The sequence below is a fragment of the Streptomyces malachitofuscus genome (assembly GCF_055571035.1).
This window is the reverse complement of the sequence record NZ_JBVIGA010000015.1, coordinates 1-56,453: the sequence shown is the minus strand read 5'-3', so window position 1 is coordinate 56,453 and position 56,453 is coordinate 1. Positions and strand designations below refer to the sequence as shown.

Here is a 56,453-nt window from a genome sequence, read left to right as displayed (position 1 = left end):
GACCCGGAGAGCGGCTTCTCCACCGCCTTCAAGTCGGTGGGTCTGGGCGGGCTCGCGGACCTGATCGCGGTGGGCGCCATCATCGGCATCCTGACGGTGATGTTCACCTTCATGCTGGGTGTCACCCGGGTGTGGTTCGCCATGTCGCGCGACGGGCTGCTGCCCCGCTGGTTCGCCAGGACCCACCCGACCCGTCATGTGCCCACGCGGGTCACCTGGATCGTCGGGGTGGCGTCGGCCGCCATCGCCGGGTTCCTGCCGATCGGCGAGGCGGCCGAACTCACCAACATCGGGATCCTGCTGGCGTTCACGGTGGTGTGCACGGCCGTGATCGTGCTGCGCTACCGGCATCCGGAGCTGCCGCGCACCTTCCGTACGCCGTGGATGCCGGTGGTGCCGGCGGTGGGCGTGGTCTTCTCCATCTGGCTGATCACGTTCCTGCAGTGGCAGACCTGGGCCCGGTTCGCGGTCTGGTTCCTGGTGGGCCTGGTGATCTATTTCGGGTACTCCTACCGGCGGTCGGAGCTGGCGCGGCGATGACCCCGGCCGGGCGGGCTCACAGCGACGCGAGGAAGTCGGCGACGATGTCGTTGTAGGCGTCGGGGCGTTCCATGTTCGGGTAGTGGGCGGTGTTCTCGACCGTCGCCGAACGGCCGTCCGCGACGGTGCGCACGAGCCGGTCGGCCATGCGGAGGTGGTCGTCCGAGTCGAGTCCGCCGTGCACGGCGAGCACCGGGACGCCGATGCGGGCGATCCGCTCCCAGGTGCCGGTGACGGGCACCCGCAGGTCCGGCTCGCCGGCGGTGTGCTTGCCGACGGTGCCGAGCGCCATGGCGCGCTGCCGGTCCAGGATCCCGGGGTCGACGTCGTCCGTGGTCCGGTGGGGTCCGGGGACGAACCGCAGGAACGCCTGGAGCCAGGCCTCCACGTCCCCTGCGGCCAGCGCCGCACCCCAGTCGGTCAGGACGGAGGTGGTCCAGGGGTCCCGGAAGTCCGGTTCGCTGGTGCCGGCCCCGGAGACGATGAGCGCCCGTACGAGACGGGGGTGCTCCAGCGCGGTGTCGACCGCCGTGCCCGCGCCCATCGACAGGCCGGCCAGGACGGCGGAGCCGATGCCGAGGTGGTCCAGCAGAGCGGCGACGTCGTCGGCCGGGCGGAAGGGACGGGTGGCGTTGGCGGAGGTGCCGTGACCGCGGGCGTCGGGCGCGAGGACCCGGTGGGAGGCGGCGAGGGCGGGCACCTGGGCGTCCCACATCCGGTGGTCCAGGAAGCCGCCGTGCAGCAGCACCAGGGCGGGGCCGGGGCCGCCGGTGTCGCGGTAGGCGAGGTCGCCGTCGCCGGACGGGAAGAAGCGCAGCGCATCATCAGTCATGACAACCAGGGTGTCATTCTCTGAACAAACATGGTAACCGAGGTGTCATGATGAGACGGTGAACGACATGGAAGCACCTCTCCCGCCGGACGAACTCGGCCGTCGCCTCACCGAGGTGTACGACGCGGTCGGCCCTCTGTACCGGCGTGCGCAGCGCCTGGTGGAGCAGGGGCTGGCGCCGGAAGGGATCTCCGTCGGGGTACGGGCGGTGCTGACCCTGCTGCACCGCGGCGGGCCGATGACCGTGCCGCAGATGGGGCGCGCGCAGTCGATCAGCCGTCAGTTCGTGCAGCGGATGGTGAACGACGCGGCGGGCCGGGGCCTGGTGGAGAGCGTGCCCAACCCCGCCCACCGCCGGTCCTCGCTGATCCGGCTGACCGGTGAGGGGCGGTCGGTGATCACCGCCGTCCTGGACCGGGAGCACCGGATGCTCCGCGAGGTGGGCGGGGGTCTCACGGACACGGACGTGACGGCGTGTCTGCGTGTGCTCGGGGTCATGCTGACGGCCCTCGAGCACGTGGACGTCGACTGACGCCCCGGCCTACTCCCCCATCACCAGGCCGTCCTGCGCCGCGCCGCGGCTCAGCACCACGTCCCGGATCCGGTCACGCACCGACTGCACCTCGGCGCCCCGGGCGAGTGCCCGGTTGAGGTTGACGGTCCGTCCGGCGTCCACGTCGAAGAGCTGCGGGACGAACTCCGCCCGGGTGACCTCCCAGCGCCCGCCGGGGCGCTTCGGCGGGGCGAAGGTGAAGCGGCCCAGGGTGGACTGGTTGCCGCGCGGGTCCTGGACGCCGTCATGGTTGGTCATCTCCCCGGCGATCTGGTCACCCATGCCGTAGATGACCCAGGTGCCGTTGACCTTCTCGTAGGCCTGCGGGACGTGGGCGTGGGTGCCCAGGATGAGATCGACGTCGGGGCGGCCGCCCGTGTTCGACGCGGTGAGCGAGCGGGCCAGCTCCGTCTGCCGCCGATCGGGGGCCTCCTGCCATTCGGTACCCCAGTGCAGGGAGACCACGACGACATCGGCTCCGGCCTCCCGGGCGGCCCGCGCGTCGGTGATGATCCGCGCCTCGTCGACGAGGTTGACGGCCCACGGCTGGTCCGGCGGCAGCGGAAGGCCGTTGGTGTCGTAGGTGTAGGCGAGGTGGGCGACGCGCGCAGCACCCGCGCGCAGCACGGTCGCCGTACGGGCCTCCCGCTCGCTGCGCGCCGACCCCGCGTGGCGTACACCGGCCCGGTCGAGGGCGTCCAGCGTGCGGCGGATGCCGTCCGCGCCGTCGTCGAGGGTGTGGTTGGAGGCGGTGGAGCAGCCGTCGTAGCCGGTCGCGGCCAGGCCCCGGGCCACTTCGGGCGGGGACTTGAAGAGGGGGTATCCGGTGTAGTCGCCGTCGGCCCCGTAGACGGTCTCCATGTGGCACAGGGCCACGTCCGCGGGGGCGACCACGGAACGGATGCCGGAGAGCATGGGCCGGAAGTCGTGGCCCGTCCCGCCGGCGTCGAACCGGGCGCGTTCGATGATCGAGGCGTGGGGCAGCACATCGCCGGAGGCGACCAGGGTGAAACCGCGCTGCCCCGTGGCGGAGGGGGCCGGACGCCCCGGTTCCGGTGGTCGGTGGTCGCGGGCCTGGCAGGCGGCGCCCGCGGTGAGGACGACGGTCAGGGCCAGGGCCACCTGCCGACTGCGTGTGATCATCACTTCACCCCGCGCGGTAGTCGTATTTATGGATAAACAGGTAAGAAGCCGCATCTGGCCCTGAGGCGTTGCGACACGCTCTTTAGGCCGTCCGGCGTGCACGAACGGCCTCCTCGACCGTTCGTCGAACCGTTCGTCGACGCGATCGACCGTCCGCCGCACGCTCCTGTGCACGCCCTGTCCCCCGGGGGACGCCGTGCGCTGCCATACGGCCATGACGGCCGGAATCACACTCACGAACGGGACGACCGCCGAGCACGAGCTCGCCGCACTGCAGCGCGAGCACGGCCGGCCTCTCTTCGCGCTGCTGCTCCGGCTCTGCGACGGGGACCGGCAGCGCGCGGAGGACCTGGTCCAGGAGACGCTGGTACGCGCCTGGCAGCACCCCGAGGCCCTGCGCGCCGAGGACTTCGACTCGGTGCGGCCCTGGCTGCTCACCGTCGGCCGGCGACTCGCGATCGACGCGCGCCGGGCCCGCCAGGCCCGCCCGCCCGAGGTCGGGGACGCCGTGCTGGAGAACGCGCGGGTGATCTCCGATCACGCCGAGCGGGCCGCGGCGACGCTCGATGTCCGCGAGGCTGTGAAGACACTCACTCCGGAGCACCGTGAAGTTCTGGTGCTGGTGTATTTCCAGGGGGCGAGTGTTGCGGAAGCCGCGGCGGCCCTCGGAATTCCGCCCGGTACCGTGAAGTCCCGCGCGTATTACGCGCTGCGCGCCCTGCGCCGGGTGCTTCCCGGATACGCCTCCGACATGCGGTGAAACCGACCGTCGAGTCAAACCTCCGTAAAGCGCCTTGCCGATGACCCCGGTTGAGTAATCGGCTGTCCTCATCCGTGTTCCGGACCGGGGGCCCGGGTTCGGGCGACGCGCACGCACCGGAGGAAGGCAGGAAGGGATGCTGCACAGAGGTCGAGAGAACACGGACGGCACCGGAGACGGTGAACTGACCGTCCCCATGGCCTGGTTGTACGCCGAGTACATCGCCGACGAGCTGCTGCGCAGTGGCGATCTCATGCCGCCGACGTCCTTCGAGTTCCGGGCCGGCCGGGACGCGCTGGCGCTGACCGTCTTCCTGTCCGACACCGACGGCGAGCTGTCCGGCATCCGGGTGGTCACCCAGCTGGAGACCTGGCTGTCGCTGACCGCCTACGACCAGCCGTGGCAGGAGTGGGTGCAGGGGCGGCTGGCCGACCTGTCCGCGAGTGCCGCCGCGTCCGGCCCCTCCACGCCCGATCCGGACCTGGAACTGGCCCGGGAGGCATGGCGCTGGCTGCGCGAGACGGAGCTGCTCGCGCCCGATCTCAACGCCGTGCCCGGCGGCGGCGCGGTGGCCGGTGAGGACGAGGGACCCAAGGTGTGGACGCCGGCCTGGCAGCTCGGGCTGCCGCTCGGCCACCTCGCGATCCACCTTTTCTAGGTTCCTGGGAAATCCGACCAATCCGCGGGCCGGAGGGCTCCGAATCCTTTGGTCACGATTCGGCATGCGACTTGAGTGATTCGGTCGGCTGGTGCGTACCGGTGGGAGCAAGGAGTAACCCCACCCGCACCCAACGGCACGAGGATTCGGCATGAGGTCCCTGGAGAGGCATCGCGACGTCGGCGCCTACGCGCTCGGCGTGCTGGACGAGGCGGAGGCGTTCCGCTTCGAGGACCACCTCATGGAGTGCCCGAGCTGCGCTGTCCAGGTGACCGAATTCGGCCCTGCCGCACGGCAGCTGATGTTGTACCGGAGCGCCACCCCGCGGCTGGTGAACCCGCTGGCCAAGCCCGGCCCGAGGATGCTGGACCGGCTGCTGTCCCAGGTCGCGTCCCGCAGGCGCGCAGGTCGTCGCCGGATGCTGCTCGCACTGGCCGCCTCGGTGGTCCTGGCGGTGTCCGCGCCGGCGATCGCGGTGCTGACGGAGGACGGCGGTGACGGATCGGTGAGCATCGCGGCGACCGACGAACGGTCCGGGGTGTGGGCGGAGGTGACCACGCAGGAGAGGCCTTGGGGCAGCCTCCTGGAGCTGAAGGTCAAGGACGGCGCGGGTCCGCGCGCCTGCCATCTGGTGGTGGTCGGCCGGGACGGTTCCGAGGAGATGGTGACCAGTTGGAACGTGCCGCGTCACGACGCGCGCCCCAACACGATGCCGGGCGGCTCCGCCATGCACCCCGAGGAGATCGCCCGCTACGAGGTGCGGACGTCGGACGGCGAGCACCTGGTCACGCTGAAACCCCGCTGACCGTTCCGGCCCGGCCGTTCATTTCAGCAGGCGGGAGAGCCTGCGGTCGGCCAGCGGCTTGCCACCGGTCTGGCAGGTCGGGCAGTACTGCAGCGAGGAGTCGCTGAAGGAGACCTCGCGGATGGTGTCCCCGCACACCTGGCACGCCTCACCGGTACGCCCGTGGACCCGCAGACCGCTCTTCTTCTCGGCCTTCAGCCGTCCGGCCGCGATCCCGCGCGAGCGCTCCACCGCCTCGGCGAGGGTGGTGCGCAGGGCCGCGTACAGACGGGAGGTCTCCTCCGGCGTGAGGGAGCCGGCCGGTTTGTACGGGGACATGCGGGCCGCGTGCAGGATCTCGTCGCTGTAGGCGTTGCCGACACCCGCGATCAGGCTCTGGTCCCGCAGCGCGCCCTTGATCCGGCGGCGTTCACCGGACAGCAGGTCCGCCAGACGCCGCTCGTCGAAGTCGTGGGCCAGCGGGTCCGGGCCCAGCCGGGCGATGCCCGGGACCTCCCCGGGGTCGGTCACGACGTACACCGCGAGCCGCTTCTGGGTGCCGGCCTCCGTCAGGTCGAAGCCGGCACCGGTCTCCAGCGCGACGCGCAGCGCGAGGGGCCCCTTGCCGGGGCGGGGCGGCCCGCTCGGCAGGCTGTCCTTCCAGTGCAGCCAGCCCGCGCGGGCCAGATGGGTGACGAAGTACGGCCCGCCGCCGGTCTCCAGGGCGAGGAACTTGCCGTACCGGTGCACGGCGGTGACCTCGCGGCCCTCGACGGCCGTGAGCGGCGGGTCGTAGGTCTTCAGCACGCTGATCGCCACGGGCAGCACCCGGACGATCTCATGACCGGCCAGGTGCTCGGAGAGGAAGTCCTTGAGCGCCTCGACCTCGGGGAGTTCCGGCATACGTCAAGAGTGCCACCGGCGGCCGCCGGGATCAGGCGGGATCGGCGCCCTTGCCGACCACGAACTCGCTCCACACGCATTTGCCGCCGCCCCGCGCCTCCACTCCCCAGACGTCGGTGAGCATCTCGACCAGGAGCAGGCCCCGGCCGGAGACGCCCGACTCCCCCGCCTCGCGACGGCGCGGCAGGGCGCTGGAGGAGTCCTCGACCTCCACGCGCACCCTCCGGTCGGTGCCGGTGAGGACCCTGAGGGTGACGACCGCGGTGCCCTCGGTGTGCATCAGGACATTGGTGATCATCTCGTCGGTGACCAGTTCGATCTCGTCGGCCCGTTCCCGGGCGCCCCAGGCGCTCGCCGCCGCGCGGATCATGCGCCGGGTCTCGGAGAGCGCCCTCGGGTCGCCGGGCGGCACGTGCTGCTTGAGCCGGCCACCGGAGCGAGGGCTGTCCAGGGCACGGCGGCGCAGCAGGAGCAGCGCCACGTCGTCCTCGCCGCCGCGTTCGTCGGCGACGTCGATGAGCCGGTCGGCGAGGTCGCGCACGTCGTCGGGGCCGACAGTGATCAGGGCGGACAGGGTCCGCATGCCGTCGTCGAGGTCGGCGCCCGGCTGTTCGACGAGGCCGTCGGTGCACAGCAGCAGGGTGTCGCCCGCGTCGAGCTCTATGGTGCCGACCGGGTAGTCGAGCCCGCCGAACTCCGCCGACAGGCCGAGCGGCAGCCCGCCGGGGACGGTGAGGCGGTGGCAGGAGCCGTCGGTGCGGCGTACCAGCGGATCGATGTGCCCGGCCCGCACCACCTGCACCACGCCCGTGGACAGGTCGGCCTCGGCGTAGAGGCAGGTCGCGGAGCGGTCGGTGTCGAGCTCGTCGAGGAAGACGGAGGCACGGGCCACCACCGTGCTCGGCGGATGGCCCTCCGCGGCGTAGGCGCGCAGCACGATGCGCAGCTGGCCCATGACGGCGGCGGCGTGCGTGTCGTGGCCCTGGACGTCGCCGATGACGGCACCGACCTTGCCGCCGGGCAGCGGGATCAGGTCGTACCAGTCGCCGCCGATGTCCCGGCCGAAGCTGCCGCCGACGGAGGCGGCCCGGTAGCGCACGGCGAGGTCGGCGCCCGGCACGCTGGGGATGGTGCGCGGCAGCATGGCCTGCTGCAGGCTCTGGGCGAGGTCCATCTCCTGCTCGTAGAACATCGCGCGTTGGAGGCTCTGCGCGATGCTGCTGCCCAGGGCGACCAGGATGTTGCGCTCCTCTGCGGAGAAGCCGCGCCGGTCGCTGTAGAGCAGTCCCATGGCTCCGATGGGGCGGGCCTGGACGATGAGCGGCAGATAGGCGGCCGAGGAGATGTTCAGGCCGGTGATGCCCTGCCAGAGCTTCGGGTAGCGCTCGGCGAACTCCTCGGGTGACTCGATGAAACACGGTCCGAGGGTGCGTACCGCCTCGCTCATCGGGTAGGGCTCGTCGATCCGGGTGATCCGGGTGCCCTCGACGAAGCTGCCGTCGGGTCCCTCGGCGATGAGCCGGATCCGTCCCGCCTCGACCAGCCCCATCACGAGGCTGGTCGCACCCAGATGGGTGAGTCCGTGGGTGTCCTTGAGGGCGTCGATGACCTCCCGCACGGTACGGGCGTGGGCGAGGGCCGCGGTGGTGAGCTGGACGATGTTGGTCTGCCGGCGACGGGCGTCCGCCTGCTCGGCCTCGGCGCGCCGGGCCTCCGTGTCGCTGAGCTCCTGGGTGGCGTCCCGGACGATGCCGATGATGCGGCGGGGCCGGCCCGTCCCGTCCCGGCGGATGTAGCCCTGGGTGTGCGTCCAGCGCAGTGAGCCGTCGCGGCAACGGATGCGGAAGTAGGCGCCGTAGTTCTCGCTCCCGTCCTTCAGCGCCTGCGAGACGACCGCGTCCAGCCGCCGCGCCTCCCCGGGCGGCACCCGCTTCGACAGGCTCTCGGGGCGGTCGTCGTATTCGTCCGGGCGCATGTCGAAGATCTCGTGCGCCTGGGCGTCCATCTGCATCACCCCGGAGTCCAGGTCCCAGTCGAAGCTGCCCATCTGGTTGAGCACCAGGATCGGATCCGGGTGGGCCGGCCAGTCGTCCGGGAGTGACAGGGGGCTCGCTCCCCGATCAGACATGGGGCCACCTTGCCAGGATTCCGGCGATTCTTCGACCGCTGGAGGCGTTCCGGGCGCGTCTCGCACCTGGGTTGCTCACGCCACCCGGTGGTATACGGAGAGTCACAGAGGTTCGGGTGTGACGAGGCGGAGGGAGCGGGTGGCCGTGGAGTGGTTCACCGCGTCCGAGTACTGGCTCGGCCGGCTGGTCTTCCAGCGGGCGCTGGCCGGGCTGTACCTCGTCGCGTTTCTGACGGCGGCACTGCAGTTCCGGGCGCTGATCGGGGAGCGGGGCATGCTGCCGGTGCCGCGTTTCGTGGAGCGGGTGCCGTTCAGGAGGTCGCCGAGCCTGTTCCAGCTGTACTACTCGGACCGGTTCTTCGCGGGGTGCGCCTGGGCGGGGTGCGCGGTGTCGGCGGCGCTGCTCGCGGGCCTTGACTCACTGCTTCCGCTGTGGGCCGGAATGCTGCTGTGGCTGGTGCCGTGGGTGCTGTATCTGTCGGTCGTCAACGTCGGGCAGACCTGGTATTCGTTCGGCTGGGAGTCACTGCTGCTGGAGGTCGGGTTCCTCGCCGTGTTCCTCGGCAACGACGAGGTGGCACCGCCCGTCGTGGTGCTGTTCCTGCTGCGGTGGGTCCTGTTCCGGGTGGAGTTCGGCGCGGGTCTGATCAAGATGCGCGGCGACGAGTGCTGGCGGAAGCTGACCTGTCTTGACCACCACCACGAGACGCAGCCGATGCCGGGTCCGCTGAGCTGGTTCTTCCATCATCTGCCGAAGCCGTTGCACCGGGTCGAGGTGGCGGCGAACCACGTCACTCAGTTGGTGGTGCCGTTCCTGCTGTTCGCCCCGCAGCCGGTCGCCACTGCCGCGGCCGCCCTGATGATCGTCACCCAGCTGTGGCTGGTGCTGTCCGGCAACTTCGCATGGCTGAACTGGATCACGATCGTGCTGGCCCTGCCGGTGATCGCGTTCCCCGCCGACGCGCCCGCGGTGTCCGACGCGCCGCTGTGGTACGTGGTGGTCGTGCTCGCGGTGTCCGCGCTGCTGCTCGGCCTGAGCCATCAGCCCGTCCGCAACATGATCTCGCGCCGGCAGGTGATGAACCGCTCGTTCGACCCGCTGCACCTGGTCAACACCTACGGCGCGTTCGGCAGCGTCGGCCGGATCCGCTACGAAGTGGTCCTGGAGGGCACGGCGGACGAGGTGCCCCGCAAGGACTCCGACTGGCGGGAGTACGAGTTCAAGGGCAAGCCGGGTGACCCGCGGCGCTGGCCGCGCCAGTTCGCGCCGTACCATCTGCGACTCGACTGGCTGATGTGGTTCGCGGCGCTGTCGCCCGCGTACGCCGGCCCGTGGTTCGGGGCGCTGGTGGAGCGCCTGCTGGAGAACGACCGGGACACGCTGAGGCTGCTGCGCCGCTCCCCGTTCCCCGCGGACGCGCCGCCCCGGCACATCCGCGCCCGCCTCTTCCGCTACCGCTACACGACCTGGCGGGAGCTGCGGGAGACGGGCGCGTGCTGGGAGCGGACGTATGTGCGAGAGTTCCTGCCGCCGACCCGGCTGACGGGGGCGGCGGCCGAGCGGCCGTAGACACGGGCGGCCGGGGGCCGGTCATGGCCGCTCCCCCTCGTACGGCAGCAGCCCGGTGGCGTGCAGTTCCTGCCAGAGGGCGGCGGGCACCGGGGTGGTGAACTGATCGGCGCAGTCGTGCACCTCGGCGGCCGAGCGGGCGCCGACCAGAACGCTCGCGACCGCGCGGTGGGAGGCGCAGAAGGCCAGCGCGGCGGCGCGCAGGGTGGTGCCGTGGCGCTCGGCCGCCGCTTGTACGCGCAGGGCGCGGTCCACCAGGCCGGCGGGGGCCCGTGCGTAGTCGTACGTCGCGCCGGGCCTCGGGTCCGCGAGGAGCCCGGAGTTGAAGGCGCCGCCGATGACGACCGACCGGCCGCGCTCGAGGGCGGCCGGCAGCAGGTCGGTCAGGGCGCTGTGGTCGAGCAGGGTGTGACGGCCGGCACACAGGACGACGTCGACGTCGGTGTCGCGGACGAATTCTCTGTCAAGTTCAGCGTGTTGAGCTGAGGCGGTCTCTCCAGCAGCCAGACAATCGACGGTGCGCTGGACGTGTCGAAGGACGTTGACGGACTCTGCGAGTGCCGAGGCAATCACCGTCCACAACCGCAACTCGCGGGCCGGCTCGGCGGGCACCCCGGGCGCTGGCCCGCGACATCTGCCAGCAGGGTTCGGGCCTCCGCCATCGCCGCCAGGGGCACGGGGTCAGGGCCGCCCACGGGGAGCAGGTCCGCAAGCAACGTGGCGAGCCGACATCCGTTCTCCCGCACGAAGGCTTCCGCACCCTCCGCGAAAGCCCCACGGATGTGCAGTGGGGTGAGTTCCCCGTCCCCCGCCGAGGCGATGACCAGGATGCTGGTGATCCGGTGCTCCAGCGCGGTCGGAGTCCACTGGCCGGAGGCCAGATCCTAGTGCTGTGACCACATAGGTCCGCCGGGTTGGGCAGGATGCGAGCACCGCCGCTTCGAAGGGAGGTACGACAAGACGAGCGTCGTTCACCGTCGCCACTTCCGCGTGGTGATCGACGTTGTCGACTGCCAAGTAGTAGGCGATGTGGGCGGGTGTTCCCGGTGGGTAGACCGGGTTCGCCAGGTCGCTCACGCTGCCGATCATGTGGCCATCGATGGTTATCTTGGTGGCCTTTCGCCAGTCCTTCTCGTCCACCGCGAAGTGCCAGCCCAGCGTCTTCGAGAAGAAGGTGGCGGTGCCAGCCAAGTCACGGGTTTCGAGGTCCATCCAGCAGAACTCGTTCAATGAACCCAGACGCGTCGTCATCCTGTGCTCCTTGTCGTCTCGATGCTGGGTATCGGGTGCTCAGACGACTCCGCAAGAGATATCGGCTGCGCTGCGTAGCCGGGCCGACGGCAACCCGGTTCCCGCCGCACCGCGAAACCGGCGAAGCCATGCGGTCACAGCACTAGCCGAGGTCGTGTACCCGTTCGCTCAGAAGACTGCTGTCCGGCATGGTGCTCCAAGCGATCATGCGGAGACCGCGCTCGCGGCCTTCCGGCCGGTGCCGAGCCTGAGGAGTAGCGAAGCCCCGGTCAGCGCCACACCGAACCACACGACACTGGTGACACCCATATTGTCGGCGAACAGTCCGCCCAGAAGCGCTCCCAGCGCGATAGACGTGTTGTACGCCATGGTATTGAGCGACATCGCGGCTTCGAAGGTCTCGGGCGCGGCGGCGAGAGTCATGTTGACCTGGCTCAGCTGCACGGCGCCGAAGGACAGCCCCCAGAGGATCAGCGCGACGATCACGCCCGCCTTCCCGTCGCCGATCGTGAGCAGCAACAGCAGGGCCGCGATGAGTCCCATGCCACCGACGATGAAGGTGCCGCGCAGGCTCTTGTTCACCGTGTAGCCGGCGACGAAGTTCCCGACGGCACCTCCGATACCGAAGATGATCAGCACGACGGTGATGAAGGCGGCTGTGGCCGATGCACTGTCTTCCAGGAAGGGCCGCACGAAGGTGTACGCCCCGAAATGGCCAAGCACGAAGAAGACGACGATGAACAGCACCGTACGCAGCTGCACGTTCTTGAGCGGGAGTTCGAAGACTTCCCGGACCGAAACCGTGTTCGCTGACGGAAGCGACGGGATAGTGGCAGCGACCGCGAGGAACACCAGCACGCTGAGGCCGGCCCAGATGACGAACGTGGTACGCCAGTTGGTGTAGCTCTCGATGATGGTGCCCAGCGGGATGCCCACCACGGTGGCGATCGAGATGCCAGACATCACGACCGCGGCCGCCTTGCTCGCCTGCCGCTCCGGAACGATACGCATGGCCATGCTCACACCGATCGCCCAGAACACACCGCTGGCGAATCCCATGATGAGACGCGTTGTCAGGATCAGCGGGTAGTTCGGCGAGATGGCGGTGATGAGGTTACCCAGGGCCAAGATCGCCAGCAGTGTGGACAGCAGCATGCGCCGGTTGACACGCCTGGTCCAGGCCACGATGAAGGGTACGCCCAACCCCGCCGCGACACCCTGCGCCGTGACCATCAGCCCGGCGACACCCACGGAGATGTCCAGGCTGTTGCTCAGCGGGGTGAGCAGGCCGACGGGCATCAGCTCAGTGGTGAGGAAGACGAACAGACTGGCCGTGATGGCAGCGACACCGAGCCATGCCCGTAATGCCGAAGGCGGGCGTTCTTCCTGAGGAATCATTTCCTGCTGTGTGACCATTTCGTCGCTCCGAAAGATTCAGGCTGTAAGGCTTACGGACTTCTCTAAAGCTCTTCCGGATCAATGCACCGACTTGGCCCGGGTACCGCTGGTCTCGTCGCGGTGAAGAGGCTCATGGGGCCGGACTCTTGCGGCCTGGCCGGCCGGGGTTGCGCTAGCAGCATGGCCGTGAGAATCGATACGACACCCGTCAGCTGCAGAATCGACAACGTCTCGTGGAGAAACACGTATCCGAGAATGGTCGCGACGATCGGGCTGCCCAAGGCGAGGAAGGAGACCGCCAGCGCCGGCAATCTCTCTATCCCGCGAAACCAGATCATGTAACTGATGACGGCGCCGAGGGAGACGAGATAGGCGAACCCAAGGATGTTGGTTCCCGTGATACTGGACGGCAGTCCTTCGATGGCCAGCGTGAATGGAAGCAAGGCCAGTCCACCCACGGTGAGTTGCCAGCCGGTGAAAGGAAGCAGCCCCACCCCGTCCGGGCGTCCCCACCGCTTAGTCAGCGTGATGCCGGTGGCCATGCACATCGCGCCGCCCAGCGCCGCCACCACACCGACGTAGTCGAGTTCCACCGTTCCCCTGAACACGAGCAACACGACACCGACCACGCCGAGGACACAGGCCACCACATGGGAAAACCGGATTCTGTCGCCGATGAACAGCGCCGCCAGGACGAGTACGAACATCGGCTGCGCCGACATGATCACCGCCGCGATACCACCGGGAAGCCGATAGGCCGCGACAAACAGCAGGAAGTTGAACGCGCCGATGTTCAGCGTTCCGAGCACCAGGGTGCGCCACAGCCAGACCCCGGTCGGCAACGTGCGGGCGAGGGCCAGCAGAAACAGGCCCCCTGGAAGCGCCCGCACGGTGGTGGCCAACAGGGGACGGTCCGGCGGCAGCGACTCGGTTGTCACCAGATAGGTGCTGCCCCAGACCGCCGGCGCCAGTGCTGTCACACCAGCGGTGAGGAGTTGCCGCCCGCTCTTCATGTCGCGCCGCCTCCCGTACCGGAACACCTGTCATCGACACCGCCGATGACAGGCAGGACAAATGCATTCACGTTCAACTGATTCCTCGATGAAGGAGGTCGCTCTCCGCGACCAGACAGCGGTTTCCGACGGCCACGATTTCGTCGGGAAGAAGCGGCATCCGGGTAGTGCGGCGACAGGCCTCCCACATACCTCAGTCGAAGATGGCTTCGCGGGTGCGGGTGCGCTTGATCTCGAAGAAGCCGTCGGTGCCCGCCACGGCGAGGACACCATCCCAGAGGCGTCCGGCGGCCTCGCCGCGCGGAGTGGGGCTGATCACCGGTCCGAAGAAGGCAACAGACTCGCCGTCTGGGCCGGGAACATGGATGACGGGGGTGCCGACCTCGGAACCGACGGGGTCCATGCCGGCGTGGTGACTGACGCGCAGCGCCTTGTCGTAATCGGTCGTGTCCGCCGCCTCGATCAGGTGGGCCGGCAGATCGGCATCGGCAAGGGCCGCGAGCATCATGTCCCGCCCCAGTCCAGCCTGCTCGAGATGAATGCGGGTTCCCATGGCGTTGCAGAGCGGACGCAGGACCTCTGGACCGAATTGCTGCTCGGCCGCGATGCAGACGCGCACCGGCCCCCAGCCCTCGATCATCCCCCTCCTGTACTTCTCCGGTACTTCCCGTCCCTCGTTGAGCACCGAAAGGCTCATCATGTGAAAGCGCGCTTCGACAGGGCGCACCTGTTCGACTTTCAGCAACCAGCGGGAGGTGATCCATGCCCACGGACAGCGCGGATCGACCCACATGTCGGCGACGGTGACCGTCTGCGGCTTCGGCGGAGTAAGGCTCATGACCGGCTCGTCCTCTCGATTGAACTCTGGTTGCCGCCAGCTTGCTCAAGCTCGGGAGAGAGCACCGTGAGAACGGGCGACGGGGGAATTCCCTAAGGAACACCGATGCGGTCCCTTCACAGCTGGACTTGGCACACGCACAGTCTCAGTCCCCACCCATCAATGAGTCCAACACATGCTTGTCACCTCATCTATCGTGATACACGATAGATGTATGGAGCTTCAGCAGATGCGCTACGTGGTTGCCGTTGCCGAGACGAACAGCTTCACCCGGGCCGCCGAACGGTGTCTGGTCGTCCAGTCCGCCCTCAGCCACCAAGTCGCCCGCCTCGAAAAGGAACTGGGCGCGAGACTCTTCGAGCGCACCAGCCGCCGGGTACGGCTGACTCCGGCCGGTGCGGCCTTCCTTCCCGCAGCCCGGCAGTGTCTGGACGCCGCCGAGCGTGCGGCCAACGAAGTCGCCGCGGCTGTCGGCGAGGTACGCGGACGGCTCGCCGTGGGCGTCATCCCGTCCGTCGCCGCAGTCGACATCCCGGGCGCCCTGCGCGACTTCCACCAGCAGTATCCGAACGTGCGCATCAGCCTGAGCGTGGGCGCGAGCGACGGACTGGTCGAGCAGGTGAAGATGGGAGGCATCGAGGTGGCCTTCCTCGGACTGCCGACGACGGTGCGTCCCGAAGGCGTCAACTCCCGCGAACTCGCCCGTGACCGGCTGGTCGCGGTGGTGGGGCCGGACCATCCGCTGGCCCAGGAGCCGGCGGTCGACCTGCGCAGGCTGTCCTCCGAGATGTTCGTGGACCTGCCGGCCAAGACGGCCGGACGTGTCCAGTCCGACCTGGCCTTCTCGGCCGCCGGTGTCCACCGCGACGTCGCCTTCGAGGTGACCAACGCAGACTTCCTGGCGCGACTGGTCGGACAAGGCCTCGGCGTCGCCATGCTCCCCTCCGCCTACGTGGCTCAACTCAGCGGCGTCATCACCATCGAGGTCATCGACGCACCGACCCGCGTCGAGTACATCATCTGGAGCCGCGACAACAGCACGCCCGCGGCCACCGCCTTCCTCGCCATCCTCGGCATCTCGGTCGATGACAAGTGAAACGGTGGTCGCTGCCCCGGCTACCCGGGCAGGCGACCTCGACGTGCATTCAGCGGGGAGCCGCGAGAGCGTGCTTCTTGAGCTCACTGCGTTGCGGTGGATCTCGAGTGTCGCCGTTGAGCAGTTCAGCGTGATGTAGTGCAGTCCGGGGGCCCCTTCTACCTTGGCGGTGCCGAAGGTGTCGACGGACCGACCGGCTCGGCCTTGCCGATGGCGTACGCCACCTGGACCTCGCAGCGGGTGGCGAGACCCGCGGCGACCATGTTCTTGGCGACCCAGCGCATCGCGTACGTGGCGGAGCGGTCGACCTTGAACGGGTCCTTGCCGGAGAAGGCGCCGCCGCCGTGGCGGGCCATGCCGCCGTAGGTGTCGATGATGACCTTGCGGCCGGTCAGGCCGGCGTCACCCATCGGGCCGCCGATCTCGAAGCGGCCGGTGGGGGTTGACCAGTAGGCGGTCGTTCCCCGTGTCGAGCTTGATGCCCTCGTCGAGCAGCGCCTTGAGCTCCGGGTCGACCACGAACTCCTTGATGTCCGGAGCCAGGAACGAGTCCAGGCCGATGCCGGAGGCTACTTGGGGGGAAGGCGCGCGGCGTCAGCCAACGCACCTCGCTCGTGCGCGCGTTCTTCGCTCGCGCCGCCGGCACCAGCACTGCCTCGCCGGTCCGACCGGTGACCGTACGTATGAGCACCGGGTTCGTCAGCACGTACTCGCGCTGTACCGCCCAGTCATACAGCCGCGCCAGCGCGGCCAGTCCCCGGTTCCACCGTGCCCCGGCGATCCGGCGCGGGTTCCGAAGCGAGCGGGTCCGCCAGTCCTCGAAGTCCCACAGATCGTCCGCCGACGCCTCGCTCCACCACTTCCCGCGGCCCCACAAGAAGTCGAAGAACAGGCAGTAGTCGTCCGTGTAATTGCGCTTCGTCTCCTGAGCGAGACGGGCGAACGACGACCGGCACAGATACCGGCTCAGTACTTCGTCGATCCGGTAGTCCGGAGAAAGAGGAATCGGATCCCCAGGATGAATCCCAACGCGATCCTCACGTACGGCCAGGTCCTCCCACCCGGCCAGACTGGGCACCCGGTCCACCGCCACTTGGCGATCTGTCGGCACCCAGAACGCACGCCAACCCAGCACTTATCCAGTCCTGCTCGATCCGCTTCAACACGCCAATCCAACAGGGAAGACGACGCGGGTGAGCAGGGCGGTCCGGTTCATTCCGGCGCCGATCGCGCCGACCACCCCCTCCGAGCGGAGCCGCTCCAGAGCGGGGTAGCCCTCGCGAAAGGCCTGCTCGGCGTGGTCGTCGGGGTCGTGGAGGTAGACGACGTCGACCCGGTCGAGGCCGAGGCGTTCCAGACTGGCCTCCAGGGTGCGGCGCACACCGTCGGAGCTGAAGTCCCAGACGCGGCGGTGGGTGGCGGGGACGGCGAAGCCGTGGGCGAGGTCGTCGCCGGCGGGACGGGCGGGTTCCAGGCGGCGGCCCACCTTCGTGGACACGGTGAACGCGTCGCGCAGGTGCTCGCGCAGCGCGGCCCCGAGCCGGCGTTCGGACAGGCCGATGCCGTAGTGCGGGGCGGTGTCGAAGTAGCGGATGCCGCGCTGCCAGGCGGCCCGCACCGCCTCGTACGCCTCCTCCTCCCCGACCTCGGTGTACAGGTTGCCGATGCCGGAGGCGCCGAAGGCCAGGGCGGTGACCTCGACGCCGCTGCGGCCGAGCCGACGTCGGCTCCCACCGCTCATGCCGTCCGCTTCAGCCGCAGCGTCATCAGCTCGAAGGGGCGCAGTCGTACGGTGATCCGCCCGCCGTCGAGCGGGGGCGCCTGCGCGTCGGCGAGCGGTCGTTCCAGCAGGTCGGTCACCTCCACGCCGGTGGCCGCGAACCCGGTGGTGAGCGTGGCGCGGGCGCGGGCGCCGTGGGCCTCGTGGAAGCGGACGACGACGTCGCCGCTGCCGTCGTCGGCCAGCTTGACCGCCGTGACCACCACCGCGTCCCGGTCGACCGTCACCAGGGGCGCGACCTCGCCCGCACCGGTGAGCCGCCGTTCCGGGAGATTGATCCGCCACCCCTCGCGCACGGCGTCGCCGATGGACGCGCCCGGCAGCAGCGCGTGCCGGAAGCGGTGCACTCCCTGGTCGGTCTCGGGGTCGGGGAAGCGCGGGGCGCGCAGCAGGGAGACGCGGACCGTCGTGGTCGTGCCGCGCTTGCCGTCGGCGCGGACGGTACGCGTCACGTCGTGGCCGTACGTCGAGTCGTTGACGACCGCCACGCCCCAGTCGGGTTCCTGGAGGTGGACGAAGCGGTGGTTGCACGCCTCGAACTTGGCCGCCTCCCACGAGGTGTTGGTGTGGGTGGGCCGGAAGAAGTGCCCGAACTGCGTCTCGGAGGCGTAGCGTTCGGCGTGCAGGTCGAGCGGGAAGGCGAGCTTGAGGAACTTCTCCGTCTCGTGCCAGTCGACCTCGGTGTCCACCACCAGCCGCCGCTCCCCCGGAGGCAGCGACAGCACCTGGCTCACCCGGGAGGCGCCGAAGGAGCGGACGATCCGCACCGAGGCGCCGTCGTCGCCGGCCGCCACCTCGTCGGTGTCGGTCAGGTCGGTGACCGTGTTCCGGTAGAACTCGTCGACGTCCCACGCGTCCCACATGTTCGGCAGGTCCGGGTGGAGCTGGAGGAGGTTGCCGGCCCGTCCGGGGGCGACGGTCTCGCGGTCGGCTTCGATGTCGTGGGCGGAGATCAGCAGGCCGCGGGCGTCGATCTCGATCCTGAGCAGGCCGTTGTCGAGGAGGAACCCACCGCCGGGGCGCGGTGCGAGGGTCGTACGGCCTTCGGTGGCCGCCGGACGCGCGCCGCCCGCCGGGACGCCGGCCCGGGTGTGCGGGGCCCCGTTGAAGACGAGGGGGACCGTCCCCTCACCGGCGAGGGCGCGCTGGGCGGTGTCGATGACGGCGTTCAGCTCCCCGGCGATCCGCGCGTAGGTGGCGCGGGCCTCGCGGTGCACCCAGGCGATGGAGGAGCCGGGCAGGATGTCGTGGAACTGGTGCAGCAGCACCGTCTTCCAGATGCGGTCCAGTTCCTCGTAGGGGTAGGGGGCACCGGCCCGTACGGCCGCCGTGGCCGCCCACAGTTCGGCCTCGCGCAGCAGGTGTTCGCTGCGACGGTTGCCCTGTTTGGTGCCTGCCTGGCTGGTGAGGGTGGCGCGATGCAGTTCCAGGTAGAGCTCGCCGACCCAGACGGGCGGTTCGGGGTGCTCGGCCTCGGCCTTGGCGAAGAAGGCGGACGGTGTCTCCCAGGTCACGGTCGCGGAGCCCTCCAGGTTCCGCAGCCGGGCCGCCTTGGCCACCATCTCGCGGGTGGTGCCGCCGCCCCCGTCGCCCCATCCGGTGGGGGCGAGGGAGTGGCGGGCGGCGCCCTTGTCCTTGAAGTTGCGGACCGCGTGGGCGATCTCGGCGCCCCTCATGGAGCAGTTGTAGGTGTCGACGGGCGGGAAGTGGGTGAAGATCCGGGTGCCGTCGACGCCCTCCCAGCGGAAGGTGTGGTGCGGGAAGCTGTTCGTCCGCGACCAGGAGATCTTCTGAGTCAGCAGGTACCTGGCGCCCGCGGCCTTGATGATCTGGGGCAGTCCGGCGGCGAAACCGAAGGTGTCCGGCAGCCAGACATCGTCGTTCTCGATGCCGAACTCGTCGAGGAAGAACCGCTTGCCGTGCACGAACTGCCGGGCCATCGCCTCCGAGCCGGGCATGTTGGTGTCCGACTCCACCCACATGCCGCCGGCCGGCACGAACCGTCCGTCGGCGACGGCCTTCTTCACCCGCGCCCATACCTCGGGCCGGTGCTCCTTCACCCATGCCCACTGCTGGGCCTGTGACATGGCGAAGACGAACTCGGGTTCGTCGTCGAGCAGGGCGGTCATGTTGGCGGTCGTACGGGCGACCTTGCGCACGGTCTCGCGCAGCGGCCACAGCCACGCCGAGTCGATGTGGGCGTGTCCGACGGCGCTGATGCGGTGCGCGGAGGGGACGGCGGGGGCGGACAGCACGTCGGTGAGGCAGGCACGGGCCCGCTCCGCGGTGCCGTTCACGTCCTGGAGGTCCACCGCGTCCAGGGCCCGGTCCACCGCGCGCAGGATCTCCCAGCGGCGGGGCGCGTCGGCCGGCAGTTCGGCCATCAGCTCGCCGAGCACTTCGAGATCGATCACCAGCTGCCAGACCGTCTCGTCGAGGACGGCGAGGTCCATGCGGGTCAGCGTGTACTGCGGGGTGCTGCCGGCGGTGTCCTTGTCGCCGAGCGGGGTCGGCATGAAGGGGTGGTAGCCCATGATGACCGGGTTGGAGGCGGCCTCGATGTGCAGGCGCACCTCCTCCCCGCCCTCGACGGGCGCGCCGATGCGCACCCACTGGTTACGCGGGTTGAGGCCCTTCACGGGGGTGCCGTCGGGCCGGTAGACGAGGCCCTCGCACTGGAAGCCGGGCATGTTCTCGTCGAAGCCGAGGTCCAGGACCGCCTCCACGGTCCTCCCGGCCCAGGCCGCGGGGACGGTCCCGGTGACCCGGAACCAGCTGGTGCCCCAGGGCGCGCCCCAGCGGGCGCCCACCTCGACGGGCCCGGGTTCGGCGGCGAGGCCCTCGGCGACGGGGACGGGCTCTCCCGGTGCGTGCCACACCGCGACCTCGAGGGGAACGGACTCGGGGTACACGGCGGGGCGGATGCGCTCGTCGAGGACGCGCTTGAGGCGGGCTTCGACCAGAGTGCGGTCGTCATGCATGCGGGGCGCTCCATGGTTGAGGGCGGGCGGTCACCAGGGGTACAACTCCCCCGGTGCGCACCCGTTCGAACCAGGGAGCGGGTCAGTGCGCGCCGCCCTGCCCGTCCGGGGCACCGGCCTGGGTCCGCGCCTGCTCCTCGAGGCGGCGCTTGGCGTCGGCCCAGTCGATCGGCAGCCGGTCGGCGGGGACCTCCCAGAAGGTGAACGTCGAGTCGCGCATCGTGGCGCGCAGGCCGGTCATGACGCTCTTGTGCGGGTCGGTGCGGGCGTAGGTGTAGAGCGCGTCCCGGCTCTCCCACGCGGACAGCGTGTAGAAAACCTTGCCCAACGGTTTGGCCTCCAGGGAGGCGCCCAGCGCTCCGGGTGCCTTGCGGACCTGGCCCCAGGCGGAGAGCGACTTCCAGAAGAAGCGGGGGACGTCCTTCAGCGACCGGACCTCGAAGCGGGAGGCCATGACGAAGGCCTGGGTGTCGGGGCGGGCCGGGTTCGGGGTGACCCAGGGAAGAGTAGGCACGGTAGTCTCGCCTCCATAATTGGTGAGTGGCACTATCCATATTAGACAGTGATACTACCCAATTGCCAGAGGAGAGCGGAGAAGCACGTGAGAATCTCGGAACTCGGTCGCCGCAGCGGGGTGCCCAACGCGACGATCAAGTACTACCTGCGGGAAGGTCTGCTGCCGCCGGGCCGTGCCACCGCGGCGACGCAGGCCGAGTACGACGAGAGCCACGTCAGGCGACTGCGGCTGATCCGCGCGCTCGTCGGCGTGCGCGGCCTGTCCGTGGCGTCGGCCAAACAGGTCCTGGACGCCATGACCGAGCACCGGGGCGACACCCACGAGGTGCTCGGCATCGCCTTCGGCATCCGGCCGTCCGGCGAGGGGGCACCGGACACGTCCGGGGAGGAGACGAACCCGGAGGCCGCGGCACTGGTCGACGCGATGGGCTGGTCGGTCTCCGCCGCCCATCCGGCACGGCGGACCATCGACGAGACGCTGCGGGCCCTGCGCTCCCTGGACATCGAGTACGACTGGCAGGCCCTGCTCCCCTACGCCGAACTCGCGGAGCGCACGGCCCGGCACGACCTGGACCGGATCGAAACGATCACGGACCCGCTGGAGAAGGCCGAGCAGGCGGTGCTGCTGACCTTCCTGCTGGAACCGGCCCTGATGGCCCTGCGCCGGCTGGCGCAGGAGAACGAGTCGACGGCACGCCATGGAGGCGGGTAGGCCTGTCGTTCGGATCTTGCCGTGACCGGCGGGGAGGGCCTAGGGTCGGCCGGGTGACTGCCGGGTCGGCCGTAGGCCATACACGTAGGGCGTTCCCGGCCTCCAGGTGAGGCCGGTGCGGGGCGCTCCCCCGCCCGTGCGGGCCCGGGCCCGTGGCCCGCCGCTTTCCTCCGCGTTCCGTTCCCCTCGCGCGCCCCGGCGCGCGGACCCACCCAGGAAACCGAAACCGGAGACTCGTCCCACCATGCCCGAAGCACAGCACATCGAGCTCAACCACACCGCCGTCTACGCAAGCGACCGCCAGACCTCGGCCGACTTCCTCGCCGGAATACTGGGGCTGGAGGTCGGCGCCCCCTTCGGCCCGTTCCTCCCGGTCGACCTGGGCAACGGCGTGACCCTCGACTACTACGAGCTGCGGGGCGAGCCGATCCAGGCCCAGCACTACGCCTTCCTGGTGCCGGAGGAAGGGTTCGACGCCATGATCGCGCGCCTGGAGGCGGCCGGGATCACCTACTACGCGGACCCCGGACACACGGAGCCGGGCCGGGTCAACGGGCTCTTCGGCGGACGCGGCGCCTACTTCGACGACCCCGACGGCCACAACATGGAGATCATGACCCGGCCCTACGCGCGGCCCTGAGCCCGGCCGGCTCCCTCACAGCGCCCGGTACATGATGTGCAGCCCGACCGGGCCGTGCCGGGGGTGGTCGAACGCCTCGGGCACCGTCCCGAGGATCGTGAAACCGAGTGAAGTCCACAGTTTCACCGCCGGGTTGGTCTCGACGACGGCGTTGAACACCATGCCCCGGTAGCCGGCGTTCCGCGCCTCGGCCAGGACGTGCTCGGCGAGCAGGCGGCCGACGCCCCGGCCGGCCCGGTCGGGGTCGACCATGAATCCGGCGTTGGCGATGCGCGCGGCGGGGCCGCCGTAGTTGGGGGTGACGTAGGCCGAGGCGACGACGGCTCCGGTGTCGTCCTCCACGACGTACACCTGCTTCGCCGGACCGGTCCACAGGACCCGGGCAGCCTCCTCGGAGGTACCCGGGTCCCAGGCGTACGTCTCGCCGGCGGCGACGATGCGATGCCAGAACGGCCAGATGCGCGGCCAGTCGTCGGAGGTCGCTTCCCTGATCAGCATGGGTGCGAGTCTGGCACGCCGCCGGGCCGGACGGGGCGTGACGGGTGTCAGTCGACGCTGGGGAGGATGTGCGGTTCGGCGAGGTCGTCCTCGTAGCCCGCCAGGCGGATCGGGGCCGAACGGGCCCACACGTCGAGGCTGCCGAGCTCCCCGGGCCGGCGGCCGGATCGCTCCGTGCGTTCCTTGGGGCGCTGTTCGCGTTTCGTCTGCTCCGGTGTCACCGCGCACTCCTTATGTGTCGGTCACCCTGGGGACGTACTGCGTCGGCCCTGTGCCTGGCGCCTGACGTCCGCTCGGGTCTGAGTCGAAAGCCGTTCGGACGCGGTGGCGCCGGTAACTCGGGTGAGAGCAGGCCGTGATGAACCGGCTAGTCCCAGACGGACCGTGGGTGCGGGTAGGACCCTGACTGATGTCCGTCCGCATCAGATTAACCAAATGAGCAGCCCCCCGCTCGATGGGGCTCGAAACTGCCGGTAACAATCATGCGACAGGGCGGTTTCAATCAACTGAAATATGCTGCTATTTCACCACGCATACGGCATCCCCATTCACTCATTCGGCGTATACGGGCGTCGACGGTTCCGACAAGGTCGCGTGGTCATGGCGCAGTTCAGGTCCCGTTGGCCGGCCCGCAAGCTCGCCATGGTCTGCTGCCGCACGGCAACGGCTGTCTCCCGGGAGGACCGGCGCATGGAACTGCGCACCGTCGAGGAGCTGATGGACCTGCTGTACGCGTGCCGGGGCACGCGGGAGGACCGGGGCCGCCCCGGCGGCACCCGCGCGGACGCGCACGACCACGCCCTGCGGACCGCCGCGCTGCTGCGGCGGGGCCGGCCCGCGGACAAGGAACTCCAGGTCGCCGGGCTGGTGCGGCCGGTCGGCGGGCTGCTGCGGCCCGGCGATCCGGCGGCGGGTGCCGACCGCGCGGCAGGCGCGCTACGGGACCTGCTCGGCGAGCGGGTGGCCGGACTGGTCCGGCGGCACCGCCGGCACGACCTCCCGGCGGACGACGACCTCCTCGCCCTGCGCACGGCGGACGAGGAGGCCCGCACCACCTGCTTCGACGCCGGCGTCCTGGAGGACTGGCGCACCGTGCTGGAGCTGCTGGCGGCCCGTTCCGCACGGCTGGGACGGGTCGACTGACGGCCGGAGCGTCCCCGTCACCACCGGCCGGGCGCGTAGTCCTTCAGGAAGACGCCGTACAGGTCCTCGCCCGCCTCGCCGCGCACGATCGGGTCGTAGACCCGGGCCGCGCCGTCGACCAGGTCGAGCGGGGCGTGGAAGCCCTCATCGGCGAGGCGCAGCTTGTCGAAGTGGGGACGCTCGTCGGTGATCCAGCCGGTGTCGACCGAGGTCATCAGGATGCGATCGGTGTCGAACATCTCCTGCGCACTGGTCCGCGTCACCATGTTCATGGCGGCCTTGGCCGCGTTGGTGTTGGGGTGCCCGGCACCCTTGTAGCCGCGGGCGAACACGCCTTCCATCGCCGAGACGTTGACGACGTAGGCGCGCCCGGTGGACGCACGGCGCGCGGCCTCCGCCATCACCGGCCGCAACGCGCTGATCAGGATGAACGGCGCCGTGTAGTTGCACAGCTGGGTTTCCAGCAGCTCCACCGGGGAGATCTGCTCGATGGTCTGGACCCAGGTGTTGGAGTCGACGACGTCGGGCACCAGGCCACCCGCGTCGATGGCGGTGCCGTCACGGTGCCGCTCCACGCTGGCGTTGCCGGCGACCAGGGCGAGGTCGGCGACCTTCTGCGCGTCCAGTCCGCTCACCCCGGCGGGCAGCGCGGTCAGTCCGTCGACGGCGCCGGAGTTGAAGGCGCCGATGACGTGGTGGGCGGGCAGCTCACCGGCCGGCAGCGGGGCGCTCTCGCCCTCCACGAGCGCGGCGTACGCCGACGGCAGACGGCGCACCGTCTGGGTGGCGTTGTTGATCAGGATGTCCAACGGGCCCTGCTCGGCGACCTGCTCGGCCAGCGCGACGGCCTGGCCCGGGTCGCGCAGGTCGATGCCGACGACCTCCAGGCGGTGCATCCAGTCCGCGGAGTCGTCCATGGCCTTGAAGCGGCGGATGGCGTCCTTGGGGAAGCGCGTGGTGATGGTGGTGTGGGCACCGTCGCGCAGCAGCCGCAGTGCGATGTACATGCCGATCTTGGCACGTCCGCCGGTGAGCAGCGCCCGCTTGCCGGTGAGGTCGGTGCGGGCGTCGCGCCGGGCCCGGTTCTCGTCGGCGCACTTCTGGCAGAGCTGGTGGTAGAAGTAGTCGACCTCGACGTAGCGGGTCTTGCAGACGTAGCAGGAGCGAGGGCGCTGGAGTATCCCCGCGATCCGGCCGGGCTCGACCCGGGAGGAGGGGAGGATGCCCTCGGTCTCGTCGTCGATGCGCTCGGCGGAGCCGGTGGCGGTGGCCTCGGTGACCGCCTTGTCGTGGGCGGTCTTGGCGGCCCGGCGTTCCTGGCGGCGGCGCTGCTTGACCGTGCGGTAGATGTGCGAGGTGGCCCTGCGGACCAGGATCGCGTCCGGGTGGTCGACGTCGAGCTTGTCGAGTTCCTCGAGCACGCCGAGGCAGACGGCCAGCCGTTCCGGGTCGATGCCGGGCCCGTGTGCCGCCGCGTCCGCGGCCTCGGGGCCGTCCTGTGTCACCGTCATCGCCGCTGCCGTTTCCCGCTCTGCTTCTCGCGGCGCTCCGTTCGCATCCGCTGTCGAACGGGGGATTTTACGGAGCGCCGGGCCGCAGTACCAAACCGCGGCCTTCAGTGATCGCAGACGGCGGTGAGCGTCGTCACCTCCTCGGTCAGCGCGTGGGCCAGGCGGTCGAGGTCCGGGACGGCCGCGCCGTCGGCGACCAGGCCGTAGTGGACGCGACCGCGGTAGGTGGACACCGCGACCGCGAGCGAGTGCCCGGGGGCCAGCGGCGCGAGCGGGAAGACCGCGCCGAGCGGGTCGCCACCCAGCCTCAGGCCGAAGCCGGGCAGCGGCACGCTGGTGACCAGGACGTCGAACCAGAGCCGGGCCGCCTGGCCCAGCAGCGGTCCGCCCAGCCGGTGGCCCAGCGGGGGCACGTGGTCGGCGAGCAGGGCGACGGCGCCCGCGCCCCGGTGAGGGCCGGCGTCCTTGTTGCGGTCCATGGCGGTGCGCACCCGGGTGAGCCGGGTGAGCGGGTCCCGCTCGTCGACGGGGAGCCGTATCAAGTACCCGGAGAGCCGGTTGCCCTGTGGGTGGGCGGTGCGCGGCCGGCGCCGGGAGACGGGGATGAGGGCGCGCGGGGCGACGCCCTCGCTGCCGTCGCCGCGCTCGTCGAGCCAGCGGCGCAGGGCTCCGGCGACGACCGCGATGGTGACGTCGTTGACGGTGCCGCCGGCGCTCTTGCGGATCCGGTGCACCTCGTCGAGGTCGACGGCCACGCCGGCGGTACGGCGCGTGCCGCTGGGGGCGCAGGTCAGCGCGGGCGAGGAGCGCATGTCGAGGGTGGACCGGGCGACGGCGGCGCCGATGTCCAGGGCCCGGCCCGCGTCGGACAGGGCGTCCCGCACCAGGCCGGGCACCTCGCGCACGTCCGGGAGCAGTCCGCGCGGGGGCTCCGCGGGACGGGGCCGGGGCGCGGGCAGGTCCATGGGGTCCATCAGAGCGGCGGCGAGGGTCAGGGCGCGCAGTCCGTCGGCGAGGGCGTGGTGGAACTTGAACAGGACGGCGAAGGAGGCCCCGTCCTCCCCCGGCAGCACATGGGCCTCCCAGGGCGGCCGGGTGCGTTCCAGCGGGCGGCCCATGAGCCGTCCGGCCGCCGCGTGGAAGTCGTCGGCCGGGGGGTGCAGCCGGACGTGGTCGAGGGGGTCGAAGCCGGGGTCCGGTTCCCGGCTGGCGCCGCCGAAGGCGAGCGACCGGCGTACGGCCGAGGCGAGCGGCTGCCGCAGGGCGGCCGTGAGGGAGTCGCCGGGGCCCGGCCACGGGGGGCGCAGCGCCGACAGTGACCGGCGCAGGCCGAGCGGCTGCCAGGTGTCGCGGATGCGCATCCGCAGCCCCGGCACGGCGGCGGCACGGGCGGCCAGCAGATCCGCGGCGTGCGCCGCCGCGGAGGGTGAGCCGGCGGAGAAGATCCCGAGCGCCGCGAGGTGCATCGGGTGACCGGTGGACTCGATGTTCCAGAACGCCAGGTCGAGAGGGGCGAGCGGGTCTGCGGTCATGGTCGGGGCCTCGCGTCGACGACGGGAACGGATCAGCAGTCAATCGCTCCCGGCCGATTACGGTCAAGTACGATCTGGCTACACATAGTTAACAGCATGTGACGTCCGCGTTCCTCCCCGGGGCACGGCCGAAGGGGCGTGGTGTGAGTGAAGCACGGGGCCGTAGCGGCGCGATCACGGTCCCACCGGGTGACGGACGCCACCCGGACGGGTGCGGCCCACAGGAGGAGGCCGGCGCCCCGCCGGCCGCCTCCTAGGGCACCCGCTGTCCCTTGCCGAGTGCGATCACGCCGCCCTTGGACACCGTGTACAGCTCCGCGTCGCGTTCCGGGTTGACGCCGATCGTCGCGCCCGGCGGCACCTCGACGTTCTTGTCGAGCACCGCCCCGCGCACCACCGCGCCCCGCCCGACGTGGACGTTGTCGTGCAGCACCGAGCCCTGCACCACCGCACCCGGGTCGACCAGCACCCCCGGCGACAGTACGGACCGCGTGACCTGCCCCCGGATCAGACAGCCGGCGCTGATGATCGACTCGCTCGCCATGCCCCCGGCGTTGAAGCGGGCCGGGGAGAGCTGGCCGGAGTGGGTGTAGATGGGCCACTGCCGGTTGTAGAGGTTGAACGCGGGGCGCTCGGCGATCAGGTCCATGTGCGCGTCGTAGTAGGCGTCCAGGGTGCCGACGTCCCGCCAGTAGCCCTGGTCCCGGCTGGTCTCGCCGGGCACGTGGTTGGCGCTGAAGTCGTACAGGTGCGCCTCACCCCGGTCGGTGAGCTGGGGCAGGATCGAACCGCCCATGTCGTGCACCGAGTTCTCGTCCTCGGCGTCGCGGTGGAGGGCCTCGACGAGCGCCTTGGTGGTGAAGATGTAGTTGCCCATCGAGGCGAACACGCACTCGGGGTCGTCGGCCAGTCCGGGCGGGTCGGAGGGCTTCTCCAGGAAGCGGTCCACGCTCTGGCCGTCCGAGCCCGGGGTGATCACGCCGAAGGCGGAGGACTCCGAGCGCGGCACCCTGATGCCCGCCACCGTGACCCCCGCACCGCTCTCGATGTGCTGGGCCAGCATCTGGCGCGGGTCCATGCGGTACACGTGGTCCGCGCCGAACACCGCCACGTACTCCGGCTGTTCGTCGTGGATCAGGTTCAGCGACTGCAGGATCGCGTCGGCGCTGCCCAGGTACCAGCGCGGGCCGAGGCGCTGCTGGGCGGGGACGGGGGTGACGTAGTTGCCGAGCAGGCTCGACATGCGCCAGGTGGTGGTGACGTGCCGGTCCAGCGAGTGCGACTTGTACTGGGTGAGCACGCAGATGCGCAGGATGTCGCCGTTGACGAGGTTGGACAGCACGAAGTCGACCAGGCGGTACGTGCCGCCGAAGGTGACCGCGGGTTTGGCGCGGTCCGCCGTGAGGGGCATCAGGCGCTTGCCCTCGCCGCCCGCCAGCACGATTCCCAGGACCGAAGGACCACCACGACGCATGGCCGCTCCCCTCACGCCGAATTTTCCCAAGACTGCCCCGCACGGACGGGACTAAGCCTGTTTGAGGATCTCCTCGTAGAGCAGGACCGTGCGCCGGGCCACCGCGTCCCAGCCGAACTCCGAGACCGCGCGTTCCCGTCCCGCCTCGCCCATCCGCCGTGCCGTGGCCGGGTCGCCGAGGACGGAGTCGAGGGCCCGTGCGAGGCCTGCCTCGAAGTCGTCGTCCGCCTCCACGAGTACCCCCGTCGAGCCGTCCGCCACGACCTCGGGGATACCGCCGACCCGGGAGGCGACCACCGCGGTGCCGCAGGCCATGGCCTCCAGGTTGACGATCCCGAGCGGCTCGTACACCGAGGGGCACACGAACACGGCGGCATGGGTGAGCAGCTGGATCACCTCCGGACGCGGCAGCATCTGCGGGATCCAGTGCACCCCCTCGCGGACCCGGCTCAGCTCCTCGTACAGCTCGCGGAACTCCCGGTCGATCGCGGGCGTGTCCGGGGCGCCGGCGCACAGCACGACCTGTGCGGAAGGGTCGATGCCGCGCACGGCCCGCAGCAGATGCGGCACGCCCTTCTGCCGGGTGATCCGGCCGACGAACAGCGCGTAGGGGCGGGAGCGGTCCAGGCCGATCCGGTCCAGGGCGTCGGTGCCGGGGTCGGGACGGTAGAGGCGGGTGTCGATGCCGTTGTGCACGACGTGCACCCGGCCGGGGTCGAGGGCCGGATAGCAGCCGAGGATGTCCTCGCGCATGGCGGCGGACACCGCGATCACCGCGTCGGCGGCCTCGACGGCGGTGCGCTCCGCCCAGCCCGACAGCGCATAACCGCCGCCGAGCTGCTCGGCCTTCCAGGGGCGCAGCGGCTCCAGGGAGTGGGCGGTCATCACGTGCGGGATGCCGTACAGCAGCTTCGCGAGGTGACCGCCGAGGTTGGCGTACCAGGTGTGCGAGTGGACCAGTTCGCGGCCCTCCAGGGCGGCGGCCATGGCGAGGTCCACGGAGAAGGTGCGCAGCGCGTCGTTGGCGCCGTCGAGCGTGGACCATGGCCGGTGGCGCAGTACGCCGTCCGCCCTGCCCTCGCCCCAGCAGTGCACCTCCAGGTCCACCAGGGGCCGCAGCTCCCGGGCGAGGAACTCCACATGGACTCCCGCGCCGCCGTACACGTCCGGGGGGTACTCCCTGCTCAGCAGTCCCACTCGCACCCGTGAACCCCCTGTCTGAGCGGACGTCCCCCTCATGGTCACTCAGATGGGGCGCGTGGGGAAGAGCGGGGCGGCCGTACGAAGCAACAGTCGCCGCAGACTCCCCCGCCGGGCACCCGGTAGTACAGACAGCAGCTGCGGCGCCGGAAGCCGGTGCCGGTGAGGGTTCCGGCCCCGGCGAGCAGCGGGTCTGCGAGAAGTTCGCGGGTCAGGGAGGCGGCGCGCGCGGCGACGTCCGTACGGCCGTGGCGGCGCGCCCACCGGACCGGCTCCCGCGCGGCACCCGCGAGCGCGGAGGCGGCGTTGCCGCGCAGCAGTCCCGGGGCGAGGCGGTGGCGGGCGCGCAGGGCCTCGGCCAGGGGTGCGAGATGGCCGCGCAGGACCAGGTCCGCGAGGGTGGGCGCGTCGCCGGGCAGCGAACGTACCTCGGTCAGCCACAGGTCGTCGGGGGCACTGGCCTCGGGGTCCCAGCGCAGCAGGTGCGGGGCGAGGTCGGGGACGGCGCCGTAGAGCGCGGCGGAGCCCAGGGCGATGGACCACAGGCGGGCGGCGAGTCCCTGGTGGGCCACCGACGCGGCGACCCGTGCCTCGGGCGTATCCAGGGCCCCGGCGACCCTGCGCACCCGCGAGGTCAGGAAGTCGCCGTGAACATCCGGGCGTCCGGGAACGTATGCCTGGGCGAGCGTGGGCAGGGAGCGGTCGGGAACTCCTGCCGTGCGCAGTACGTAGAAGCCACCGAGCCGGTGAAGGGCGGTGAGGCGGGGGTCGAGGTCCACGACGTGCAGTAGTACCAAGTCCCCTAGGGGGTGCAACCAGGGGCCCTCCGTCTCGGGGCACCCACCCAGGGGATGACGAGGTCGTCGTCGTACTCCATCGGCAGTAGGACTCATTGAGTGCTCAGGGACGACGACGGGAACAGCCTGACACGGCATCGTGTTGGTTATGAGAGCCGACCGTTCGCCGCGCCGGGCCCGCTGTCCCGGCCTCACGCAGAGGAGCAGCCGATGAGCGCCCTCGCGTTGTCCGTGCTGCTGTCGTTCGTGTCCGCCGTGGCGTACGCCGGCGGTGCGATCGTGCAGGAGCAGGTCGCGGTGTCCTCACCCGGCGCGCAGCAGTACGCACCGCTGCGCCGGCCGGGCTGGTGGGCGGCGGTCGCGCTCAACGGCCTCGGCGCGCTGCTCCACGTGGTGGCACTCGCCTACGGCCCGCTGAGTCTCGTCCAGCCGCTGGGTGCGCTGACCATCGTGTTCGCGCTGCCCATGGCCGCCCTGTTCGTCGGCCGCAAGGCCGGGGCGACCGCGTGGCGGGGCGCCATCATGGCGACCGTCGGTCTCGCGGGCCTGCTGTCCCTGGTCGGCGCGGCCGAAGCGCAGTCGCTGGACAGCGCGCAGCGGGTGGCGGCCGCGGGGGCGACGGCCGGTGCGGTCGTGGCGCTGATGATCGCGGCGCGGGCCGTGCACCGGCATCCCGCGGTGCGCAGCATCCTGCTGGCCACGGCGTCCGGCGTCGCGTTCGGCATGTCCTCCGTCTTCACCAAGACCGTCGCGGTGGACTGGACCGGCGGGGTGTCGGTCGGCGATCTGCCCTCCATGGCGGTGATCGGCGTGCTGGCCACCGCCGGCATGCTGCTCTCGCAGGCCTCCTACCGGGGTGCCGGCCTGGCGGCCCCGCTGGCCACGCTGACGGTGGTGAACCCGGTGGTGGCGGCCGCGGTCGGCATCACGATGTTCGGCGAGACCTTCCGCTACGGCGCGACGGGCACGGCGCTCGCACTGAGCTGTGGGGTGGTGGCCGCCGGCGGGCTGATCCTCCTCACCACGGAGCGGCTGGCCCGTGAGCAGCACGAGGCGCGGGCGGCCGGTGCCGGGAGCCCGGTCCCGGAGTCCGTGCCCGAGGCGGTGTCCCTCACCCGGTCCGGGGCCGGTGAGCAGGTCGCCGGGGCCGACCCCGCCGAGCGGCTGCTGGCCGAACTGACGCTCCCCGAGGACGTGCGGGTGCCGGCGCCGCGCGGGGCTCCGGACGACGCGGAGTCCGCGGCGGCGCCGCTGATGGCGTACGCGCCCTTCTACGGCGGACCGTATGTGCCGGTCGGGGTGGTGGACCGGCACCGGACGCGCATCACATCCTGACGCCGCCCGCCCTCAGATAGGCGACCGGGTCGACGTCCGACCCGAAACCGGGCCCCGTCCGCACTTCGAAGTGCAGATGCGGGCCCGAGCTGTTGCCGGTCGAACCGGACCGGCCGATGCGCTGCCCCGCGCCGACGGACTGCCCGCTCTTCACGGAGATCGCCGACAGGTGCGCGTACTGGCTGTAGCGGCCGTCGGTGTGCCGGACCACCACCTGGTAGCCGAACGACCCCTCCCAGCCGGCGCTCACCACGGTGCCCGCCGCGACCGACTTCACGGACGTGCCGGTGGGGACGGGGAAGTCGACCCCCGTGTGATAGCCCTTCGACCAGGCGGATCCGGCCTTGTGGTACGGCGTGCCGAGGGCGGCGCTGACGGGGGCGACCAGCTTCCCGCCGGTCTTGGCGGCTCGGTCGGCACGGTCCTCGGTGCGCTGGGGGGCAGTCTTCTTCTCGGCCTTCTTCTCGGCCTGCTTTTCGGTCTTCTTCTCGGTCTTCCTCTCGGCCTTCCCGGCCTTCCCGGCCTTCCTCCCGTCCGGCTTCGACGCGGTGGCGGACCGCTCGGCCGTCCCGTCGGGCAGAGAGAGCCGCTGGCCGGGCACGATCAGGTCGGGGTCGGCGCCGATGCTCGCGCGGTTGGCGTCGTACAGCCCTTTCCAGCCGCCGCGGATCCGCTCCTCCGCCGCGATGCCGGAGAGGGTGTCGCCGCGGACCACGGTGTACATCTCCGCACGGCCCGCGCGCGACTGGGGTGTGGTGTGCGGTTTGACGTCCTCGACGGTGGGCCGGCTCTTCTTCTTGTCGGCCTTCGCGCCCTTGCCGCCGGATGTGTCCGCGGCCGGCTGGATCTCGGGGGCGCTGCCGCCCCGCGTCAGTCCGGCCCGTACCGAGCAGACCGGCCAGGCGCCGGGGCCCTGTCCGTCGAGGACCTTCTCGGCGACGGCGATCTGCTGGTCCTTGGTGGCCAGATCCGCACGGGGCGCGTACCGGGCGCCGCCGAACGCCTCCCAGGTGGACTGGCTGAACTGGAGTCCGCCGTAGTACCCGTTGCCGGTGTTGATGTCCCAGTCGTTGGTGGACTCGCAGGCGGCGACCTTGTCCCAGGTCTCCACGTCGGCGGCCTGGGCGGCGCCGGTGCCCATGAGCGGGAGCGCCATTCCGGCACCGCCCGCGGTGACGGTGAGCGAGGCCCGGTTGATCCTGTTCGGCTGATACCGGCGGTGCCGGCCGCGGACGGCCATGGAATCCCCCTCGACAGTGCGTCAGGAGGGGCAAAAGTAAGCGCTGCGAACTGGCCGTGACAAGGCGGCTATCGGCCGCACGGATGCGCCAAGTGGCCGGGACTTTTCGCCCGTTGCGCCCCCGTTGACGCCCGGGGGCGCATGTGCGCGGGCGGGTGTGCCCGTCCGCGGGGGCACGCGGGAGCGCGCGCCGGTCGGGCGCACGGGCCGAGGGGGTGCGGTGGGTGGGAGCGCCGGGCGTCGGGGCGGCGGCTGAGTATGTCGGGTGTCTTCGCGCGTATGTGCCTGCGCGGTGTTCGACCGACCCGCGCATGCACACGCAAGTGCGGCACGTCAGGATGGTCGATGGCAGGACTGGCGGGCGTCGACCGGCAGCACCCGGCGCACCGGCAGTACCGATACCAGGTCACTAGGAGCCACCTCAATGAGCAGTTCAGCGCAGATCGGCGTCACCGGGCTCGCGGTCATGGGCCGCAACCTCGCGCGCAACTTCGCCCGCAACGGCTACACGGTCGCCCTGCACAACCGGACCGCGGCGCGCACGCACGCGCTGGTGGAGGAGTTCGGACACGAGGGCAGCTTCGTGGCGGCCGAGACGGCCAAGGAGTTCGTGGCGGCCCTGGAGCGGCCGCGGCGGCTGGTCATCATGGTGAAGGCGGGCGAGCCGACGGACGCGGTCATCGAGGAGTTCGCCCCGCTGCTGGAGCCCGGCGACATGATCATCGACGGTGGCAACGCCCACTTCGCGGACACCCGGCGCCGGGAGAGGGCGCTGCGCGAGCAGGGCATCCACTTCGTGGGCATGGGCGTCTCCGGCGGTGAGGAGGGCGCCCTGCACGGACCGAGCATCATGCCGGGCGGGCCGAAGGAGTCGTACGACTCCCTGGGGCCGATGCTGGAGAAGATCTCCGCCAAGGCGAAGGACGGCTCCCCCTGCGTCACGCACGTCGGCCCGGACGGCGCCGGACACTTCGTGAAGATGGTGCACAACGGCATCGAGTACGCCGACATGCAGCTGATCGGCGAGGCGTACCAGCTGCTGCGGGATGTCGCCGGGTACACCCCCGCACAGATCGCGGACATCTTCCGGACCTGGAACACCGGGCGTCTGGACTCGTATCTGATCGAGATCACGGCCGAGGTGCTGTCGCACGTGGACGCGGCGACGGGCAAGCCGTTCGTGGACGTGGTGGTGGACCAGGCGGAGCAGAAGGGCACGGGGCGCTGGACCGTGCAGATCGCGCTCGACCTGGGGGTGCCGGTGTCCGGCATCGCCGAAGCGGTGTTCGCACGCTCCCTCTCCGGTCACGCCGCGCTGCGTGAGGCCTCGCGCGGGCTGGCCGGCCCGACGCCCACGCCGATGAACGAGGCGGAGGCGGCGGCGTTCGCGGACCGGGTGGAGCAGGCCCTGTACGCGTCGAAGATCGTGTCGTACACGCAGGGCTTCCACGAGGTCGCCGCGGGCAGCGAGGAGCACGGCTGGGACATCGACCTCGGGGCGGTCTCCGCCATCTGGCGCGGCGGCTGCATCATCCGGGCGGCGTTCCTGGACCGCATCCGTGCCGCCTACGACGCGCGCGCGGACCTGCCGAGCCTGCTCTCCGACGAGACGTTCGCGCAGGAGATCGCCGAGGCGCAGGACGACTGGCGCGAGGTGCTGATCTCGGCGACCCGCCAGGGTGTGCCGACCCCCGGTTTCGCGGCGGCCCTCGCCTACTACGACGCCCTGCGCGCGGAGCGCCTGCCGGCCGCGCTGACCCAGGGCCAGCGGGACTACTTCGGTGCGCACACCTACCGGCGTACGGACCGCGACGGCTCGTTCCACACGCTGTGGGGCGGGGACCGGTCGGAGGTGTCCGCGTAACCCCGTGCGCGGGAGGGCGGCGGTGGCCGCGGAGCGGTCCGCCGCGGGGCGGTCCGCCGCCCTCCCGCTCGGGGTGCGGTTCAGGTCAAGGGAGGTCCGGGTTCCGGGTTCGGTGTCGGCTCGGGGCCCGGGGGGATCGGCGACGGTGACGGCTCGGGGGGACCCGGGTGCGGCGGGGGCGGCTGCGGGCCCGGACCGGGCGGCTGCGGGGTCGGCTCGGGGCCGGGGCCCGGCGGCGGAGGCGGCGGGGTGGGGTTCGGTCCCGGCGGTTGGGGGGTCGGCACCGGGTCGGGGTAGGGCTCGGGGTGCGAGGGATCCGGGCCGGGTGCCGGTCCCGGAGTGGGGCCCGGCGGGACGGGGTCCGGGTACGGGTTCGTCATGGCGCGTGTCCTCCGGCCTGTCGGTCGACGTCGGCTCTGGACTACTCCCCCGCCTACCCGGGGGCCGCCTCGCCAGTCACCCGCCCGCGTGACGGCACGGGGCCGGTTGGCGCCACCGGCCCGGCCCGGAGAATCAAGGGGTCAGGGTGTCGGAGCGACCGGCCTCGACGCGCGACCAGTGGGGGATCGGGCGTCCGTCGCTCCGCAGCACGTCGTCGGCGGGCGTGTCCTGGACGGTGGGCCAGCCGGGCGGCGAGTCCTCCCACAGTTCCTGACGTCCGTACACGGTGAGGTCCATGAGCGCGTAGCTGTAGTCCATCGCCTCCACGCCGCGCAGCGTCGTCCAGTACGTCTCGTAGACACGGTCGCCGTCCCGGAGGTAGCAGACGAGGTGCATCATGCCGACGTGCCGCCCGGACAGCAGTTCGTCCTGCGACGGGAGCGCCGAGTACCACGGCACCTGCCAGCCCATGAAGTTCCGGTAGCGGCGGCTCTCCTCGTACGGGCCCTGGCAGAAGACCGCGTAGGTGATGTCGCGCGAGTGCAGGTACGACAGCTCCTGGACCTGGGTGGTGACCCAGGTGCAGCCCTCGCACTGGCCCGCCGCGTCGTGGCCCGGGTACCACATGAAGTAGTACGCGATGAGCTGCCGGCGCCCTTCGAAGGCGTCGAGCAGCGTGACCGGCCCGTCGGGTCCGGTCAGCGGGAGGTCGGCCGCCACCTCGACCATGGGCAGGCGCCGCCGGGCGGCTGCGAGCGCGTCGCCCTCCCGGGTGTGCGCCTTCTCCCGGGTCCGCAGCCGGTCCAGCAGGGATTCGAAGGTGGCCCGGTCGGCCACCGGCGGCAGCGCCGGCGCGCGGTCCATGGGCCCTGTGTCATGCTCCGTCACGGTCTTGCTCCGTCCTGTGGGTCACTGCCCTTCGGGGGCCGCTTCGGGTCCGGGGCGCTCCGCCAGTTCCTTGAGCCGCAGCAGACGCGTCTCCCAGGAGCGGCCGATCCGGTCGAGTTCGCGGGCCAGCGCGCCGAGCCGGGCGCCGAGGGCGAGGTGGACGACCTCGCGACCGCGCTGCTCGGACTCGATCAGCCCTGCCTCGCGCAGCACCTCCAGATGCTTTCCGATCGCCTGCCGGCTCACCGGCAGGACCCTCGCCAGCGCGGACGCCGACATGGGTCCCTCACCGAGCCGGGTGAGTATCTCCCAGCGTGTCGCGTCGCCGATCGCGGCGCACACCACGGGAAGAGCGACAGCGGTCACCGGTGCCCCGCTCCGGCCGGCGCGCCCTGCTCGACGAACGCCTTGGCGGCCGCGAGCTCGGTGAGCCAGCCCTTGTCGTTGCCCTCGCGTTCCTTCAGCCATGCCGCCGGGTCGTCGGCGAGGCTCGAGAAGCCGCTCTCCACGACGCGGAGGGTCACCCCGCCCGCGTCGCGCTCGTCGATCCAGAACTCGACCAGGGTGGAGGGTGTCGCGTCGTCGCGGAACGGGGTGCCGATCCAGCGGAACGCCGCGTAGCGCGGTTTGTCCAGCTCCACCGTCCGGAACCGGAACTCGCCCAGCGACGGATGGCGGACCACGGTCACGTCGCCCTCCCGGCGCAGGTCCGGTTCGGGCTCGACCTCGCCGTCGTTGATGTACCAGCCGGGCCGCACGACCAGCTCCCACACCCGCTCGGCGGGGGCGTCGATGTCGATCCGCCGGTCGATCCGGTCCAGCGCGGCAAGTTCCGCTTCGGTGTAGGTGACGTCGTTCACGGGGTGCCTCCTCGTTCCTCGCTCTGCAACTGAACGGTTGCACACGTGGGCGCCATGCGCAACCCAAAGGTTGCACAAGATGATCCCGCCGCTCCTCCCGGTCGCGCCGGGGCACGGTTCAGTGCGGACGTGCCGCCGCCGCGAGTCCCGGACGGGGGCTGGACAGCACGGGCACGGACGTCGTGACGAGCGCCTTCGCGGGTGCCATGGAGGCCTGGGCCAGGATGATCGCATCGGCACCGGTGACCGCGTCGGCGACCCGGGCGACCCGGGCGACCCGGTGGGCATACCCCGCCGCGTCACCCGCCGCGAAACGCTCCCAGGACCCCGGGATCAGCACGGTCCGCACCTCGACGAACCGGCCTGCCCGGTGGGCCTCCTCCGCGATCAGATCGACCGTGGGTCCGAGCGTGCTCGCCAGGGCGGCGAGGACCACGACGCGCGGACCCGCGGCCGGGGCGGCAGCGGCCATGGGCCGGTCGACGCGCAGTACCGCGACACCGGAGTCGGCGCCGGCCGCCTCCGCGACGCCGCCGATGGTCGACCAGGTGCACAGCAGGGCCCGGGCCCCCTTGCCGACGGCCTCGCGCACCCTCGCCCGTACGTCGCCGGCGACCGTCGCGGGCCCGTCGGCGGGGGCGCGTTCCAGCAGGTCCTCGGCGACGGAGTGCAGCAACTCGAGCCCCGGGTGGGACTGGTCGCGCAGCGCGTCGAGGACAGAGACATGCACGGGCGAGGTGTGCAGCAGCGCGAGTACGGGCGACTCCCCCGGCGCCGTCAGAACCGCTCGGGGTGCGCGGCGAGCCACACCTTCGCCGCCCGCATCAGCTCGGGCCCGGCCGCCGGAGACTGGTCGGGGTGGCGTTCGGCCCACTTGGCGACGTACGGGCAGAGCGGGGCGACGGCGCTGTCCTCGCGGGCGGCGATGGCGTAGAGCTCACGCGCGAGGGAGCCCGCGATGCCCTTCCCCTCGTGGGCGGGCTCCACGATGGTGTGCACCGGGACGAGCGCGCGCCGGGGCGCGTCGAGGAGGAAGTACTCGACGCGCCCGACGACCTCACCGCCGGCCACGGCCTCGAGCCGCCCCGCCGCCCGGTCGTCGCGGATCTCGATGTCACCCATGGCCGTGTCACGCTCCCGCCTCGGTCTGCGCCGCTCAGGCCGTGGCCACGGCCCCCGGGCTGCGTTCCTGGTCCGACCCCGGCACCGGCTCGGACGGGTCGGCGCCCAGGGCCACGATGCGGTTGTCGGCGTCCACGTGCACCACCCGGGGTTCCATCGCCCGCGCCTCGGCGTCGGTCACCTGAGCGTAACTGATGATGATCACCAGATCACCGGGGTGGACGAGATGGGCGGCGGCCCCGTTGATCCCGATCACCCCGGACCCGCGCTCCCCCTCGATGACGTACGTCTCCAACCGGGCCCCGTTGGTGATGTCGACGACGTGCACGAGCTCACCGGGCAGCAGATCGGCGGCGTCGAGCAGCTCGGCGTCGATCGTCACGGATCCCACGTAGTGCAGGTCGGCCTGGGTGACGGTGGCGCGGTGGATCTTGGACTTGAACATGGTGCGCAGCATGTTGGACTCCTGGAAGACGGCTCCCTGCCTGCTTTGTGCAGGTCAAGGGCGATCTCGACCTTACACCGACCCCCCGTTCGATGGTTGTGAGGAACATCGCCCCGGTCAGGCGCGTTGCCCTCGACAGGACCGGCCAGCTCCTGCAAGCGCTCCGGCCGTGCGGGCGGTGGGCTGCCGCGGCTCGCGCCGCGTCGGCGGCGAGCGGGCCGTCCCGCTCGTGGTGTGGCGGTCCGAGCGCTTCCAGAGGTGGTACGCCACCCGCCAGGCGGCGGGGTGCCGGCTGGTCGACGCGCGGGTGGAGTGGTAGGAGCGGGCTGCGGCCCCGGGGCAGAGGCCCGGTCTGGCTGCTCACCGTCACGGTGGTGCCGGGCGGCGGGGGTACTCCGTCCGTGTGTGCCGTCTGCTGTCCGCTCAGGGGCAGGGCATGCTCATGTAGAGCGCCTGCTCGCCTTCGGAGGGGGTGCCGTCATAGAGGGCGGTGTCCAGCCCGCAGAAGGCAAAGCCCATCCGCCGGTACGCGTGAATCGCGGGTGCGTTGATGTTGGTGACCTCCAGCCAGAGGTGTCCGGCGCCCCGCTCGCGGGCGAACTCGACCGCGAGCCCCATCAGCGCCCGGCCGACGCCTCGTCCTCGGTGCTCCGGGGCGACCTCGATGTCCTCCACGGTCAGCCGACGGTTCCACCCGGAGTACGAGACGGTGACGAACCCGGCCAGGTCACCTGCGGATCCGTGGGCGACGAAGGTACGTGAGTCCTCGTCGTCGGCGTCGTACTCGTCCTCGGGGAACACCTTGGTCAGGGGCGGGTCCACCCTGATCTCCCGCAGGGCGAACCCGTCGTCGGTGACGGTCACCTGGAGGACCGTGCCAGTGGTGAACGAGCAGTCCAGGGCCTCGATGGCCTCGGTGTCCTCCGGGACGGCGGTGCGGTACCGGTATGCGGTGTTGCCATCGGTGGTCACGGCACGACGTTAAGGCCGCTCGGACCACGACAGGACGGCTTTCGGCCGACCGCTCCCCTGTTCCCGGTCTGGCCGCAGGGCGTCATGGCCGCGTGTCCTGCTGCCCACCCCACACACCGTCCCGCGGAGTATCAGATGGCCCAGGCGAGCACGTGGAGACGCGGCCGACATCCCCAACCAGCAATGCGGGCACCGGATTCCGACCCTTTGCTACTCACCCGCACGCTGGGCGGAGCAGGGCTCCTGTCCATGCCCATTACCGGAGCCAAGGCTCGTACGCCACACGGCAAGCTGCGCTCCTTCGCCGTGCGGCCATGCGGCCGTGCGGTCAGACACCGTCGACGTGGTCGCACAGAACGATGCCCTCAACCGAGTTTCCGGTGGTTCCGTACCCCGGGAAGGTGAACCAGGTCCCTGCGGCCACCTGCTGGCAGGGGACGTCCGTTCCGTCGCCGTACACCACCTTCACCCGGTAGGCGGTGGCGCAGTCGTTGTTCACGAACGTGTAGCGCCACCCGGCACTGTACGTCAGGCACGCGGGTGCGGAGGTCTGGCTCCCCGTACCTTCCTGGGGCTCGGCGTGGGCCACCGTGGCGGGCGCCGCTACGACCAAGGCCACCGCGAACGCCATGAAAGTTGAACACACAAAGCGCTTCATCGAAGTGCTTCCCTTCACTTGATGAACTAATACCTCCCAGATTACGAGGGCCTGACGGCCCGTGAAATGCTATGCAGCAACTTTCAGTTGATTTGCAAAGCCGACTGCAGCGCCCACCACAAGACACTCTCTCCCGCGAACGAGCAGTTCAGCGGTCCTACTTGGCATCACACCACAGAATGGCAAGACTCAGCCGAGCGGATGAACCCACGGTCCAAGCGAGGTTACTGCCGGATGAACCGGCATGTCTTACTCCTGCCACCAGGCCGCGATGCCATCGACAAACGAAGACGCGGGGCGCTGGGCGAGGTGGTCGCGACACGACCGAAAGTGATCGCCCAACGGCATCCGGTCCGGCCACGCACCGTGAGACGCCAGGGACGAAGGATTCCAGCCGTCGACGCGCGGAGCGCGCTCCTGCCCGGCAAGCCCGGTCCGCACGGTGACCGGCACGATGCCCTACTCCCTCAACCGGGCGAGTCGCTCCGGCTGCCGCCCGGTGCCGGTGTCGCCGGAGTCGACGTTGCAGGTCACGCCGTCGAGGGTGAAGGCGGCGGGGACCGCGTTGCTGTCGCTGTAGGTGCCCTGGAAGCAGAAGCTGACCGAACTGCCCGTACCCAGGGCGCCGTTGTAGGACTCGTCGGCCGCGGTGACGTGCGCGCCGGACTGGGCGATCTTGGCGTTCCAGGCGTTGGTCACCTTCTGATTGCCGGCGTAGGACCATTTCACCGCCCACGACGACTTCGCGGCGCCGTTGTTGGTGACCGTCACGGACGCGGTGAAGCCGGTGTCCCACTGGTTCTGCACCCTGTAGTCCACGGTGCAGGGGACGGCGGCCGCGCCGGCGTCGCCGGGGCGGCCGGCAGCCTGCGGTGCGGTGGCCCGACCGGTGGCCCCTTGCGCGGCGCCCCACGTGAGGGCGGCGCAGACCGTCAGAACCAGACTGCTGAGGATCACCACGAGTCTTGCGCGTGGATGCATGTGTGTTCCCTTCCCTTGCCGCCCGGTGTGGCGGTGCTCCAGGAACACGCGGAAGGGCGGGCGCGGGTTTCGCCGCACCCGGCGGAAGGGCCATGGGCTTCTCGTGGTCCGTCGTGGTGGCCGTGGAACGACCGCAGTGGACGCACAAGCCCCGACGCGCCGTCGGAACGTGAGCCGGTGCCCGGTCTTCGCGGGAGGGGGCGCTCTCTCCGGTCCGCACTCAGGTGCCGGCCCTGGCCGCGTCGACCGCCGCACGCACCGTGGGATGGACGTGCCTCAGTTCCTCCCTGGCTTCGGCGGTGCGCAGCACGTCCCGTACCTGACCGATGTCTCGGGCCAGCAGGAGCCGGACTCCGCGGGCCTCCAGTGCCCCGGCCAGCTCGTCGAGCATGCGTACCGCGCTGACGTCGACGAAGGGGACGGTCTCGGCATCGATCACCACCGCCTTCGTCCCTTTCCGGCCGGCGGCCCCGAGTGCCGTGGAGCGGATCCGCTCGGCATTGGCGAAGTAGATGCCCGCCTCGACGCGGAGCACGATGACCCCCGGGATCCTTCGGCTCTCCGCGTGCCTGTCGAGCGCGGCGAAGTGTCCGTTGCCCGGCAGTTGACCCAGTTCGGTGATGGCCGGACGCGAGGAGCGGTAGAGAAGCAGGAGCAGCGAGGCACCGATGCCGATGAAGAGGCCGGGCAGCGTGTCGAAGATCATCACGCCGAGCATCGCGGCGACCGCGGCGAGGAAGTCGGGCCGCGCCCCGACACCGTAGGCCTGGCCGAGCCTGCCGGTGAAGACGCGGTGGAGGGCGACCAGCGAGGGGATGTCGACCAGTTCGACCACCGCCGCGACCACCACCCCCGCGAGCACCGCCTCGGGGAGCTTCTCGAACAGGCCCGTGAGGAAGAGCAGGGTGATCACGGTCAGCGCGGCCACGAAGACCCCGGCGAGCTGGGTGCGGGCGCCCGCGGACCAGTTGACGGCGGTCTTCGAGAGGCTGCCGTTGACGACCATGCCGCTGGAGAGGCCGGCCCCCAGCCCGGCGGCACCGAGCCCGATCAGCTCGCGGTTGGCGTCGACCTCGTAGTGGCCGCGGGTGGCGTAGGTGGTCGCCGCTCCGAGTCCCTCGGCGAAGGCGACGAGCAGCACGCCGAGGCTCCCGGCGGCGAGGTCTGCGAAGGCGTCGGCCGAGACCTCGGGGACTCCGAAGGAGGGCAGGCCGGTCACGATGCTGCCGACGACGTCGACATCGTGGTCCTCCAGATCGAAGGCCGCTGCCGCCGCGATCCCCAGCGCCACCGCGATCAGCGAGCCGGGAACGACCGGGGTGACCCGCCGGAGCACGAGGATCAGCAGGAGGCTGCCGACGCCGACCAGGACGGTGAGCCCGCTGGTTTCGCCGAGGTCTCCGATCAGCGCCCAGATCTTCTCGAAGAAGTTCCCGGACCCGCTCTCGACGCCGAACAGCTTCGGCAACTGTCCGGCGATGATCGTCAGGGCCAGGCCGACGATGAAACCCTTCAGGACCGGCTCGGAGATGAAGCGGGCGAGGAAGCCCAGGCGCAGCAGTCCGGCGAGGAGTGCCGCGATGCCCACCGTGACGGCCAGTGCGGTCGTCATCGCGGTGAAGTGCGCACTCGAACCGTCCGCGGCCTCGCCGACGACCGCCGCCGAGAGCGCAGCCGTCGCCGCCATCGGCCCGACCACCAGGTGCTTGGAGCTGCCGAAGGCGGCGTAGAGGATCAGGGCCGCGGGCGCGGCGTAGAGGCCGACCACGGGCGAGACGCCGGCGATCGTCGCATAGGCGAGCGCTTCGGGCACGAGAACCGCCCAGACCGTCACCCCTGCCAGGGCGTCCCGCCCCAGCCAGTGCCGCCGGTATCCCCGCAGTGACGGGAACAGCCCGAGCATGCTCGCCCTCTCTCAGGAGGAGAAGCCACTGATGGCGTTGCCCACCAGCTTCGCGGTGAAGATCAGGCAGATCACGGCCATGATCGCCGTGTTGTTCCGCTCCATCCAGAGCTTGAGACCGTCGAGGATGTGCTGCGAGCGCTCCTTGAGGGCGAAGTAGAGCACGACCGGCGTTCCCGGCCCGAGCGCCCCGAGCAGGACGTAGACCGCCAGCGCCACGGCCTGCTCGCCGGCGGAGGTGTCCGTGCGCGCGATCGCCGACGCCGCGGCGATGGAGAGCAGCAGGTTCTTCGGGTTGAGGGCGGACAGTGCCGTCCCCAGTGCCAGCGCCTTGACAGGAGTGAACGAGTCGACCGTCTTCATCCACTTCGGCAACGGCACCTCCTCGTCGCCGCGGGGGGGGGGGGGGGACGCCGGCGCCCCCCCCCCCCAGACCAACACACCCAACACCCAGTCCAGCGCGCTGACCCAGTCGGCCGGCTGCCCCTGGTCGCCGGAGCCGGCGCCGCCGGAGATCAGCAGCACGATCGTGCCGACCAGGGCCAGGCCGAGGGCCCAGCCCAGGAGCAGCGCCGGTCCGTTGGAGCGCGCCCTGGGGGTGGCCAGCATCAGCACCACACCGATGATCGGGAACGCGCTCAGCGCCACGGCGACGCCGTAGGACAGAACCTGACCGATCGCCTCACCCACGACCGTCTACCTCACACCGGTTCGATCTCGCCCGGCCGCCAGCTCTGGTCGAACCAGCTTTCGAGTGGACCGTAGAGGCGAAGGATCATGAACCAGCCCTTGCCGGGGACCGTCTGAACCCAGTTGCCCTCCCTGCCCTGCGGCGCCGTCGGGCCGAAGTGAATGACCGTGTCGCCGTCGTCCTCGGAGCGGACGGCGTCCGAGAGGCTGTTCACGCTCGGGTAGGGATGGTCGGTGCGCAGCAGCGAACGGGTCTGCGGGTCGTAGACGTTGACGGCCCAGAAGTTCTTCACCGGGATGCCACTCGGCAGCCTGAGCGTGTAGGCACGCCCGCCGTCGAGCCAGGCGCCGGTGGAGTCCTCCGCGGTGTAGGCGTACTGCGATCCCGCCCCCACGGCAGCCGCCGCCATCGCCGGCGAGGTGCCCGCCCCGACGTAGTGGAACACCGCCCGGGCGTCCAGCAACCGGGCACCGTCCGCCGACCGGAACTCATGGCTGCGCGACGGCCACGGGTTCTTCCACGAGCTGCCGGGGTAGTAATAGAAGCTCGGGTCACGCGGCTTGAAGGCCAACGTCCGTACGATGCCCGACGCGATTCTCGCCGCGGTGTCGAGGATCGAGCGCATCCGGTCGTCCGGCTGGAACGGCTTGCCGGGCACGATGCCGATCGCGGCGAGCTGTCCGGCACGCTCGGGATCGAGCGCTTCGGGCGGCTCCCCCTGGACGAGGGTGTCGATCTCCTCGAAGAACGAGAAGTCGTTGGCGTGGACCGTGTTGAAGTCCGACTCCGCGAAGTCGACGAAGCGCTGCTCGGGCGGGTCCGCCGCAGCGGAGAGCGGATAGATGCGCGTCCGCAGCAGGCCCTCCTCGCCGCCCAGGGCACGCATCAGCACCCAGGAGGAGAAGGTCCTCGGCCGCGCGACGAGGTATCCGTCGGGGACGTCGCCGTCGTAGCCCGGGGGCAGGAAGAGGTAGGTGCCTCCTTCTCCCTTGTCCCGTCCGGCGATGCCCATGTCAGTGACGTGGCGCTGCCACAGGTCGTTGACGAAACACAGCGAGTTCGGCGGCGTCTCGATGACGGTGGGCCCGTCCTGGTCGAGCGCCAGGCAGGCCATCCCGTACGTGGTCTCCGTGTTCGCCGTGAGGATCAGCGGTGCCGAACTGCAGCGCGGGGAGGTGAAGCCGATGGTGTGGGAGTCGATGCCGAGGCTGCGCAGTCCGCGCCGCATGGCCACCATCGAGGCACCGGGCACGCAGTTGAGGAACACCTCGATCCCGCGCAACAGGTCCAGAGCGTCGTAGCTGCGGGTGACCGTGTCGGGCAGGGGCAGGCCGTCGAAGAAGTCCAACGCGCCGAAGACCGTCTCCACCCGGTCCGGGATGCTGATCGAGGTCAGGGTCTCGGCCGACGTGCCGGGGCCGGCCGCGTCGCTCACTTGAGGCATCGGGTTCCTCCTACTCGGAATGATCTGTCAGAACGGTCTTCCAGTCGTTCTTCATGCTGACCGTCGTCCAGCCGGACCGCTCGGCCGTCGCGCGGGCCCGCTGCGCGCAGTCGCTGTAGGCGTACTCCCGCACGTCGTCGTCGTGCACGACGAGCAGGGCGAACCGAGCGGAGTGCAGCATCTCGACGTCCACGTCGTCGTTGCCGGCCGCGAACCCCGGCAGCCGGCCGGTGCGGGCGAGGACGTACTCCGGTTTGCCGGGCCCGAGTGCGACGGGGCCGTGCAGGACCGCCTGACGGACCAGCGCGCCGTCCCGGTAGGCGAACTCCGGGGCCGAGCCGATCACGTTCTCCCTGGGCAGGCCCCAGGTGCCCTCACAGATCACCCGCATGAAGTCGCGCCCGCCACCCGAGCAGACGAACAACCGCCAGCCGTACGCCCTGAGGTAGTCGAACAGCTCCAGCATCGGCTGGTAGACCAGGCCGGAGTACGGCAGTCCGAAGCGCTCGTGACGCCAGGACGCCAGGTACCGTTCGGCCTCCGCCTCGAACTCCCCGAAGGCGGTGCCCTCCCAGGCCGATCCGACGGCCTCCACCATCGACGCCACGGCGTCGGGGTCCTGCTCGTTCAACGCGCGGAGGTACGCCTCGTCCCGGTCGGCGATCGCCCGGTAGGGCCGCTCGGCGGCCAGCGACGGATCCCCCTCCAGCCGCGCCGCCAGTTTCCCGAGGACGAACGCCATCTGCACCGGCGCGGGCTTCTCGACCCACAGGGTGCCGTCGTTGTCGAACACGGCGACCCGGTCCATCGGCGGAACGTAACCCGGCGCCCCTTCCGCCGCCGCGGACGTCACGAACTCGACGATGGCCCGCTTCGTGGCACCTTCGTTCCAGCTGCCCAGCACATCCGTGCTCATGGCCACTCCACCGTCCGGACCGCCGTGTCTTCGGACCGTCGCACGAGGTCAGTCCACCGCCTCGATCTCGCCAGGCCGCCACGTCTTGTCGAAGAACGGCTGCAGCGGGCTGTAGAGCCGCAGGACCACGAACCATCCCCGGCCCGGTGCGGTCTGGATCCAGTTGCCCTCCGGCACCCCGTCGGGCCGGTCGGGCCCGAAGTGCACCGTGGTCGTACCGTCCGCATCGGCGACCGCTGCCGGGGTGGGATAGGCCTGGCTGCCGGCCCGGGGGAACCGTTGTGGAGTGTCGAGCATCGACCGCGTCTGGTTGTCGTAGACGGTGACCGACCAGAACTTCGCGGCGGGGATGTCCGGTGGAAGCACCAGTCGGTAGTACCTGCCGCCGTCGAGGGCCCGGCCCTCCCGATCCGCCATGGAGAACACGTACTGCGAGCCAACGCCGGACAGTGGCGCCGTGAACGCCGGGCTGATGCCCACGCCCAGGTACCACCACCAGGACCGCAGGTTGAGTTTCCGGGCGCCGTCGTTCGGGCGGGGCTCGGCGCCCCTGTCGGTGATGTCGGCGGGCGGGGCCAAAAACTCGTGGCCGGCCACGAGCAGGCCGTTGAGCCACCCGGAGGAGGCACCGTAGTAGTGCGCCCCCTCGGCCGGACGCGGACGGCAGGCGAGGGTGCGGGCCGTGGCGTTGCCGACCGCGGCCGCCTCGGTGAGGATCTCCCGCATCCGCGCGTCCGGCTCGAAGGGCCTGCCCTTGACGATGCCGACGGCGGCCAGAGCACCGGCGATCTCGGGGTCGAGCGCCTCGGCCGGCTGGTCGTGCACGAGCTCGCTCGCGAAGTCGAAGTACGTCGCGTCCGCGGGCGGGATCATGTTCACGGGCAGTCCGGAGGCCTCGACGAAGCGCGGCGGGTCGGGCCTGTGCAGCGCGGCGGTCCAGGTCTGCGCGGTCCACGGCAGCGGCGGGGCCGTGCCGCCGGTGACGATGTCCCCGATGCTGGTCCCGTAGAGGCCGGGGACGTAGTGGTAGATGCGCAGGCCCTCCTTGATCCGCTCGACCGCCGGCTTCGGGTCGTCGCCCTCCAGGAAGGCCCGACCGCCCAGGATGAGCCTCGTGGTGCGGGTCCGGAGCGTGAAGAACCCGCCCTCGGGAAGAGGGCCCTCGTGACCGGGTGGCACGAAGAGGTACTTGCCGCCCGCTCCGCGATCCGGACCGGCCATGCCTGGGTCCGTGACCCAGCGGAACCACATGTCATTGAGGAAACAGAGGGCGAGGGGCGGCACTTCCAGCACCAGCGGGCCCTCGGTCAGGTCGAGGAAGGTGATGAAGTAGACGGTGTCCGCGTTCCCGGTCAGCACGAGCGTCTTGGGATCCATGAACTCCGAGAAGAGCAGGACGTCGTGGTCCTGGATTCCGGCCTCCAGGAATCCCCGTCGGGCCGCCCACAGACTGACGCCGGAATACGCGTCGAGGAACGCGCTGACCGCCCGCACGTGGTCCACATGGTCGTAGACGCGGTTCGCGGTCTCCTCGGTGGGCAGACCCAGCGGGAATTCCAGGGTGCCCAGGTGCGTCTCGACCCGCTCGGGCGTCGAGATCGACTGCATGGTCCGGTCGGAGATCTGTGCGGTGCGCTGCAAGGGATCGCTCCGTTCTCGGGAAGATGCCTCCCGACGACCCTGTGCCTCACCTGCCGCGGAGCACCACCGGACCTAGGCCATCGGAAGGTCTTCGCGTGGCGGGGTACATGGCGGGTCGGCGACCGTGCATCCGCCGTAGGCACCGTGTGCGCAGGGAGCAGTGAGGCACAGGTGCGAGCGGCGGCCCGCACGGCCCGCCCGGCCTTCGGAAATCAACTGCTCGTGCACGAGGTGGCGACGGACCAGGCGTTCGGCAGGCGTGGCCGGCGGCGCGACGACGGCAGAGGTGGGGGTACGGGCGAGTGTGGGCTTCGATGGCGGGGGCGGTCTGCCGCTCGCCCGCCGCACGGCCGAGTAGGGGCACGCGGGAACGTCATTCGGATCGTGCACCACGCCGCTCGCCCCACGGCGGGTACGGCAGCGCCGTCGGGCGAGGTGCCGGTACTACAGGGCCTGCTCCGCCCCTCGGCTGTCGCAGGCATCGGGCATTGGGTGGGGTGCGTGCACCGGCGCCGTCCCGCGGGGCTCCCGGACGGGGCCGCGCGAGAGCGGACGGATCCCGGTTCCCGGTCACCGCCGCGGGCCGCCTCGCCGCGACGGGCGCGGTGACGCTGCGGGGCGCATGATCGTTCGACAGCGCAGGTGTCCTGGAGCGAACCGGAAGGGAGGAGCCGTGGCGGCCAGCGGACAGCGGGACGGGGAACGGCTGCGGTGTCCGGTGACCGGCGCGCCCGGGTACGACGGCGGACGCCCGGTGCCGGAGCTGCTGGAGGCCGGTCGTCGGGTGCGCGGTCCGGTCCGTACTCCGGCCACTGCGAAACGAGCCCTGGGCGGCCGGTCCCGAGACCGTGCGGGGAGACGTCACCGACCCTCGTTCCGTCGGCGGGCCCCTACGAGGTGGCGGCGTCGACCACCGCCCGGGTGCTCGCCCTCGGATCGGGTTCCGGCTTCGAGGACACCGACCGTCGCGCGGCGCGCGTCCTCGCCCGGCAGGCCCACGAGGCGGGCGTCCGAAGGATCGTCCACCCGGGTGGTCTTCCGCCGCGGGGCGTCCCCGGACCCACGCTCGCCCACCCACCCGCGTTTCCCCGCGGAGGTCGGCCCCGTTGTCCTCGACGTCCCCGTGCTGCCCGTTCACGTACCACTGCGCCAGGAGTGACGCCATGACCGTCGCGGTCGTCCTGTTCACCTCGGACCTGCGTCTGCACGACCATCCGCCGCTGCACGCCGCGCTGAGGGCTGCGGACGAGGTGGTGCCGCTGTTCGTTCTCGACACGGGGATCCGCGCGGCGGGCTTCGACGCGCCCAACCGCAGGGCCTTCCTCACCGAATGCCTCGGCGACCTCGACTCCTCGCTGCGCCGCCGCGGTGGCCGGCTCGTGGTCCGCGCGGGACCGGTTGTCCGGGAGGTCTGCGCGGTCGCCGCCGAGTGCGGGGCCGGCGAGGTGCACATGGCCGCGGGCGTCACCGCGTACGCCCAGCGCCGCGAGGAACGCCTCCGCGAGGAACTCGGGCACGCTCACGTGGCGCTGCGGGTGCACGAGACGGTGATCACCGCCGTCGCCCCGGGAGCGGTGACGCCCTCCGGCTCCGACCACTTCGCCGTGTTCACCCCCTACTTCCGCCGCTGGTCGGAGGAGACACTGAGGAAGCCGCTCGGCGCGCCGCGCACCGTGCGCGTCCCCGACGCAGTACGCGGTGAGCCGCTGCCCGACCGCGCGGACGTGGCCGGTGTCTCGCCCGGTCTGCCGACCGGAGGGGAGACCACCGGACGGGACCGGTTCTCGCGGTGGTCCGGTTCCGGACTGTCCCGGTACGAGGACCGGCACGACGACCTCGCGGGTGACGCCACGTCCAGGCTGTCGCCGTATCTCCACTTCGGTGCGCTCTCCCCGGTGGAACTCGTCCACCGGGCCCGCAGGCAGGGCGGGCCCGGCGCGGAGGCATTCGTACGCCAGGTGTGCTGGCGGGACTTCCACCACCAGGTGCTGGCCGCACGGCCCGAGGCGGCCCGGAAGGACTACCGCACGCGCCACGACCAGTGGCGTCACGAGGAGGACGCCACCGACGACATCGCGGCCTGGCGCGACGGGCGGACCGGATATCCGATCGTCGACGCGGCCATGCGCCAGCTGCGTCACGAGGGCTGGATGCACAACCGCGCACGGCTGCTGGCGGCCGGCTTCCTGACCAAGACGCTCTACGTCGACTGGCGGATCGGCGCCCGGCACTTCCTGGACCTGCTCGTGGACGGCGATGTCGTCAACAACCAGCTCAACTGGCAGTGGGTCGCGGGCACGGGCACCGACACCCGCCCGCACCGCGTCCTCAATCCGCTCGTCCAGTCCAAGCGGTACGACCCGGAGGGCGCCTACGTGCGCCGTTGGGTCCCCGAACTCGCGGGCGTGGACGGCAGGAGGGTGCACGAACCCTGGCGCCTCCCGGCCGCGGAACGTGAGGAACTCGACTACCCGGATCCGCTCATCGACCTCGCGGACGGGCTCGCGCGCTTCAAGCACGCCCGCGGCCGCGACTGAGGAGACACCCGTCGTGCACGGGCTCTTCGGCGACCGGCTCGGCCCTCATTCCATCGCGCCGGGCAAACCCGGTCCTCTTCCGTGAGTACGAGCGGTTGCTTCCCTCGCTCGTCGGATGTTCGGGACCAAGGCCGTCGGCGGATGCGGCCGGGCGCTCTTCACCTTCCGGCGTCACCTGTCCGGTCCCAGGTCGGCCATGACCTCGCGCGCGGCGCGCGTACCCGACGCCAGGGCGCCCTGCACGGAACCGGTCGCCCGGTGGTCCCCGCAGACGTACCTGCCGGGGCCGAGGCGTGTGGTGCGGCTCAGCGGCCAGGGGGGAAGCATCGCCGGCAGCGCGCCCTCGACCGTGCGAGCGGCTACCTGTCGCCAGTCGCTCGTGTCGGTGCCGTACAGCTCGGCCAGGCGCCGGAGCACCGTCTGCGCCCTGCCCGGCGGGTCCGTGCCCAGTACGGAGGTGGAGACCAGTCCGGTTCCGGGGGGCGCGTAGGTGGGAGCGACCTCGCTGAGTACGCAGGTGTTCAGGATCGCTCCGGTGCTGTCCACCAGCAGGGTCGGTTCGGCCATCGGTGACCTGTCGGTGGCGTGGTAGTAGGTGGTGACGGTGCGGGTGTCCGGCACGGTCAGGTCCGGCAACAGGCCTGCGGCGGCCGCCGGATCCGTCGCCACGACGACGGTCCGGCTCGGCACCTCGGACCCGTCCTTGAGCAGCACTCCTGCGTCCGTGACCTCGGCGACGGGCGTGCCGAGGCGCAGGACGCCGCCGGGCAGGCCGTCGGCGAGCTGGGCCGGTACGGCGCCGATGCCGTCCGCCGGCAGGCACAGAGACCCCCGGACCATGCTCCGCCACACCAGGTGGAAGAACCGGGCGGAGGTCTCCAGCCGGTCCTCCAGGAAGACGCCGGACAGAAACGGCCGCAGGATGTCGGCGATCACGGCGTCCGACACCCCGGCCCGGGCGAGGGCCTTCGAGGTGGAGCCGTCGGGGCGCCGCCTGACGGAGGATGCGGGCAGCAGGGCGTCCCGTGCGGTGAGTGCCGCCAGCGCGGCAAGATCGCGGGCCGACAGGGCTCGGCCGGGCAACAGCGTCCCTGCCGCACGGGGCTCCCTGGTCGGATCGGCGAGGCGGACGGGCCCGGTCGGGGTGTGCGCGATCACACCCGCGGTGAACGGCCGCAGTCGCAGGCTCCTCAGCTCGATGCGCCGCTTCACCTGCGGGTACGAGGTGTTGAACACCTGGAAGCCGCGGTCCAGGAGGAATCCGTCCCGCCGGTCCGTGCGCATCCGGCCGCCCACGCCGTCGGACGCCTCCAGCAGGGCCACCCGCCGTCCGGCGCGGCACAGGTCCAGGGCGCATGCCAGGCCGGCGAGGCCCGCACCGACGACGACGATGTCCGGTGCCCGGTGATGTTCGTCGCTCATTCTTCTCCTCGGTCGACGCCGTGTCGGTGACGCCCGGGGGCAGAGGCCGTGACCCCTTGTCCTCTCTGCCTCGGCCAGTACCCGCAACCGGTCGGCACGGACCGGTACCGGAACGCCGTGCGCGCGGTGCTCGACCACCGGCCGGGGGACGGGATCCACGCCCACCGGTCCAGCGGACCACGTCCCCCGGCCGAAATGCGGTCGCCACGACCGAGCGCCGTCGAACGACAGCACGTCACGGCGACACCGTCGACTCCAGCGCGGCGACCGCTTCGGCACGCCCCGACGGACGCGCCGGACCGGCCACCGCGGAACGCCTCGCTCCGTCAGCGCCGCGGGCCGAACCTCCCACGGGAGGGCGTGGTCGCCCCCGGCACTCGGGCGGGCGCTGTGGTGGCGCCGGGACGGTGCGCGACCGCGCGGGGCGGGCGCGCCGAAGCACCCCGGGGACGTGCCAGGAGAGGAAGGACTCGACCTCGCCGTACTTCTCGCCCGACGTCTCCCGCTTGCGGCCTGTCCGGCGAGCGCGGCGAGCAGCAGTTCGTCCAGGACGGCGGCGTCCGGACGCGGGGCGGCCCCCTGCTTCGGTCCGGGGCCGACCTGCGTGGCCCGGTCGGCGGCTCCGGCCTCCGTCGGGGGCCGCGCTGCGGTCGGCTGTCTCCGGGGGTCCTCACCACGACGCCGACGGCCGGTGAGGTGCCCCCGCTTCCCCCGGTTTCACCGTAGGGCGGCGGCCGTCACGGTTGTTGCCGTCGGACCCGGCCACACGGCCGACGCGTCGTCCCGGCACGGGTCGGGCAGGCGGATCGGGCGGACGGGGACCGGGGCGGCACCGTTGCCGGTGAGCACCGTCCAGGGGACGGGCCGGCCGGAGTAGCACAGCGCCGTCAGCGTGAAGACGTCGTCGGCGTAGACCTCGACGTACTCGCCGACGGTCAGGATGCGCAACGCGGCGGGGGAACTCGGCAGAACGGTCTGCGCCAGCACCCTTCCGCCGGGCCCGGTGATGCGGAGGTCCCCGCCGTCGCAGGCCACGGCGAGGGCGGCACGGTGGTCGAGCGGGTCCTCGGCGCGCAGAGCGACCTCCACAGGTCCGCCGACGTCGACCTGGCCGACCGCGTGCAGATGCGCGTCGTGCGTCTCCTCGCCGAGCCAGGTCTCCAGGCCCGGCCACCATTCCAGGCGGGGCGCCGAATCCACGGGCACCACCAGGGACTTGGGCTGGGCGAGCATGCCGCGGCAGTGGTCGCCGGTGTCGGTGAGGCCGACGCGCCGGGGGGTGGTGTGCAGGACGACGCGGGAGCCGTCGGGGGCGGCGACGACACGCGGGGCGTACGCACCCGTCGGCCCCAGCGGGCCGCGACGGGTCCACGGGCCGCGCAGACGGGGCGCGGTCCACGCCTCGAAGCCCCGGGTGGCACCGATGGAGCCGAGCAGCAGCCAGCTGCCGTCGTCGAGGCGTTCGAGGACGGGGCACTCCAACTCGTCGACGTCGCCGGGCGAGAGGAGCGGCGGGTGGACGGTCCAGTGCTCCAGGTCGTCGGAGGTCGCCCAGGCCACGCAGCCGCCGGCGTCGGCCGGCAGCGAGGCGTCGGCGGCGCAGAGGACCATGACCCAGCCGTCGGACTCGTCGTCGCGCACGACGAACGGATCGCGCCAGCCCATGCGTTCGCCCGTGCGGTACCAGCGCGGGTCGGCCTCGACGACCGGCGCCGTGCCGTGGCGGCGCCAGCCGGTGCCGTCGGTGCGGTCGGAGTACGCCAGGCCGACCGACTGCAGGGGCCAGCCGCCGGGGGTGAGACCGGAGACCGCGGTGTAGAGCATCGCCGCGCCGGTGCCGTAGGGGAAGGCGTGCATGGTCCACACCGCCTGCTGGTCGAAGCGGCCCGGCAGGCCGTTGCCGAAGGCGGTGCCCTGCGGCTCCCAGTGGACCAGGTCGGCGGAGGTGGCCCGGCCGTAGGAGGTCTCCATGCGCAGGTGGTCGAACTCGGCCGTCCACGGCCCCTGCAGGTGCAGCACGGTGTACGTGCCGTCCGCGTGGCGCAGGAGGTCGAAGTCGTTCACGCAGAGGCCGGGCGGCGCGTATCGCATGGACAGGTCCTGTCTGCCGACAGCCGCACTCAAACGTGTGCGCTGTATTCCGGCTGTTGAGAGTTCCTCCGAGGATCAGCCGCAGTAAATCCGAACGCAAACGCTTGCGCAACTGGACCGGCGGGTTTACGGTCTCGTCACTCCCCCAGCGCCGATGTACTGCCGGACCCCGGCCGCACGGCGCACCACGATCAAGGAGCGTCCCGTGACGGTCAGCATCACCGATGTCGCCGAGGCCACCGGGGTCTCGGCGTCCACCGTGTCCCGCGCCCTGCGCGGCCGCCCCGGAGTGTCGGAGGAGATGCGGGCCCGGATCGTCGCCGCCGCCGCCGAACTCGGCTACACCGCGTCCCGTTCGGCCTCCAGCCTGGCCAGCGGGCGCACCTCCACCATCGGCGTCGTGGTCCCGTACGTCGGGCGCTGGTTCTTCGGCACCGTGCTGGACGCGGCCGAGAAGGTGTTCAGCGCCGCCGGCTACGACGTCCTGCTGTACAACCTCGGCTCACCCGAGGCACGCAAGCGCTTCTTCACCAAGCTGCCGATCCGCAAGCGGGTCGACGCCGTGCTGTCCCTGCTGATCCCGGACCCGGAGGAGGCCGCCGCGCTGCGCTCCCTGCAGGTGCCGCTGGCGACCACGGTCGGCGGCGCCAGGCCGGGCTTCACGGTGGTCGGCATCGACGACCGGGGCGGCGCGGAGAGCGCCGTACGGCACCTGGTGAACCTCGGCCACCGCCGGGTCGGCATGATCTCCGGGGCCAGCGAGCCGCTGCACTGGACCACTCCGCTCGAACGCCGCAGGGGCTACCTGGACGTACTGGCCGACGCCGGAATCGAGCCCGACCCCGCCCTGGAGGCGGACGGCGGTTACACGGTCGAGGGTGGCGAGCGGGCCATGACCGGCCTGCTGGCACTGCGTCACCCGCCGACCGCCGTGTTCGCCCAGTCCGACGAGATGGCGATGGGCGCCCTGCGTGCCCTGGGCCGGCACCGGCTGAGGGTTCCGGACGACGTGTCCGTCGTCGGTTTCGACGATCACGAACTGTCCGAGGTCGTCGGGCTGACCACCGTGGCCCAGCCGGTCGCCGCCCAGGGCCGGGAAGCGGCCCGGCTGCTGCTGGCGCAGCTCGACGACCCGGACGCCGGACCGGTGGAGCCGGTCGAGATGCCCATCCGCTTCATCCTCCGCGAGACCACCGCTCCGCCGCGCAGCCGCCGGCAGCCGTAGCCCTCCCCGCTCGTCCGTCCCGCTTCCGGGGACCATCCCCTGCCCCACCCACCCGCGCACCCACCGCTCGGAGGCACCACCATGTCCCATGCACCCAGAAGAACCCGTCGTACAGGCCTGACGGTCCTCGCCCTTCTGCCGCTCGCCGCGCTGGCCGCCTGCGGCGGCGGGGGCGGTACCGGCGACACCTCCGCCGAGGAGGGCAGCGGCAAGGGCACCATCAGCGTCTGGGCCCATCAGGGCCAGGCGAGCGAGACGGCCGCCCTGCAGAAGGCGGTGAAGTCCTTCAACTCCTCGCAGGGCGACATCAAGGCCGAGCTCAAGCTGATCCCCGAGAACGACTACACGAAGACCATCACCGCCACCGACCCCGCCGAACTGCCGGACGTACTCGAGTTCGACGGGCCGACGATGGCGAACTTCGTCCGCAACGGCAAGCTCGCCCCGCTCGACGACCATGTCGCCGCCCGGACCCTCGGCAACGCCACCGACGCCGTCAAGGCCCAGGGCGAGATCGACGACAAGCACTACGGCCTGGGCATGTTCGACTCCGGCCTGGGCCTGTACGCCAACAAGAAGCTGCTGGACGCGGCCGGTGTGACGTATCCGAAGGGCGTGTCGGACGCCTGGACCGCCGAGGAGTTCGGCAAGGCGCTCCAGGCGCTGAAGGGCGAGGACTCCGACGGTAAGGTCCTCGACATATCGGAGCAGTACGGTCTGGCCACCGAGTGGGGCACCTACGGTTTCTCCCCGATCGTCTGGTCGGCCGGCGGGTCCCTGCTGGCGGACGGCAAGGCGGAGGGCGCGCTGGACAGCCCGGAGGTCGTCTCCGCGATGAGGACGTTCCAGTCCTGGAAGACGTACGTCGACCCCAACACCGACGGCAACGCCTTCGCCAAGGGCCGGGTGGCGCTGAGCTGGGTCGGCCACTGGATGTACCCGGCCTACAGCGAGGCCCTCGGTGACGACCTGGTCGTCCTGCCGCTGCCGGACTTCGGCAACGGTCCCAAGACGGGGCAGGGTTCGTGGGCGTGGGGCATCGGCGCCGGCAGCGAGAACGGCAAGGCCGCGGGCGCCTTCCTGGACCACCTCCTCAACGACACCAACGTCGGCGCGATGACGAAGGCCAACGGCGCGGTGCCCGCCACCAGGACCGCGCTCGCCAAGAGCGAGCTGTACCGCGAGGGCGGTCCCCTCCAGCTCTTCGCCGACCAGCTCGCCCGGCCCTGCGGTGACAGCGACATCAACGACTCCTGCGTCGCCGTCACCCGCCCGGTGACCGCCGGATACCCCACGATCACCGCCAAGTTCCACACCGCCCTGAACGCGATCTACGGGGGCGCCGACCCGGAGGAGGCCCTGCGGAAGGCCGCCCGCGCCGTCGACCGGGACTTCACCGACAACGCCGGCTACGAGATCCCGTAACCCGCAGGACGCATCGGCCGGGGCGGGCCGCCGGCGACCTGACCGCCGCGCCCGCCCCGCCGGAAAGAGGACTTCCCAATCGTGATGTCAAGCCGCGAGCGTGACGGGAGGTGAAGCTTGGTAGCACTGTCCGTCACGGATCATCGCCCACAGGACGTTGA

The 56,453-nt window shown here is 71.3% G+C and carries 48 protein-coding genes and 5 pseudogenes (1 of these 53 running past the window's edge); 15 read left to right on the top strand and 38 right to left on the bottom strand.

Going from position 1 to position 56,453, the window contains the following annotated elements; all coding sequences use genetic code 11:
- A protein-coding gene (locus ACZ44S_RS22125; protein WP_466931585.1) for an amino acid permease crosses the window boundary here: on the top strand, positions 1-540 show its final stretch. Its footprint begins 873 nt before the window's first position; only the last 540 of its 1,413 coding nucleotides appear in the window; its start codon lies off the left edge, out of view; it ends in the stop codon at positions 538-540.
- Positions 541-556: 16 nt separating this feature from the next.
- Here ACZ44S_RS22125 and ACZ44S_RS22120 read toward each other — a convergent pair whose 3' ends face one another.
- Positions 557-1,372 carry an alpha/beta fold hydrolase gene (locus tag ACZ44S_RS22120; protein WP_466931583.1) on the bottom strand — a complete coding sequence of 272 codons (816 nt, stop codon included), beginning with the start codon at positions 1,370-1,372 and terminating at the stop codon, positions 557-559.
- Positions 1,373-1,430: 58 nt separating this feature from the next.
- On the opposite strand from ACZ44S_RS22120, the gene ACZ44S_RS22115 reads away from it, so the two are divergent.
- On the top strand, positions 1,431-1,904 hold the full coding sequence (locus tag ACZ44S_RS22115) for a MarR family winged helix-turn-helix transcriptional regulator (protein ID WP_466931581.1): 474 nt from the start codon (positions 1,431-1,433) through the stop codon (positions 1,902-1,904).
- Between the two features lie 9 nt (positions 1,905-1,913).
- Here ACZ44S_RS22115 and ACZ44S_RS22110 read toward each other — a convergent pair whose 3' ends face one another.
- Positions 1,914-3,068, bottom strand: coding sequence for a CapA family protein (locus tag ACZ44S_RS22110; RefSeq protein ID WP_466931579.1), 1,155 nt, complete (start codon positions 3,066-3,068; stop codon positions 1,914-1,916).
- Between the two features lie 214 nt (positions 3,069-3,282).
- Here ACZ44S_RS22110 and ACZ44S_RS22105 point away from each other — a divergent pair, with 214 nt between their 5' ends.
- The 3 genes from ACZ44S_RS22105 to ACZ44S_RS22095 all read left to right on the top strand — a co-directional run bounded on the left by ACZ44S_RS22105 (position 3,283) and on the right by ACZ44S_RS22095 (position 5,291).
- Complete coding sequence (locus ACZ44S_RS22105) at positions 3,283-3,828, top strand: sigma-70 family RNA polymerase sigma factor (protein ID WP_190162364.1); 546 nt, start codon at positions 3,283-3,285, stop codon at positions 3,826-3,828.
- Between the two features lie 136 nt (positions 3,829-3,964).
- A complete protein-coding gene (locus ACZ44S_RS22100) occupies positions 3,965-4,486 on the top strand; it encodes a hypothetical protein (protein ID WP_466931577.1) in 522 nt (173 codons plus the stop codon).
- Positions 4,487-4,637: 151 nt separating this feature from the next.
- A complete protein-coding gene (locus tag ACZ44S_RS22095) occupies positions 4,638-5,291 on the top strand; it encodes a zf-HC2 domain-containing protein (RefSeq protein WP_466931575.1) in 654 nt (217 codons plus the stop codon).
- 18 nt (positions 5,292-5,309) lie between these two features.
- Here the strand turns inward: ACZ44S_RS22095 and ACZ44S_RS22090 are convergent, their stop codons facing one another.
- Positions 5,310-6,173 carry an Fpg/Nei family DNA glycosylase gene (locus ACZ44S_RS22090; protein ID WP_466931573.1) on the bottom strand — a complete coding sequence of 288 codons (864 nt, stop codon included), beginning with the start codon at positions 6,171-6,173 and terminating at the stop codon, positions 5,310-5,312.
- A 31-nt stretch (positions 6,174-6,204) separates the two neighbouring features.
- Positions 6,205-8,301: a SpoIIE family protein phosphatase gene (locus ACZ44S_RS22085; RefSeq protein WP_466931571.1), complete on the bottom strand. Its 2,097-nt coding sequence runs from the start codon at positions 8,299-8,301 to the stop codon at positions 6,205-6,207.
- 145 nt (positions 8,302-8,446) lie between these two features.
- Between ACZ44S_RS22085 and ACZ44S_RS22080 the strand changes: the two genes are divergently transcribed.
- Positions 8,447-9,871, top strand: a complete 1,425-nt coding sequence (locus ACZ44S_RS22080; protein ID WP_466931889.1) for a lipase maturation factor family protein — start codon at positions 8,447-8,449, stop codon at positions 9,869-9,871.
- Between the two features lie 21 nt (positions 9,872-9,892).
- On the opposite strand, the pseudogene ACZ44S_RS22075 reads toward ACZ44S_RS22080, so the two are convergent.
- From ACZ44S_RS22075 to ACZ44S_RS22055, 5 genes and pseudogenes are all read right to left on the bottom strand, one after another.
- Positions 9,893-10,336 (bottom strand): annotated as a pseudogene (locus tag ACZ44S_RS22075) (aldo/keto reductase); the annotation flags it as partial.
- A 216-nt stretch (positions 10,337-10,552) separates the two neighbouring features.
- Positions 10,553-11,122, bottom strand: coding sequence for a VOC family protein (locus tag ACZ44S_RS22070; RefSeq protein WP_466931570.1), 570 nt, complete (start codon positions 11,120-11,122; stop codon positions 10,553-10,555).
- Positions 11,123-11,326: 204 nt separating this feature from the next.
- A complete protein-coding gene (locus ACZ44S_RS22065) occupies positions 11,327-12,538 on the bottom strand; it encodes an MFS transporter (RefSeq protein ID WP_466931568.1) in 1,212 nt (403 codons plus the stop codon).
- 44 nt (positions 12,539-12,582) lie between these two features.
- Positions 12,583-13,533, bottom strand: coding sequence for an EamA family transporter (locus ACZ44S_RS22060; protein ID WP_466931566.1), 951 nt, complete (start codon positions 13,531-13,533; stop codon positions 12,583-12,585).
- Positions 13,534-13,726: 193 nt separating this feature from the next.
- Positions 13,727-14,371: a mycothiol-dependent nitroreductase Rv2466c family protein gene (locus tag ACZ44S_RS22055; RefSeq protein WP_466931564.1), complete on the bottom strand. Its 645-nt coding sequence runs from the start codon at positions 14,369-14,371 to the stop codon at positions 13,727-13,729.
- 214 nt (positions 14,372-14,585) lie between these two features.
- On the opposite strand from ACZ44S_RS22055, the gene ACZ44S_RS22050 reads away from it, so the two are divergent.
- Positions 14,586-15,467: a LysR family transcriptional regulator gene (locus tag ACZ44S_RS22050; RefSeq protein ID WP_466931562.1), complete on the top strand. Its 882-nt coding sequence runs from the start codon at positions 14,586-14,588 to the stop codon at positions 15,465-15,467.
- Positions 15,468-15,623: 156 nt separating this feature from the next.
- On the opposite strand, the pseudogene ACZ44S_RS22045 reads toward ACZ44S_RS22050, so the two are convergent.
- The 5 genes and pseudogenes from ACZ44S_RS22045 to ACZ44S_RS22025 all read right to left on the bottom strand — a co-directional run.
- Positions 15,624-16,049 (bottom strand): annotated as a pseudogene (locus ACZ44S_RS22045) (methionine adenosyltransferase domain-containing protein); the annotation flags it as partial.
- A 142-nt stretch (positions 16,050-16,191) separates the two neighbouring features.
- Positions 16,192-16,545, bottom strand: a pseudogene (locus tag ACZ44S_RS22040) (integrase); the annotation flags it as partial.
- A gap of 105 nt (positions 16,546-16,650) precedes the next feature.
- Positions 16,651-17,208 (bottom strand): annotated as a pseudogene (locus ACZ44S_RS22035) (aldo/keto reductase); the annotation flags it as partial.
- Entirely contained in the window at positions 17,205-20,228 is a 3,024-nt protein-coding gene (locus ACZ44S_RS22030) for an alpha-mannosidase (protein WP_466931560.1), read from the bottom strand. The pseudogene ACZ44S_RS22035 and the gene ACZ44S_RS22030, both read right to left, overlap by 4 nt.
- 82 nt (positions 20,229-20,310) lie before the next feature.
- Positions 20,311-20,742, bottom strand: coding sequence for a DUF3291 domain-containing protein (locus ACZ44S_RS22025; RefSeq protein ID WP_466931558.1), 432 nt, complete (start codon positions 20,740-20,742; stop codon positions 20,311-20,313).
- 87 nt (positions 20,743-20,829) lie between these two features.
- Here ACZ44S_RS22025 and ACZ44S_RS22020 point away from each other — a divergent pair, with 87 nt between their 5' ends.
- Both ACZ44S_RS22020 and ACZ44S_RS22015 read left to right on the top strand, forming a co-directional pair.
- Positions 20,830-21,456, top strand: coding sequence for a MerR family transcriptional regulator (locus tag ACZ44S_RS22020; RefSeq protein ID WP_466931556.1), 627 nt, complete (start codon positions 20,830-20,832; stop codon positions 21,454-21,456).
- A 244-nt stretch (positions 21,457-21,700) separates the two neighbouring features.
- Positions 21,701-22,096, top strand: coding sequence for a VOC family protein (locus tag ACZ44S_RS22015; protein WP_466931554.1), 396 nt, complete (start codon positions 21,701-21,703; stop codon positions 22,094-22,096).
- A gap of 15 nt (positions 22,097-22,111) precedes the next feature.
- On the opposite strand, the gene ACZ44S_RS22010 is transcribed toward ACZ44S_RS22015, so the two are convergent.
- Both ACZ44S_RS22010 and ACZ44S_RS22005 read right to left on the bottom strand, forming a co-directional pair.
- A complete protein-coding gene (locus tag ACZ44S_RS22010; RefSeq protein WP_466931552.1) occupies positions 22,112-22,594 on the bottom strand; it encodes a GNAT family N-acetyltransferase in 483 nt (160 codons plus the stop codon).
- Between the two features lie 47 nt (positions 22,595-22,641).
- Complete coding sequence (locus tag ACZ44S_RS22005; protein WP_190162353.1) at positions 22,642-22,815, bottom strand: hypothetical protein; 174 nt, start codon at positions 22,813-22,815, stop codon at positions 22,642-22,644.
- Between the two features lie 469 nt (positions 22,816-23,284).
- Between ACZ44S_RS22005 and ACZ44S_RS22000 the strand changes: the two genes are divergently transcribed.
- Positions 23,285-23,737 (top strand): hypothetical protein, encoded by a 453-nt coding sequence (locus tag ACZ44S_RS22000; protein ID WP_466931887.1) that lies wholly within the window; start codon positions 23,285-23,287, stop codon positions 23,735-23,737.
- Between the two features lie 17 nt (positions 23,738-23,754).
- Here ACZ44S_RS22000 and ACZ44S_RS21995 read toward each other — a convergent pair whose 3' ends face one another.
- The 5 genes from ACZ44S_RS21995 to ACZ44S_RS21975 all read right to left on the bottom strand — a co-directional run bounded on the left by ACZ44S_RS21995 (position 23,755) and on the right by ACZ44S_RS21975 (position 30,233).
- Positions 23,755-25,248, bottom strand: coding sequence for an SDR family NAD(P)-dependent oxidoreductase (locus ACZ44S_RS21995; RefSeq protein WP_466931550.1), 1,494 nt, complete (start codon positions 25,246-25,248; stop codon positions 23,755-23,757).
- Between the two features lie 104 nt (positions 25,249-25,352).
- On the bottom strand, positions 25,353-26,780 hold the full coding sequence (locus tag ACZ44S_RS21990; protein ID WP_466931548.1) for a wax ester/triacylglycerol synthase family O-acyltransferase: 1,428 nt from the start codon (positions 26,778-26,780) through the stop codon (positions 25,353-25,355).
- Between the two features lie 253 nt (positions 26,781-27,033).
- Positions 27,034-28,254, bottom strand: a complete 1,221-nt coding sequence (glgC, locus tag ACZ44S_RS21985) for a glucose-1-phosphate adenylyltransferase (protein ID WP_466931546.1) — start codon at positions 28,252-28,254, stop codon at positions 27,034-27,036.
- A gap of 51 nt (positions 28,255-28,305) precedes the next feature.
- Positions 28,306-29,457, bottom strand: a complete 1,152-nt coding sequence (gene glgA, locus ACZ44S_RS21980) for a glycogen synthase (RefSeq protein ID WP_466931544.1) — start codon at positions 29,455-29,457, stop codon at positions 28,306-28,308.
- A 38-nt stretch (positions 29,458-29,495) separates the two neighbouring features.
- Positions 29,496-30,233: a (2Fe-2S)-binding protein gene (locus ACZ44S_RS21975; RefSeq protein ID WP_466931885.1), complete on the bottom strand. Its 738-nt coding sequence runs from the start codon at positions 30,231-30,233 to the stop codon at positions 29,496-29,498.
- Between the two features lie 228 nt (positions 30,234-30,461).
- Between ACZ44S_RS21975 and ACZ44S_RS21970 the strand changes: the two genes are divergently transcribed.
- Positions 30,462-31,586: a DMT family transporter gene (locus ACZ44S_RS21970; RefSeq protein ID WP_466931542.1), complete on the top strand. Its 1,125-nt coding sequence runs from the start codon at positions 30,462-30,464 to the stop codon at positions 31,584-31,586.
- On the opposite strand, the gene ACZ44S_RS21965 is transcribed toward ACZ44S_RS21970, so the two are convergent.
- Positions 31,576-32,826, bottom strand: coding sequence for a transglycosylase family protein (locus ACZ44S_RS21965; protein ID WP_466931540.1), 1,251 nt, complete (start codon positions 32,824-32,826; stop codon positions 31,576-31,578). The two genes, ACZ44S_RS21970 and ACZ44S_RS21965, sit on opposite strands and share 11 nt — an antisense overlap.
- A gap of 424 nt (positions 32,827-33,250) precedes the next feature.
- On the opposite strand from ACZ44S_RS21965, the gene gndA reads away from it, so the two are divergent.
- Positions 33,251-34,690 carry an NADP-dependent phosphogluconate dehydrogenase gene (gndA, locus tag ACZ44S_RS21960; protein ID WP_466931538.1) on the top strand — a complete coding sequence of 480 codons (1,440 nt, stop codon included), beginning with the start codon at positions 33,251-33,253 and terminating at the stop codon, positions 34,688-34,690.
- Between the two features lie 513 nt (positions 34,691-35,203).
- On the opposite strand, the gene ACZ44S_RS21955 is transcribed toward gndA, so the two are convergent.
- The 14 genes and pseudogenes from ACZ44S_RS21955 to ACZ44S_RS21890 form a co-directional block, all read right to left on the bottom strand.
- A complete protein-coding gene (locus tag ACZ44S_RS21955; RefSeq protein ID WP_466931883.1) occupies positions 35,204-35,935 on the bottom strand; it encodes a DUF899 family protein in 732 nt (243 codons plus the stop codon).
- A gap of 45 nt (positions 35,936-35,980) precedes the next feature.
- On the bottom strand, positions 35,981-36,325 hold the full coding sequence (locus ACZ44S_RS21950; RefSeq protein WP_466931536.1) for an ArsR/SmtB family transcription factor: 345 nt from the start codon (positions 36,323-36,325) through the stop codon (positions 35,981-35,983).
- A complete protein-coding gene (locus tag ACZ44S_RS21945) occupies positions 36,322-36,819 on the bottom strand; it encodes an SRPBCC domain-containing protein (protein ID WP_466931534.1) in 498 nt (165 codons plus the stop codon). The genes ACZ44S_RS21950 and ACZ44S_RS21945 overlap by 4 nt, the downstream gene beginning before the upstream one ends.
- A 118-nt stretch (positions 36,820-36,937) precedes the next feature.
- Positions 36,938-37,627 (bottom strand): arylsulfatase, encoded by a 690-nt coding sequence (locus tag ACZ44S_RS21940; protein ID WP_466931532.1) that lies wholly within the window; start codon positions 37,625-37,627, stop codon positions 36,938-36,940.
- On the bottom strand, positions 37,597-37,941 hold the full coding sequence (locus ACZ44S_RS21935; RefSeq protein ID WP_466931530.1) for a GNAT family N-acetyltransferase: 345 nt from the start codon (positions 37,939-37,941) through the stop codon (positions 37,597-37,599). Before ACZ44S_RS21935 ends, ACZ44S_RS21940 begins: the two co-directional genes overlap by 31 nt.
- A gap of 34 nt (positions 37,942-37,975) precedes the next feature.
- Entirely contained in the window at positions 37,976-38,398 is a 423-nt protein-coding gene (gene panD, locus ACZ44S_RS21930) for an aspartate 1-decarboxylase (RefSeq protein WP_466931528.1), read from the bottom strand.
- Positions 38,399-38,809: 411 nt separating this feature from the next.
- The gene (locus ACZ44S_RS21925; RefSeq protein ID WP_466931525.1) at positions 38,810-39,358 is read right to left on the bottom strand and encodes a GNAT family N-acetyltransferase; all 549 of its coding nucleotides are present in this window, start codon (positions 39,356-39,358) and stop codon (positions 38,810-38,812) included.
- A gap of 328 nt (positions 39,359-39,686) precedes the next feature.
- Entirely contained in the window at positions 39,687-39,977 is a 291-nt protein-coding gene (locus tag ACZ44S_RS21920) for an alpha-amylase (RefSeq protein ID WP_466931523.1), read from the bottom strand.
- A gap of 549 nt (positions 39,978-40,526) precedes the next feature.
- Positions 40,527-40,997 (bottom strand): annotated as a pseudogene (locus tag ACZ44S_RS21915) (cellulose binding domain-containing protein); the annotation flags it as partial.
- A gap of 220 nt (positions 40,998-41,217) precedes the next feature.
- The gene (locus ACZ44S_RS21910; protein ID WP_466931521.1) at positions 41,218-42,900 is read right to left on the bottom strand and encodes a SulP family inorganic anion transporter; all 1,683 of its coding nucleotides are present in this window, start codon (positions 42,898-42,900) and stop codon (positions 41,218-41,220) included.
- Between the two features lie 12 nt (positions 42,901-42,912).
- Entirely contained in the window at positions 42,913-43,590 is a 678-nt protein-coding gene (locus ACZ44S_RS21905; protein WP_466931519.1) for a GAP family protein, read from the bottom strand.
- 11 nt (positions 43,591-43,601) lie between these two features.
- Positions 43,602-45,035 (bottom strand): DUF1254 domain-containing protein, encoded by a 1,434-nt coding sequence (locus tag ACZ44S_RS21900; protein ID WP_466931517.1) that lies wholly within the window; start codon positions 45,033-45,035, stop codon positions 43,602-43,604.
- A gap of 10 nt (positions 45,036-45,045) precedes the next feature.
- Entirely contained in the window at positions 45,046-45,951 is a 906-nt protein-coding gene (locus ACZ44S_RS21895; RefSeq protein WP_466931515.1) for an HAD family hydrolase, read from the bottom strand.
- 48 nt (positions 45,952-45,999) lie between these two features.
- Positions 46,000-47,592 carry a DUF1254 domain-containing protein gene (locus tag ACZ44S_RS21890; protein WP_466931513.1) on the bottom strand — a complete coding sequence of 531 codons (1,593 nt, stop codon included), beginning with the start codon at positions 47,590-47,592 and terminating at the stop codon, positions 46,000-46,002.
- Positions 47,593-48,755: 1,163 nt separating this feature from the next.
- Here ACZ44S_RS21890 and ACZ44S_RS21885 point away from each other — a divergent pair.
- Positions 48,756-50,129 carry a cryptochrome/photolyase family protein gene (locus tag ACZ44S_RS21885; protein ID WP_466931512.1) on the top strand — a complete coding sequence of 458 codons (1,374 nt, stop codon included), beginning with the start codon at positions 48,756-48,758 and terminating at the stop codon, positions 50,127-50,129.
- A gap of 171 nt (positions 50,130-50,300) precedes the next feature.
- Here ACZ44S_RS21885 and ACZ44S_RS21880 read toward each other — a convergent pair whose 3' ends face one another.
- Both ACZ44S_RS21880 and ACZ44S_RS21875 read right to left on the bottom strand, forming a co-directional pair.
- On the bottom strand, positions 50,301-51,551 hold the full coding sequence (locus tag ACZ44S_RS21880; RefSeq protein ID WP_466931509.1) for an NAD(P)/FAD-dependent oxidoreductase: 1,251 nt from the start codon (positions 51,549-51,551) through the stop codon (positions 50,301-50,303).
- Positions 51,552-52,268: 717 nt separating this feature from the next.
- Complete coding sequence (locus ACZ44S_RS21875) at positions 52,269-53,642, bottom strand: glycoside hydrolase family protein (protein WP_466931507.1); 1,374 nt, start codon at positions 53,640-53,642, stop codon at positions 52,269-52,271.
- Between the two features lie 205 nt (positions 53,643-53,847).
- Here ACZ44S_RS21875 and ACZ44S_RS21870 point away from each other — a divergent pair, with 205 nt between their 5' ends.
- The gene (locus ACZ44S_RS21870; protein WP_466931505.1) at positions 53,848-54,867 is read left to right on the top strand and encodes a LacI family DNA-binding transcriptional regulator; all 1,020 of its coding nucleotides are present in this window, start codon (positions 53,848-53,850) and stop codon (positions 54,865-54,867) included.
- Between the two features lie 81 nt (positions 54,868-54,948).
- Positions 54,949-56,292, top strand: a complete 1,344-nt coding sequence (locus tag ACZ44S_RS21865; protein WP_466931503.1) for an ABC transporter substrate-binding protein — start codon at positions 54,949-54,951, stop codon at positions 56,290-56,292.
- The last annotated feature ends 161 nt before the right edge of the window (positions 56,293-56,453 follow it).

Excerpts from the sequence above, each read along its gene's own strand:
- ACZ44S_RS22095 (WP_466931575.1), top strand. The coding sequence starts at position 4,638 with ATGAGGTCCCTGGAGAGGCATCGCGACGTCGGCGCCTACGCGCTCGGC.
- gndA (WP_466931538.1), top strand. The coding sequence starts at position 33,251 with ATGAGCAGTTCAGCGCAGATCGGCGTCACCGGGCTCGCGGTCATGGGC.
- ACZ44S_RS21990 (WP_466931548.1), bottom strand. The coding sequence starts at position 26,780 with ATGACCGCAGACCCGCTCGCCCCTCTCGACCTGGCGTTCTGGAACATC.
- ACZ44S_RS21955 (WP_466931883.1), bottom strand. The coding sequence starts at position 35,935 with ATGGACCGCGCGCCGGCGCTGCCGCCGGTGGCCGACCGGGCCACCTTC.
- ACZ44S_RS21900 (WP_466931517.1), bottom strand. The coding sequence starts at position 45,035 with ATGCCTCAAGTGAGCGACGCGGCCGGCCCCGGCACGTCGGCCGAGACC.
- ACZ44S_RS22120 (WP_466931583.1), bottom strand. The coding sequence starts at position 1,372 with ATGACTGATGATGCGCTGCGCTTCTTCCCGTCCGGCGACGGCGACCTC.
- ACZ44S_RS22100 (WP_466931577.1), top strand. The coding sequence starts at position 3,965 with ATGCTGCACAGAGGTCGAGAGAACACGGACGGCACCGGAGACGGTGAA.
- ACZ44S_RS22000 (WP_466931887.1), top strand. The coding sequence starts at position 23,285 with ATGGAACTGCGCACCGTCGAGGAGCTGATGGACCTGCTGTACGCGTGC.
- ACZ44S_RS22015 (WP_466931554.1), top strand. The coding sequence starts at position 21,701 with ATGCCCGAAGCACAGCACATCGAGCTCAACCACACCGCCGTCTACGCA.
- ACZ44S_RS21875 (WP_466931507.1), bottom strand. The coding sequence starts at position 53,642 with ATGCGATACGCGCCGCCCGGCCTCTGCGTGAACGACTTCGACCTCCTG.
- ACZ44S_RS22065 (WP_466931568.1), bottom strand. The coding sequence starts at position 12,538 with ATGGTCACACAGCAGGAAATGATTCCTCAGGAAGAACGCCCGCCTTCG.
- ACZ44S_RS22060 (WP_466931566.1), bottom strand. The coding sequence starts at position 13,533 with ATGAAGAGCGGGCGGCAACTCCTCACCGCTGGTGTGACAGCACTGGCG.
- glgC (WP_466931546.1), bottom strand. The coding sequence starts at position 28,254 with ATGCGTCGTGGTGGTCCTTCGGTCCTGGGAATCGTGCTGGCGGGCGGC.
- ACZ44S_RS21995 (WP_466931550.1), bottom strand. The coding sequence starts at position 25,248 with ATGACGGTGACACAGGACGGCCCCGAGGCCGCGGACGCGGCGGCACAC.
- ACZ44S_RS22070 (WP_466931570.1), bottom strand. The coding sequence starts at position 11,122 with ATGACGACGCGTCTGGGTTCATTGAACGAGTTCTGCTGGATGGACCTC.
- ACZ44S_RS21880 (WP_466931509.1), bottom strand. The coding sequence starts at position 51,551 with ATGAGCGACGAACATCACCGGGCACCGGACATCGTCGTCGTCGGTGCG.
- ACZ44S_RS21910 (WP_466931521.1), bottom strand. The coding sequence starts at position 42,900 with ATGCTCGGGCTGTTCCCGTCACTGCGGGGATACCGGCGGCACTGGCTG.
- ACZ44S_RS21895 (WP_466931515.1), bottom strand. The coding sequence starts at position 45,951 with ATGAGCACGGATGTGCTGGGCAGCTGGAACGAAGGTGCCACGAAGCGG.
- ACZ44S_RS22050 (WP_466931562.1), top strand. The coding sequence starts at position 14,586 with ATGGAGCTTCAGCAGATGCGCTACGTGGTTGCCGTTGCCGAGACGAAC.
- ACZ44S_RS21970 (WP_466931542.1), top strand. The coding sequence starts at position 30,462 with ATGAGCGCCCTCGCGTTGTCCGTGCTGCTGTCGTTCGTGTCCGCCGTG.
- ACZ44S_RS22030 (WP_466931560.1), bottom strand. The coding sequence starts at position 20,228 with ATGCATGACGACCGCACTCTGGTCGAAGCCCGCCTCAAGCGCGTCCTC.
- ACZ44S_RS22055 (WP_466931564.1), bottom strand. The coding sequence starts at position 14,371 with ATGAGCCTTACTCCGCCGAAGCCGCAGACGGTCACCGTCGCCGACATG.
- ACZ44S_RS21865 (WP_466931503.1), top strand. The coding sequence starts at position 54,949 with ATGTCCCATGCACCCAGAAGAACCCGTCGTACAGGCCTGACGGTCCTC.
- ACZ44S_RS21935 (WP_466931530.1), bottom strand. The coding sequence starts at position 37,941 with ATGGGTGACATCGAGATCCGCGACGACCGGGCGGCGGGGCGGCTCGAG.
- ACZ44S_RS22105 (WP_190162364.1), top strand. The coding sequence starts at position 3,283 with ATGACGGCCGGAATCACACTCACGAACGGGACGACCGCCGAGCACGAG.
- ACZ44S_RS22110 (WP_466931579.1), bottom strand. The coding sequence starts at position 3,068 with ATGATCACACGCAGTCGGCAGGTGGCCCTGGCCCTGACCGTCGTCCTC.
- ACZ44S_RS22010 (WP_466931552.1), bottom strand. The coding sequence starts at position 22,594 with ATGCTGATCAGGGAAGCGACCTCCGACGACTGGCCGCGCATCTGGCCG.
- ACZ44S_RS22085 (WP_466931571.1), bottom strand. The coding sequence starts at position 8,301 with ATGTCTGATCGGGGAGCGAGCCCCCTGTCACTCCCGGACGACTGGCCG.
- ACZ44S_RS21965 (WP_466931540.1), bottom strand. The coding sequence starts at position 32,826 with ATGGCCGTCCGCGGCCGGCACCGCCGGTATCAGCCGAACAGGATCAAC.
- ACZ44S_RS21885 (WP_466931512.1), top strand. The coding sequence starts at position 48,756 with ATGACCGTCGCGGTCGTCCTGTTCACCTCGGACCTGCGTCTGCACGAC.
- ACZ44S_RS22090 (WP_466931573.1), bottom strand. The coding sequence starts at position 6,173 with ATGCCGGAACTCCCCGAGGTCGAGGCGCTCAAGGACTTCCTCTCCGAG.
- panD (WP_466931528.1), bottom strand. The coding sequence starts at position 38,398 with ATGCTGCGCACCATGTTCAAGTCCAAGATCCACCGCGCCACCGTCACC.